A 57,324-nucleotide genomic window follows, 5' to 3' on the forward strand; every position below is an offset into this window, starting at 1 on the left:
GCGCGGCATGAGCTGCTTCACCTCTCGTGTCGGGGTTCGCCCCCTGCTATAGAAGGGGGTGAACCCTCCGACGAGGAGCGAACCCCGCGAAAGGGGGGCGGACCCCGCGACGGGCGGGGCGGGGCAGGTTGGTGGGGATGTGGGTGGGGTCAGGTTGCGGTCGCGGTGCGGAGTGCGTTTGCGAGGTGAGTTGCTGCGGTCGAGCCGGGGCCTGGTAGGCGGGCGATGACGATGCGGCGGAGTTCTTGCGGGCCGCCGTGGACGGGGAGGATTCGTACGCCGGGAGGCGCGGCGGCTTCGAGGGAGGGAGCCACCGTCGTGATTCCCGCGCCGGCTGCGACCAGTTGGAGCTTGGCAAGCCAGTCCCGTGCGGTATGGACGATCTCCGGCCGCTCGTCGAGCCCCGGCCAGACCCCCATCCATTTCTCCTCGCCCGACGCCGGTCCCGCAATCCACTGCTGCCCGCGCAATTCCGCGAACGGCACCGATTCACCTGCCGCCAGCGGATGCCCCACCGGCACGGCAAGGCACAGCGCCCGCTCGACCAGCACCTGTACGTCGAACGCAGGCGACTCGGCATCGAGCGGCCGGAAGGGCGGCGCCGATGCCACCAGGGCGAGATCCAGACTCCCCGCCCGCAACGCCCGCACCAACGCCGGTGTCGAACCTTCCCGCGACGTCACCTTGATCGCCGGATGACTCCGCCGCAACGCAGCCATCGCCTTCGGCACGAGCACCGCACCCGCACTCGGGAACCACCCGAGCCGGACCGTCCCACCCTCCGCGGGCAGCCCGGCGAGCTCGCGCGCGGTCGAGTCGAGTTGGTCGAGGATACGGGCCGCATTCCGCAGTACGACCTGTCCTGCCGGCGTCAGCCGCACTCCCTCCCGCCGACGTTCCAAGAGCTGAGCCTGAGCGGCGCGTTCAATCGAGGCAATCTGTCGTGACACCGCCGACTGGGTGTAGCCGAGTGCGGTCGCCGCGGCCGTGAACGTGCCGCGCTCGGCAACCTCGCGGAACACCTTGAGCGCGACCAGAGAGACATCGGTGAAGTCCATGACTTTTCCGCAAATTACCTGTGCCGAACTCTCGTTGGAGTCATGCACGAACCGCTCCTAGCGTGGGAGACATGAGACGCATCGCAGTAGTCACCGGCGCGAACCAGGGCATCGGCTTCGCCCTGGTCGAAGGCCTCGCCGCCCGGATGAACCCCGAGGACCTGGTCCTCCTCACCAGCCGCGACCCCGGCCGGGTCGCCGAAGCCGCCGCCCGGGCCAAGGGGGTCGCGCAGATCGAAGGACGGGTGCTGGACGTCAGCGACGACGACGCTATCGCGCAACTCGCGGCCGGCCTACAGGCGGAGTACGGGGGTGTCGACATCGTCATCTCCAACGCCATCGCACCGCTCACTCCGGACCGCACCCAGGCTGAGCAGGCCGACCAGTTCATCGCCGTCGCGAACGGCGGCACAGAGTCCGTACTGCGTGCTTTCGCCCCCGTACTCCGGCCAGGCGGGCGACTGCTCGTCGTTGCGAGTTCGCTCGGCACGCTGGACCAACTCGACCCGAAGCTGCACCCACTGTTCGACGGGCGGTCGTTCGACGAGATCGTGCAGACCGTCGAGGACTGGCGTCAGGCGATCCACGCGGGCACAGCCGCCGACCAGGGCTGGCCGGAGTGGATCAACACCCCGTCGAAGGTCGGCCAGGTCGCCGCCGTCCGGGCCCTCGCCGCGGAACGTCGCGCCGCCGATCTGCCGCAGAACAAGCTGATCGCCTCGATCTGCCCGGGACTCGTCGACACGCGCGCCTCCCGCCCCTGGTTCGACGACTTCAGCCAGGCCCGTACGCCGGCCGAGGCTGCCGAACCGATCGTCGACCTGGTTCTCGCCGACCTCGACCCCTCGCAGTACGGCGAACTGGTCCGGGACGGCAAGGTGCTGCCTTGGCGAGGAGCCGCCGCATGATCAGGACGCCTTTCGGATTCAGCAGTACGGCCGCGGATCTGACGGAACTGTCGTCCGTGCGCGAGTTTGCGGACGGTTGGCGGGGATCGTTGGACATCTTGGTCGCCAACGCGGGGGTGATGGCTGTCCGGAGCAGTACACCGAGCAAGGCTGGGAGTTGCAGTTCGCGACCAACCACCTCGGGCATTTTGCGCTGGCCACCGGGCTGCACGCGGCGATGGTTGCTGCGGGCAACGCACGGATCGTCGTGGTCAGCTCGTCCGGGCATTAGCTCTCACCGGTGATCTTCGACGATCTCAACTTCGCGTTTCGTCCGTACGATCGCTGGCTGGCTTATGGTCAGTCGAAGACGGCGAACGTGTTGTTCGCCGTCGAAGCAAGTCGCCGCTGGGCCGCGGTCGGTCTCGGAGGGTCTACTCGCCAAGGCCTGACCTACACGCCTCTATGCCGGCGGGCTCGAGGTCGCGGACCCCCCAATTCTGCGGTCGCTCGGGTTCTCGTAAGGTCGGCGCATGCTGATCGTGGCCGGCCTGGCGCTCCTGCTCGCGCTGACCGCCGCCACCGGGTACTTCGTGGCGCAGGAGTTCTCCTACGTCGCGGTCGATCGGAACCGCCTGCAGTCGCTCGCCGAGACAGGTAACCCGGCCGCAGCGCGGGCACTGAAAGTCACCGGACGGCTCTCGTTCGTGCTGTCGGGTGCGCAGGTCGGCATCACGGTGACCGCCTTGCTGGCCGGGTACGCCGCGCAGCCCTACCTCGGCAAGGGGCTGGAGAACCTGCTCGACACGGCCGGCGTACCGCAGAGCGTGTCGCTGTCGGTCTCAGTGATCGTCGCGTTGCTGCTGGCAACGATCATCCAGATGGTGCTCGGCGAGCTGGCTCCGAAGAACCTGGCGATCGCCAAGGCCGAGGCGCTCGCCCTGCGGCTGTCCCGCTCGACGCTGATCTACCTGACCGTGGCCGGTCCGCTGATCCATCTCTTCGACAGCGCGTCGAACCGGATCCTGCGCCGGGTCGGGATCGAGCCGGTCGAGGAGCTGCCGCAGGGCGCCACGGCCCAGGAGCTCGACCGGATCATCGCCACGTCGTACGAGCAGGGCCTGCTGGATCAGGACACCACCCGGCTGCTCGATCGCGGACTCGACTTCCGCGGCCGGAGCGCCGGGGAGGCGATGATCCCGCGGGTCGACGTGATCACCGTGCACCAGGACGATCCGCTGACCCGGGTGGTCGAGCTGCTCGACTCCGGGCACAGCAGGTTCCCGGTGATCGCCTCCTCGGTCGACGAGGTGGTCGGTGTGATCGCGATCGGCGACGTGGTCGAGGTCGAACCGGCGGACCGCACGCACGTCACGATCGGGTCGCTCGCGGCACCGCCCGTCGTCGTACCGTTCACGCTCTCGCTGCCCGGCGTCCTGGAGCAGCTCCGGACCGCGCACCGCCAGCTCGCCATCGTGGTGGACGAGTTCGGCGGCTTCGCCGGGGTGGTGTCGCTGGAGGACATCGCCGAGGAGCTGGTCGGCGAGATCCGGGACGAGGACGATCTGCCGGAGGCGGGGCTGTTCGCGAATCCCGACGGCAGCTGGATCGTGCCCGGACGCTGGCGGATCGACGAGATCGAGGAAGCGACGGCGATCGCCCTGCCCGACGGCGACGACTACGAGACGGTCTCCGGACTGGTGATGGCCCGGCTCGGGCGGATCCCGGTCGTCGGCGACGAGGTGTTCGTCGAGCTGCCGCCGCGCTTCGACCACGATGGCCGGCCCGTCCCGGCCGAGCACGCCAAACTCACAGTCCAGACCGTATTGCGGCACGTGCCCGGGCTGGTCGTCTTGGAGAAGCTGACGTGAACACCACAGTCGCGCTGCTGATCTCGCTGCTTCTCCTTGTTCTCAACGGGTTCTTCGTCGCCGCCGAGTTCGCGCTGGTCGCGTCGAAGCGGCATCGGCTCGAACAGTTCGCGGCCGAAGGACGCCGGTCGGCGCGAGCCGCTTTGGCGGGAGTCAGCGAGCTGTCGCTGATGCTGGCGGGTGCCCAGCTCGGAATCACCTTGTGCACCTTGGGTCTCGGGTCGTTGTCGGAACCGGCGGTCGCGCATCTACTGCACCCGTTGTTCGAGCTGATCCACATTCCCGAGGGCGTCGGCGAGGTGATCGCGTTGATCATCGCGGTTGGCGGGATCGGCCTGTTACACGTGCTGCTGGGGGAGATGGCCCCGAAGTCGTGGGCCATCAGCGATCCCGAGCGGTCGGCGTTGCTGCTGGCGATGCCGTTCCGTGCGTTCACCTACGTCTTCCGGCCGCTGCTCGTCGTACTGAACACACTCGCGAACGCGTGTGTGCGGCTGCTCAAGGTCACGCCGCAGAACGAGCTCGCGAATGCGCACGGGCCAGATGAGCTGCGGTTGCTGATCGAGTCGTCGGCCGAACACGGCACGTTGGCCGCGGCCGAACACGACCTGCTGACAGCGATGCTCGCGTTGCAGAACACCACGGTCGAGCAGGTGATGACGCCGACCTCGCAGCTCTCCACCGTGCAGTCGACGGCGGCCGCTCGAGAGGTCGAGTTGGCCAGCCTGCGCGAAGGGCACTCGCGGCTCGCGGTGTGTTCCGGGGTGACGATCTGCGGGATCGTTCATGTTCGGGACGCGGTGCGGGCGACGACCGGGGGCGGTCATACGCTGCGTGCGTCGGACCTGATGACGGAGCCGCTGCGGTTGCCGGCCGAGACTCCCGTGGCGGCGGCGATCCGGGTGATGCGCGAGGAACGCTCACAGTTGGCAGTCGTCCAGCGCGGCTCGGAGCCGGTGGGCGTGGTCGCGCTGGAGGACCTGCTCGAAGAGGTCATCGGCGAGTTCGACGACGAGACCGACCCCATCATCACCGCAACCCGCCGCCCCCCACCCGGAGACTGAAGGGAACCCTCTCCCGACTTCGTTCATCGGTCCCTTAATCCCCGGCGTGTCGCCGCTCATCGGTCCCTTGTTACCCGGCGATGAGCGGGGGCAACGCCGGGGAACTTGAGACTGATGATTGGGGGTGCGGTGGGGGTTTGGGGACGGACTACGGTTGGGGGGAATCAGGTGGAGGAGTGGGAAAGTGCCAGTCAGTCGTCTTGGGCTTGTGGTTCATCAGGGGCGCCCGCTTGCCGTCCAGGCGGCGGAGGTCGTGCGCGAGTGGTGCCGGCGGCATGACATCGGGTGTACCGACATCGATGTCTGGAAGCAGCACGAGCATCGCCGCGGTGGGATGGACGAGCTGCACCACGCGGGCAACCCCGATCTGGTCGTCACCCTCGGCGGCGACGGGACGTTCCTCCGCGGTGCCCGGATCGCCGCGAAGAACGGTGCCGCCGTACTGGGTGTCGACCTCGGCAAGGTGGGCTTCCTGACCGAGGTGGCGTGCAGCGACGTCGAGGAGGCGCTGGAGGCGGTACACCACGGCGGCGCAACGATCGAGGAGCGGATGACGCTCACCATGCGCGCGTCCCGGCCGCTGGAGATCCCGTCCGGTATCGACGCGTTGCTGCGATACGGGCACGGTCCGGCGCTGCCGCCTCCCGCGGTACGGCCGGAGACGGTCGAGGGCGACGGCTGGGGCGTCGCGATGGACGTCACCGCGCTGAACGACGTGGTGGTCGAGAAGCTGGCCCGCGACCACCAGGTGAGCGTCGGCGTCTACCTCGCCGGGCGCCTGCTGGCGTCGTACTCCGCTGACGCACTCATCGTCGCGACGCCGACCGGCAGTACGGCGTACAGCTTCGCCGCCGGCGGACCGGTGCTGTCACCCAGCCTGGAGGCAGTCGTCTTCACTCCGGTGGCACCGCACATGACCTTCAACCGCACCGTCGTCGCGGCGCCCGACGAGCCGCTAGGTCTCCGCGTCCTCCCGCACTCGGGGCAGGCAGCAGTCAGCATCGACGGCCAGCTCCGCGGCATCCTCGACCCAGGCGACTGGATCGGCGTCTACGGTTCCGTACGCCGGTTGCGCCTCGTCCGTCTCCGCCCGACCGACTTCTACGGCCGCCTCCGCGACCGCTTCCGCCTCACCGACGCCCCCGCCACCGGCATCGACGGCGAAGCCGACGCCTTCTGGGTCCCCGCCAGCCCGATCCCCGCCGACCTCGCCCACCTCCGCATCCCCCAACCCCCCACCGAAGCCGACACCCGCGCCCCCTCAGCCCCCTGCCCGGTCAGCCCGACCGCAACTTCCGAGAGCGGCATCGGGTAAGCACGCGTCGAGTGAAGCAGAGGTGACTGGGTCCGCCCGGTAGGGTTCGTCCTCATGCGAAACGTGGTGATTCTGGCCGGCGGGTCGGGGACGCGGCTCTGGCCGTTGTCCCGGGCCGACAAACCCAAGCAGGTGCTGCCGCTGGCGGCGGGCAGCTCGCTGTTGCGGGTGGCGTACAACCGGCTGGAAGGGCTGGTCGATCCGGCCAATATCTACGTCTGCACGGTCGCTGCGCACACCGAGCTGGTCCGCGAGGAGCTGCCCGAGCTCGGCGAGCACAACATCATCGGCGAACCGGTCGGCAGGGATACCGCCAACGCGGTCGGCCTGGCCTCGGCCGTCGTCGCCCGCAACGACCCCGACGCGGTGCTCGCGATCGTCGGATCGGACCACCTGATCACGCCGGAGGACGAGTTCCGGGCCGCGATCGAGAGCGGCTTCGAGCTGGTGGAGCAGCGCCCGCGCTCGCTGGTGACCTTCGGGATCGAACCGACCCACCCGCACACCGGCCTCGGTTACGTGGAGCGCGGCGAGGCGATCGACGGCACCTCGGCGTACGTCGTGGATCGGTTCCGCGAGAAGCCGGACCGCGCGACGGCTGAGGAATACCTGGCGACCGGGCGGTTCTGGTGGAACTCGGGCATGTTCGTCTGGCGGGCCGAGACCGTGTTGAGCGTGCTCGACGCGCTGCTGCCGGAGTCGGCCAGCCAGCTACGTCAGGTCGCGGCTTCCTGGGACACACCTCAGCGCGATGCCGAGCTCGGAGCGATCTACCCGGGGCTGCGCAAGATCAGCGTCGATTTCGCGGTGATGGAGCCGGCCTCGCAGGGCAAGGTCGACGCGGATGTCGTCGTCATCCCGATGCCGGTGCACTGGTTAGACGTCGGCTCCTGGGCTGCGTTGGCCGGCACCTACGAAGTCGATGCCGAGGGCAATCGGCACGACGGTACGGCGCTCAGCTGTCTGCTCGACTCGTACGACAACGTGATCGTCACCGACGACCCGGATCACCTGATCGCGGGGGTCGGACTACGCGGCCACATCATCGTGCACACCCACGACGTCACGCTGGTCTGCCCGCTGGCCGACGGCGAACGGGTCAAGGACCTGGTAGCCCAGGTCCAGTCCGACCACGCTGCGCGCTACGTCTGATCCGCTAGCCGCGCCGGCCTGATGCCGGGCCCGAAGATTCCTCTTCTTCGAGCGCGGCCAGGATCCGCGAGCTGGAGTCCAGCTTCTCGAAACCGCCGATGCCGTAGCGCAGGGTGATGTCGTTGCGCTTGGCCGAGTCGATCTCCTCCTGCGGCAGGGTGGAGATGTCGCCGCGGTCACCGCCGTTGCAGAACTCCAGGACGGTGTCGGGGTAGTCGGCGCGGATCGCGTCGAAGGAGCCGTCGATGCCGCGGCCCTGCTCCACCGCCAGATACGCCGCGTCGACGACGCGGAGCGCGCGCACGATCCGCAGCCGATCGGTGTCCAGCTGGATGATCTTGCCCTTCTTGAGGATCTGCTGGGCATCGTTGTTGACGATGACGATCAGATACCCCGAGCGGGCCTGCGCCTGCTCGAAGAGCTCGAGGTGTCCGGGATGCAGCGGGCTGAAGTAGCCGCTGACGATCGAGGCCTTCAGCGGCTTGGCAGTCGGGTTCACGAAGGGCTCCTCAGCGGAGGCCGGGTTCTTGGGTGTCTTGGGCGGGGTATTTGTTGATGAACGTGGTGAGGGCTTCGCCGGAGATGTCGCCGCAGAACTGGCGGTGGCCCAGGGACTGGCCTTCGGGGCCGGCGCTCCAGTGCGAGAAGGCGATCTTCTTGCCGGCCGGCCAGGCGGCGCCGTCGGTGACGTGGAAGGGGGCGGCGATGAAGAAGCCGCCGTCGGCCGCGTCCGGCAGCTTCGCCTTGGCGAGCTTCTCGATGGTGGCGAGCTTGCCCTTGTCCTTGGCGATCTCGTCGTTGTACCAGAGCAGCGTGTAGCCGTGCTCCAGGTTGTGCACCAGGTTCTCCACCGGCGGGCGGTCCTCGGCGGAGTAGAACTTCTTACTGAACGGCGCCCAGGTCTGGTAGTGCGGACCGCTGGACGGCGGCGAGACGGCGTACGCGATCTTCTCGCCGTCCGGGCGGTGGTCCGCGGACTTGCCGGCCGGGTCGTCGGTGGGGGTGTCGCAGGAGGCCGCGGCCGCCTTCACGCCGAGGTCGGCGACCGCCTGGTTCTTGGCGTGGGAGTCCTGGATCAGCTTGACCGCGGGCACCGCGATGATGCCGAGCCCGACCAGGATCGAGACCGCGATGATCAGCATGGTCCGGCGCCGGTCGGACCGGGCCTGGTCGCGCTGCATCTTCTCGATCAGATCGCGCCGCGACTGCTGTGCCTTGGCCATGCCACTCCCAGGATCGGTCCGCAAAGCCCGAAGACTAGCCCAGCCGGGCGAACCACCGCTCGGGTCAGCCCCCGTTCGGCTCCTGGGCGTCGGTCGACGGGTACTTGTTCATGAAGTCGGCCAGCGCGGCGCCGCTGACCGAGCCGCAGAACTGCCGGTGGCCGAAGGCGGTCTTCCCGTCGGCGCCCATCGCGCTCCAGTGCGAGAAGGCGATGTTCTTGCCGTCGGGCCAGGGCAGCTGGCCGTCGGAGTCGCGGAACGGCGCGGCGATGAACTTGCCGTTGGAGCTGTCCGGCAGCTTCGCCTTGGAGATCTTCTCGATCAGCGCGACCTGGTCCTTGTCCTTCGAGGTCTTCTCGTTGTACCAGAGGATCGTGTAGCCGTGTTCGAGGTTGTGCACCAGGTTCGGCACCGGCGGCCGGTCGTCGAAGGTGTAGAACTTCTTCCCGAACGGCGCCCAGACGGCGTAGTGCGGACCGGACGACGGCGGCGAGACCGGGTACTGGATCACCGTCCCGTCCGGCTTGTGGTCCTGGGTGCCGGAGGCCTTGTCGTCGGTGGGTGCGTCACAGGAGGCCGAGGCGGCGGCGACGCCGAGGTCGCTGATCGCCAGATTCTTCGTCTTGGAGTCCTGGATCAGCCGGATCGCCGGGTAGGCGATGATCGCCAGACCGACCAGGATCGAGGCGGCGACGATGATCCAGGTACGGCGCTTGTCCGACCGGGCCTGCTCGCGCTGCATCTTCTCGATCAGCTCGCGGCGTGAGTTCTTCTGGGACTTACCCACAGTGAATGGTCTTCCCTGGCTCAAGGGCGGTCTCGGGCGCCGCCGTCCGGGGAAGTGTACTGAGCCACCCTGAGAAGTTGCCTAGAAAACTACCTCGTTCGTGAGCCGAACGTGATGGTTGCCTCACTCCCCGGACCGGTCCGTACGGCGACGCCGTACCCCTCCGCGTGCAGCAGCACCGCGAGCCGCTCAGCCAGTACGCCGACCGCGACCGGCTCGTCGCCGAACACCGTGATCGTGCTGTCCAGCAGCTCGATGTGAACGTCCTCATCCACAACCAAGCCGGCCCACAGCGACGGATCCACCTCCCGCGGCCCACTCGGCGCCTTACGAGCCAGTACCGCGGCCCGCGCCGCCTCCCGGGTGCCGAGGCTGAACAGGTCCATCTCCGCGTCCCGCACCAGCGCCCGGGCGCCCGAGCCGTGCTCGCCGACCGGAAGGACCACGTCCGCCAGCCCGCGCAGTACGGCGACCGGGATGCCGTCCGCCTTGCCCTTCACGAGTTCTCCGGCGCCGGCGATCTCGTCGGCGATGGCCGGCTCGGTCACCGCGAGCACGTTGCCGTGGGTGTCGGTGCTGCCGCGCAGGTCCTCGATCACCTGGATCCCGGCCGCGCCGATCGCCAGGTCGGTCTGGCCGTTGCGCCAGGGCCGGCCGAGCGTGTCCGTGATCACCACGCCGACATTCACGTCGTACCGCTTCTTCCAGGCGACACGAAGCGCCCGTGCGGACAGATCCGGGTCGACCGGCAGCAACAGAACCGTGCCCGGAACCGTGTTGGAGGTGTCGGTCCCAGCAGCGGCCATCACCAGGCCGTGCCGGGTCTGCACGATCCGGGTGTCGCCCCGCTGGGCCACCACCCGGACCAGTTCGGCGTCGATCGCCTCGTCCCGGGTCCCCCGGGTGAGCCGCCCCTCGGCCTTGCTGATGATCTTGGACGTCACCGCGACGACGTCGCCGTCGCGCAGGTCGGCCAGGTCCCCGATCAGGCCGGCCAGATCGCTGCCGGACTGGATCTCGGGCACACCGACGACGGGGAAGACCTCGAGATGCTTCCTCATCGGCGGAGCGCCTCGGCGAGGTTCAGGGCGGCCGTGGCCATCGCGGCCGTGGTCGCCTCGTCGGTCATCCACAGCGGCACCGCCTGCGCGTGGATACCGGCCGCGGCGATCGATTCGAGCTGGGCGGAGTCCGAGGTGTCGATCAGCCAGCCGTCCAGTACGCCGCCGGCCGCGCGCGAGCCGTAGTACCGGGCGACCGCGCCCGCGGTGGACTCGACGCCGATCGCCGCGAGCACCTTGTCGGCCATCCCGCGGACCGGGCCGGTGCCGATGATCGGCGAGACCCCGATCACCGGTGCGGCGGTCTCCCGGACGGCCTCGCGGATGCCCGGCACGCCGAGGATGGTGCCGACCGAGACCACCGGGTTGGACGGCGGCAGGATCAGCGCGTCGCACTCGGCGATCGCATCCAGTACGCCGGGCGCCGGCTTCGCCTTGTCCTGGCCGATCGCGAGGATCTGGTGTGCCGGGACCTCCGCGTGCAGGCGGACCCAGTACTCCTGGAAGTGGATCGCCTTGCGGGTCCCCGGGTTGTCCGGATCGTCCACCACCACGTGCGTCTCGACCCGGTCGTCACTCATCGGCAGCAGCCGCACCGGGAGCTCCCAGCGGGCACACAGCGCCTCGGTCACCGCAGCGAGCCCGTACCCCGCGTCGAGCATCTGGGTCCGCACCAGGTGGGTCGCGATGTCCCGGTCGCCGAGGCCGAACCAGGCCGGCTCCACGCCGTACGCCGCGAGTTCTTCCTTCACCACCCAGGTCTCGTCCTCGCGGCCCCAGCCGCGTTCCCTCGAGATGCCACCGCCGAGCGTGTACATCACCGTGTCCAGGTCGGGGCAGACCCGCAGCCCGAACAGCGTGATGTCGTCGGCGGTGTTGCCGACCACGGTGATCTCGGCGTCCGGGCGGGCCGCCAGCAGGCCGCGCAGGAAGGTGGATCCACCGACGCCGCCGGCAAGCACTGTCAATCGCATGAGGACAGTCTCCACGAGTCGTCAAAGCAACGAACCACCGCACGACTATGCTGCCGAGGGTCCGACTTGTGTCAACTGTCAGTTGCACGGCCCCCAACATCCCGAGGAGCCCTCGTGGTTACCGACGCAACCAAGAAGCTCAGAGAGCCGGTCGCGTACATTCTGCTCGCCTTCGCCGGCCTGTTCGCGCTGGCTTCGCTGATCTCGCTCTTCGTCGGCGAAGCCGGCTTCACGGCCAACGCCAGCGGCGTGCGCTCCGACATCCTGCCGCCGGCCTTCACCGCCTTAGTGCTGCAGATCCTCCTCGCCGCGTCCGTCTGGCTGGTCAACGAAGCCGGTGAACGTACGCCGAACGCCCGGCTCGTCACGCTGATCGCGCTGTCGATCACCGGTGTGTTCGCGCTGCTGGGCCTGATCACGGTGTTCGCCATCTTCGGCAGCTCGCTCGAGGCCTCGTCGAAGTTCGTCGGCTTCCTCTTCGGCCTGGCCGGCCTGGCCCTGTACGGCGTCGTGGGTCTCTACATCCTGAAGACCTTCCAGAGCCTGCCGGTTCCGGTCCGCGCCCCGAAGGCCGGCCCGCAGGGCCAGTTCGCGGGTCCGGGTGGCCAGTACGGCCAGCCGGGAGCGCAGTACCCCCAGCAGGGCGGTCAGTACGGCCCCCAGGGTCAGCAGCAGTACGGCCAGTACGGCGCTCAGCAGGGTGGAGCGCCGTATGGCCAGGAAGGCGGCCAGTACGGCGCCTACAGCGCCGGTGCAGGCGCTGCCGCGGGTGCTGCTGGTGCCGCCGGTGGCTACGCCGCTGCGCAGCAGGGCGGCGAGCAGTGGCCGCAGGAGCAGAACTGGAACGCCGGTGGCGAGCAGCAGGCCTGGTCCGCCACCGACGCCGAGGCCCACGCCGGTGGCGCCGAGCAGCAGCCGGCCGAGCAGGCCTGGTCCGCTGAGGGCCACGGCACCGAGCCGACCCAGCAGTGGAGCCCCGAAGGCCAGCAGCAGTGGGGCGGTCAGGACCAGCCCGCTGCACAGCAGTGGCCGCAGGAGCAGCAGTGGGCCGCGGGCCAGGAGCACGGCCAGGACCCGGCCCAGCAGCAGTGGGCCGGCCAGGAGTACGGCCAGCAGGGCCAGCCCGAGTGGCAAGGCGCTGACCAGGGGCAGGCTCCGGCCGCCCAGGGTGAGTCCTGGCCGGCGGAGCAGGCTGGTTGGCAGCAGGGAGAGCAGCAGTCCTGGCAGCCCGAGGACGCACCCGCCGCGACTCCTGCGGCAGAAGCCACTCCGGAGCCCGAGGCGGCCGACGAGACCCGGGTAGAACCTCGGGCCACGGAAGCCCCGAAGGACGGCGAAGGCGAGCAGCAGCAGGGTCAGGGCGGCCAGCAGGGCTGGTGGTCCCAGCCTTCCTGACAAGGCAGCAAGCCCTTACCGAAGGGGCGCCGGAATTTCTTCCGGCTCCCTCGGTGAAGCAGCAAAAGTGACCGAGAGGCCTGTCCACACAGGCCTCTCGTTCTTTTGCAGCCGTGTTGCGGATGATGCCAATAGCAGACCACGGCTTGACTTTCGTGGATTGCAGGAATGTAATTTCAACCGTGTCGTTCGTTGGACACTCGGTATCGGGGACCGTTTTCAGCACACAGAACGGTCGAGGTCAGGCATGTGGATCCGCAAGCCCACATGTACAGGGGAACGAACAGGGTCGAGGAGGTCGTACCGTGACAGAAACGCTGATGGCGATTGTCGACGGTGAGGCGATCGAGGAGGAGCCGAACTGGCAGGAACGGGCACTGTGTGCCCAGACCGATCCAGAGGCTTTCTTCCCGGAGAAGGGCGGTTCCACCCGCGAGGCGAAGAAGGTCTGCCTCGGTTGTGACGTACGCGGCGAATGCCTGGAGTACGCACTGCAGAACGACGAGCGCTTCGGGATCTGGGGCGGTCTGTCGGAGCGGGAACGCCGCAAGCTGAAGAAGAAGGCCGTCTGATCCATCGGCGAGTGGTGGCGCCCTGCCGCCCCTCCCGTCGCAGAACTTCATCATCCGCGTGAGGCCCCGGCCGGACTCTGTCCACCGGGGCCCGCGGCTGTGTAGGGGCACTCCCGGGGTTCGCGTAAGCTCAGTCCTCGCCCCGGCCTGAGCGGTCGAGGCGTGCCGTCCTACCCCTGAGGTGTCACTGCTCCGCATGGAACCAGAAGCTCCGGCCGGCTGGGATTTCTTCGACTCCGTCGACTTCCCGACCGACCTCACCAATGACCCGATGGGTCGCGCGCCGATCCGGCACGTCGTCACCGCGGTGGTGGTAGGGCACGAGGGTGCTGCCTGGCTGCCGCGGCTGACCGAGGCGCTGTGGGCACTCGGCCGCCGCCCGGAGCGGCTGATCGCGGTCGACACCGGTTCCACCGACGAGACCGCCGAACTGCTCGCCACGATGCCCGCGGTCGAGCCGGTCGTCAGCCTGTCCGCCCGCACCGGCTTCGGTACGGCGGTCGCCCGCGGCCTGGAGACGGTCGGCTTCGCTCCGGTGCCGTCCGCGGTCGGCCCGTACGGCGACGACGGCCAGCTGCCGGTGATCGAGTGGCTCTGGCTGCTGCACGACGACTGCGCACCCGCTCCTAAGGCGCTGGAGCAGTTGTTGCTGCAGGCCACCTTGTCGCCGGACACGGCGGTCTGGGGACCCAAGCTGCGGCTGTGGCCGCGCGATCGCGAGCTGCTCGAGGTCGGCGTCACCACCTCGCTCGGCGGCCGGCGCGACACCGGCATCGAGATCGGTGAACTCGACCAGGGCCAGCACGACCAGCCGCGGAACGTGCTCGCGGTCAGCTCGGCCGGCATGCTGGTCCGGCGGGACGTCTGGGAGTCGCTGAAGGGATTCGACCCGCGGCTGCCGATGTTCCGCGACGACATCGACTTCGGCTGGCGCGCGAGCCGGGCCGGCTTCAAGGTCGGTGTCGCGCCGGATGCGGTCGTCTACCACGCCCAGGCCGCGGCGACCGGAGAACGCGCACTGGCCGGCACCCGGCGGCACGCGTACCAGCTCGACCGTGCTCACGCGTACTACACCGTTCTCGCGAACGCCCCTGGCAAGCTGCTTCCCCTGCTGGTGTTGAGAATGCTGGTCGGGACCACGTTCCGATCGCTGTGGTTCCTGCTCGGCAAGACGCCTTCGGGTGCGGTCGACGAGTGGACCGCACTGCTCGGCACCGTGCTCGCGGGCGGCTGGACCCAGGCGCGCAAGGACCGGCGCAATCTCGACCGCGTTCCGTACGACGACATCAAGGGGCTGTTCGGTCGCTCGGTGCACGCACTGCGGCACAACCTGGAAGAGACCGGCAGCACGATCTCGGAGCGGCTGCGTGAGGCCTGGGCCGACGAGCCCGAGGAACAGGTCGTCACGACTGCCCGCCGCGCGAAAAGCACTGCTCGCGTCGCAGTCGACCAGCCACGTTGGCGCCGGCAACTGATTCGCCGCCCCTTCCTGGTGGCCTGGGCTTTCCTGTTCCTCAGCGCTTTCATCGCCGCGCGCAGTCTCATCGGTGGCGGCGTGCTGCGTTCGCATCTGCTGCTGCCTCCGCACGAGAGCCTCGGCTCGCTCTGGCATGCGGCCGCGACCGCACCGGCTGGGGTAACTCCACCGGCTTGGCTGGCACAGTTCTGGGCTCTGGCGACCGTCACCTTCGGGCCGTCCGGTGCGACGAACGTGCTGCTGCTCGGCGCGGTTCCCCTTGCTGCATTGGCCGCCTGGGCACTGCTGCGCGGCTTCGTGGTCGACCGGGTCGCACGGGCGTGGGGCGCCTCGGCGTACGGGCTGGCGGTTTTCACCAATGGTGCGGTGTCGCAGGGGCGGCTCGGGACGTGTGTGGCGGCGATCGTGCTGCCACTGCTCGGTGCTGCTGTGTACACGGTGGCCAGGCGTCGACGAGTGCTCGTCCAGGGCAGTTGGCGAGCCGCGTGGTTCGCGGGGATCTGTCAGGCGATCCTGTTCGCCTTCACTCCGGCACTGGGGTTGCTGGCCGGGATCGCTTTGGTAGCAGGCGCTTTGCTCGGACTCGGATGGCGGCGGCAAGGTCGTCAGCTGGTCTTCTCGGTTTTCCTCGGCTTGGTGCTGGTTCTGCCGTGGACCATTCAGCTCGTGCTGCACCCATCGCGGCTCGGCCAAGAAGCGGGTGGTCCGCCGACTGCGGCGATCGGTCCAGGCGACAGCATTGCTCGCCTGCTGACCGGTACGCCGGTTGGCGCGCCGGTGCCGTGGTGGTTCGCAGTGCCGCTCGTGCTGGTTGCTCTCCTCGCATTGACGCGCGAGTCGCGGCAGCGGTACGAGTTGCTCGGCTGGGCCGTCGCACTGGCCGGCCTGGTCGGCACGTTGATCGCCAGCCGGCTTGGTGGTGGCAGTGGGCCGCTGATGTTCCTGATGAGCGCTGGCTGGGTGGTAGCGGTCACGGTGGCGTGGGACTCGCTGGGGAAGTCCACTGAGTTGATCGTCCAGGGTGTGCTCGGTCTGGTGCTCGTCACGACCCTTGTGACAGCAGGGTTCTGGCTGGTGCGTGGCGACGACGGGCCGCTCCGGCGGGGACCCGAGCAGGACCTCCCGGCGTACCTGCAGTCCTCGCAAGGGCCGCCGCAGAATGCCGCGATCCTGGTCATCCGCAAGGAGCCGACCACGCCGATGCGGTTCTCGCTCGTGCACAACGGTGGACCGCGGATGGGCTCGCTCGAAGCCGCACCGACGGCGGCGCAGACGAAGCCGATCACGGACGTGCTCTCGACGCTCGGTGGCGGCGGGACCGGTGAGGAAGGGCGGCAGTTGGCCGCTCTCGACGTCGACTACCTGTACCTGCCGGCACCGGTCGACCCGACCTTGATGTCGACGCTCGACTCGCTGCCCGGTCTGACCCGGGCGAGCGCGGAGGGCAACGACGCCTCCTGGCTGATCGAGCGGGACGACATCGATGGCAAGCTGCCGGTGCACGACACCACCCGGAACCTGTGGCGGATCCTCGGCATCATCGCCTGGATCATCGCGCTGATCTCCTGCATGCCGACCGCCCGCCGTACGGTCGCAGTACCGCACGGGACGCACGCTCGGAGGTCCTCGTGAGCAGCCTGCTGTCCGACCTCCGGGTCCGCCTCGGCGTGTGTGTTCTCGCACTCGCCGTCGTCGGTGGACTAGGAGTGGTCACCCACGCCAAGCCGCCGGTCACGCGCGCCGAGGGCGTCGAGGAACCGACTCGCACGGTCGTGAACCGCACCGCGCTGTCCTGCCCGGTGCCTGGCGCCGGCGACACCACACAGGCCTGGGTGAACGCTGTTTCGCCGACCCTGCCCGACGACACTCCGACGGCGGCCGGGGCATCCACCCCGCTGTCGATCGCCCCGCTGCCGGCCACCTCCGACCCGGTCGGCTCGGTGCTGGTCCGCGGCAAGATCGCCTCCACCGCCCGTACGCCGAACCTGCAGCCGTTGTCGATCCGCGGCACCGGTCCGCTGGCAGCCGGCGCCGCAGCAACCAGTACGACGGTCGCCGACGACGGCGTGAACCGCGGGATGGCGAGCGTGCCCTGCCAGGTCCCGGGATCCGACTTCTGGTTCGTCGGTGCGTCGGGGGCGGCAGGTCGTCGCGACGTGCTCCTGCTGACCAACCTGGACAGCGTCAACGCCGAGGTGAGCGTGACGTTCTACGCCGCGAATGGCGTCCAGGACGTGCCGAGCGCACGCGGTGTCGTCGTACCAGCTCGTGGGGTCGCTGAGATCTACCTGGGTCAGGTGGTCAAGCTTCCGGACCTCGCAATGCATGTGGTGTCGAGCGGCGGCCGGGTCGCACCGGCCGTCCGGGACAACGCCAGTAGCGGCAAGACCCCGGCCGGCGTCGACTGGCTGAACGCGTCGACGCAGCCGGCGCTGAAGGTGAGCGTTCCCGGATTGGCCGGCGGCAGCGGCGTACGGATCCTCACGGTGGTGAACCCGGGGGATCTGCAGGCGACCGCGACGCTGACGATCAACGGGCCGAACGGGCCGTTCAAGCCGGCTGAGTTGTCGACGATCCAGATCCCGGCCGGGTCGACCAAGGTGGTCCGGCTGGAGGGGGCGCTGAAGAAGTACGCGTCCGCGATCACGGTCACGGCCGATCAACCGGTGACGGCGGCGACCCGGATGACGAACTCCGCGGTGACCGAGTTCTCCACCTTGGGGGCGACCGAGCCGCTGCGCGGACCGGCGTACGTCGTCCTGCCGCCGCACGATCAGCCGGTGATCCTGCAGGTGACCGCGACCGGTGACACGGCCGGTGTGCGGTTCGAGCTCAGGGATGCGGGCGACAAGGTGATCCAGACCCGCTCGCTCGACGTCATCGGTGGGGCGACCGTGCTGATCACGTTCCTGCCGCAGACCAGGCCCACCTATTTGATGGTCGAGAACCTTCGCGGTGACATCGTGGCCGGCGCGACGCTGATGCCTGCCGCCAAACCCAGATCCGGCGACGTCCCCGAGGTCGCCGCCTGGCCCCTCACCACGTCCCTGGTCTTCCGCGCCCAGCTAGGCGCCCAGCCCGACACCAAGGCCGCCCTCAACTAGCCCAGCCTCTACCCCCCACGCTTTCCTTCCCTTGCTTTTGTTTTTTTCTTTCCTTCAGTCTTCGTCGGTGTCGAAGTCGGGGTCGATCTGTTCGGGGGAAAGGGCGAGGACGTCGGCGAGTTCGAGGACCAAGGCCGAGCGGACGAGCCAGGCGAGGCTGGTGCCGGAGCGTTCGGCGCGGAGCTCGATCGGGCGGCGGAAGACCACGATCCGGTAGGGCTCGTGCGAGGTGCCGCCGGTGGAATGGGTGAGCGGGATCTGGCCGGCGTGCAGGTCGAGGTTGGGCACGTCCTCGATCGCGAACTCGACCCGGGCGACGACCTGCGGCAGTCGTTTCTCCAGCCGGGTCACCTCGATCGCGACCACCTCGTCGAACTGGGCCGCGGCCGATCGTTGCAGCGGAAGACCACGCGGCGCGAAGCTGCTCGGCCGGCTGATCGGTCCGAGCATGCCGCGCCCGTGGCGGTCGATATGCCTGCGACGGCGAGCCTCGGTCACACGATCACCCTAGTGGGGGTAGCGTCTGGACGTGAGCATCGCCAGGACTTGTTCGCGCGCCGCCTGCCATCGGCCGGCCGTGTCGACGCTCACTTACGTCTATGCCGACTCGACCTGCGTGCTCGGTCCGTTGGCGACGTACGCCGAACCGCACTGCTACGACCTCTGTGCCGAACACGCGGACCGGCTGACCGCCCCGAACGGGTGGGAGGTGATCCGGCTGGCTCCGGATCCGGCCGCCGCCGGGCCGTCCAACGACGACCTCGAGGCGCTGGCGAACGCAGTCCGCGAAGCCGCCCGCCCGCTCCCGCCAACCCGCCCCGGCCAACCTGCTCCCGGTGCACCTGTCGAGGTAGCCCGCAGAGGTCACCTCCGGATGCTCCGCGACCCGGACGAAACCACCACGCACGAAGAACAGGCCTGAGGACTTTCTCCAGAGCCTTGTGTTGGTTTGTGTTTCGTAGTGTGGGATGAGGTTGACTGTTCCGTCAGATGCTGACGAGACTCTTGACTTGTGAACGATCAAAAGCTGCGCGTCGGCGTCGTCGGTCTCGGGTTCGCCGGTCAGGCGGCCCTGGAAGGCTTCGCCGAACTGCCCGACGTCGAGATTGTCGCCCTTGCGGGACTGGAGAAGGACACCCTCGCCAGGCTCGGTGAGAAGTTCCGCATCCCGCACCTCTACGAGAAGTGGGAGGACCTGATCGCAACCGACGGCCTGGATGCCGTCAGCGTCGCCACCCCGACCCAGCTGCATCACCCGATCACGATCGCGGCGCTGGACCGGGGCCTGCACGTGCTCTGCGAGAAGCCGCTGGCCCGCACGGTCGCCGAGGGCACCGAGATGGTCGAGGCCGCGCAGAAGTCCGGCAAGGTGCTGAAGGTGGTCTTCAACCACCGCGAACGCGGCGACGTCGCGGCGCTCAAGCACCAGATCGACGAGGGGCAGCTCGGCCGGATCTACTACGCGAAGGCGCACTGGATGCGCCGCAACGGCATCCCGGGGATGGGCGGCTGGTTCACCAACCGGGAGCTGTCCGGCGGCGGTCCGCTGATCGACCTCGGCGTGCACATCCTCGACATGGCCCTGCACCTGATGAACGAGCCGAAGGTGACCACGGTCAGCGCGAACACCTTCGCCGAACTCGGCCCGCGGGGCCGGGGCAGCTCGAGCAGCGTGATCCGGCCGACGGTCGACACGCTCGGCTCGAAGTTCGAGGTGGAGGACCTCGCCACGGCGTACCTGCGGCTCGAAGGCGGCGGCGCGCTCCAGCTGGAGACGAGCTGGGCGACCTATCGTGCGCCCGGCGACAACTTCGGGATCGAGCTGTTCGGCACCGAGGGCGGCGCGAAGATCGAGGTGCAGAACTACACCAGCACCGACACACTGCGGATCTTCACCGACGTCGCCGGCGTGCCCGCCGAAGTACGGCCGGCGACCGGTGCCGGGCTCGGCCACCGCGCGGTGGTCAGTGAGTTCGTCGCCATCGTGCAGGCCGGCGACTGGTCGGCGCACAACGGATCCGAGGCACTCGTCCGGACCCAGGTCATCGATGCCTGCTACGCCTCGGCACAGGCGGGACGAGAGGTCGTGCTCAATGGTTAACGTCACTGTCTGGGGCGAGAACGTCCACGAGGGCCGCGACGCCACCGTCCAGAAGATCTACCCCGACACCATGCACGAGACGATCGCGGCCGGACTGCGCGACAGACTCGGCGACGACGTCAAGGTCCGTACGGCGTGGTTGCAGCAACCCGAGCACGGTCTGACCGACGAGGTGCTGGCCGACACCGACGTGCTCACCTGGTGGGGACACGCGGCGCACGGCGACGTCGAGGACGCCGTGGTCGACAAGGTCCAGGAGGCCGTGCTCTCCGGGATGGGCCTGATCGCGCTGCACTCGGCGCACTTCAGCAAGATCTTCAAGCGGTTGATGGGTACGACGTGCTCGCTCGACTGGCGGGCCGAGGACGACCGCGAGCTGCTCTGGACGGTCGCGGCCGGGCACCCGATCGCGGCCGGCGTGCCGCATCCGTTGGTGATCCCGCAGGAGGAGATGTACGGCGAGCTGTTCGACGTACCGCAGCCCGATGAGCTCGTGTTCGTCAGCTCGTTCTCCGGCGGCGAGGTGTTCCGCTCCGGCTGCTGCTACCGGCGGGGCCAGGGCCGGGTGTTCTACTTCCGGCCGGGCGACCAGGAGTACCCGACCTACCACCAGCCCGAGATCCAGCAGATCCTCGCGAACGCCGTCCGGTGGGCCGCGCCGGTGACCCCGCGCAAGCTCCCCGACGCCCATCACCGCGCGACGCCCGGGTGGTTCGACCAAGCCTGAAACACGGTTTCACACCCGGGCCGGATAGGGTCCACCTCATGGTTGACGTTGCTGCGATCTTCAAGGCGTACGACGTCCGCGGGGTCGTTCCGGACCAGCTGGACGAGGCGGTGGCCCGGGCGACCGGGGCCGCGTTCGTCGAGGTCCTGGACGTTCTCGCGGGCCCCGGCTCGGTGGTGATCGGGTACGACATGCGCCCATCCAGCCCCGGGCTGGCGGCCGCGTTCGCCGAGGGCGTGACCAGTACCGGCGCGGACGTGATCGACATCGGGCTGGCGTCGACCGACCAGCTGTACTTCGCCTCCGGTCGGCTCCAGCTGCCCGGGGCGATGTTCACCGCGAGTCACAACCCGGCGCAGTACAACGGGATCAAGATGTGCCGTGCGGGCGCCTCGCCGGTCGGCTCGGAGTCCGGGCTGCGGGACATCGCGGACCTGGTCGCCAAGGCACTGACCGAGGGCCCGATCAGCGTCGCCGTGCCGGGCAAGGTGCTGCACAAGGACCTGCTCACGGCGTACGCCGACCATCTCAACGACCTCGTCGACCTGAGCCGGATCCGGCCGCTCAAGGTGGTCGTCGACGCCGGCAACGGGATGGGCGGGCACACCGTGCCGGCCGTGTTCGCGACCGGCCCGGTGGAGATCGTGCCGATGTACTTCGAGCTGGACGGCAGCTTCCCCAACCACGAGGCGAACCCGCTGGACCCGAAGAACCTGGTCGACCTGCAGGCGCGGGTCGTCGCCGAGGGTGCCGATCTCGGGCTCGCGTTCGACGGTGACGCCGACCGCTGCTTCGTGGTGGACGAGAAGGGCGCGCCGATCTCGCCGAGTGCGGTCACCGGCGCCGTCGCCGTACGGGAGCTTGCCAAGCATCCTGGCTCCGCGGTGATCCACAACCTGATCACCTCCAAGGCCGTCCCCGAGTTGATTGCCGAGCACGGCGGTACGCCGGTGCGCGCGCGGGTCGGGCATTCCTACATCAAGCAGAAGATGGCCGAGACCGACGCCGTCTTCGGTGGCGAGCACTCGGCGCACTACTACTTCCGGGACTTCTGGCGCGCCGACACCGGCATGCTCGCGGCACTGCACGTGCTCGCGGCGCTCGGTGAGCAGGACCGGCCGGCCAGTGAACTGTTCGCCGTCTACGAGCGCTACGTAGCGTCCGGCGAGATCAACAGCCGGGTCGAGGACGCGGCCGCGACAGTCGCGGCGATCGAAGACACCTACTCCGGCTCCGACGGGATTACCGTTGACCATCTGGACGGTCTGACCGTGGACGCCGGCGACTGGTGGTTCAACGTGCGTGCGTCGAACACCGAGCCGCTGCTGCGGTTGAACGTCGAAGCCGGGGACGCCGCCACGATGGAGCGTGTCCGGGACGAAGTACTGGCCCTGATCACCGGTGCACCGGTGGAGGAGAAGAACTGATGGCTGTGAATCTCGACCCCGATCTGCTCAGCATCCTGGTCTGCCCGAAGTGCCGCTCGGAGTTCCGGGTGGACGACGAGGCGAACGAGCTGATCTGCACCAACGCCACCTGCGCGCTGGCCTACCCGGTCCGCGACGACATCCCGGTACTGCTGATCGACGAGGCCCGCGAGACCCGCCAGGAGAACTCGCAGGCATGAGCTTCTTCGACGACTCGCGGCTGGACGACCCCGCGGCGCTGCAGGCGACCGATCACCTGCTGCGCCGGCTGGCCGGTGCCGGCGCACGGGTCCGGGCCGAGATCGAGTTCTCCTCCGAGGTGCTGGCCGGCCTGGCCACGGACGGCTTCCGGCCACGCGCGATCGTCGCCGCCGGTCGCGACGCGCGCCTGGTGCGGGCCGTCCTCGAACCCGTCTGCCCGGTGCCGTTCGTGGCCTGGCCCGGCCCCGGTCTACCGGGCTGGACCGGTCCGCTCGACCTGGTGATCGTGCTCGGCGGGACGTCGGAAGACTTCGGCGCGATGTCGGCGGCTTCCGAGGCCGTACGTCGAGGATGCGGGCTGATGGTCGCCTCGCCGGAGAACTCGCCCGTCGCGCAGGCGTCGGCCGGCTCCCGGCACGCGATCCGGCTGCCGTCGCAGTCGGACGACCAGCTCGCCGCTGCTGTCGCAGTACTGCAGGGTCTGCACCAGTTGGAGCTAGGGCCTGCAGTAGATGCAGATGCGGTCGCAGCGATGCTGGACCAGGTAGCGATCGACTGCTCACCCAACAACGACGTCGCGTCGAACCCTGCCAAGGACCTGTCGCTGATGCTCGCCGACGCGCTCCCGCTGGTCTGGGGTGGCTCAGTGCTGGCCGCCCGTGCGGCACGTCGTGTCGTGGAGGCCATGCGCCTTGCCAGTGGTCGCCCGGCGCTTGCTGCGGACGCAGGGCATCTCCTGCCGGTGCTGGCGAGCCAGCCGCCGCGCGACGTCTTCGCGGACCCGTTCGCGGACAAGCAGGAAGAGCTCCGGCCCGGCCTGGTCATCCTGGACGACGGAGCAGGTGACGAGGGCGTCATGGAGACCCAGCGGAAGCTGCAGGAGAAGGCTGAGCGGCACGAGGTCCGGGTGCATGTGGTGACCCAGGCCAAGGGCACCGACGTGGCTCGCTACGCCGCCCTGACGCAGCACGGTCGCTACGCGGCGGCGTACCTGGGGATCGGGCTCGGCCGTTACGGTACGCCGCGCGAGGACGCTCCTGCGGTGCCCGGCAACCCCGCGGAGGACCCGGCGTGGTAGCTCGCCTGCAGAACACCATCCGGGACTACGCCTGGGGGTCGCGGACCGCGCTCCCTGAGTTGCTCGGCGTCGAACCGGACGGAAATCCGCAAGCTGAGATGTGGATGGGCGCACACGAGTCGGCGTCCTCCCTGGTCCGCGGCGAGTCGCTCTATCAGCTCGTGTCGGCCGACCCGTCCGGCGTACTGGGTGCTGCAACGGCTGCCACCTTCGAGGGGCGGTTCCCGTTCCTGGCGAAGCTGCTCGCGGCTGAGCAGCCGTTGTCGATCCAGGCGCATCCATCGCGGGCGCAGGCCATCGACGGGTATGCGCGGGACGAGGCGGCCGGGATTCCGCGCGACGCGGCTGACCGGAACTACAAGGACTCCTGGCCGAAGCCGGAGATCCTGATCGCGCTCGGCACTTTCGACGCGCTGGTCGGCTTCCGCCCGTTGGGCCGCAGCATCGCTCTGCTGGAGGCGCTCGGAGCTCCGGAGTTGCAGGACCTTGCTGATCTGCTGGGCAAGGGCGAGCTGCGAGAGGCGTTCACGCATTTCATGAGCGACGACCGGGACTCGATCCGGCCGCTCATCGCCGCCTTGGAAGAGGCCTGCCGCCGGTACGACGGTGCTGAGTGGGCGTTGGAGGTCGAGACGCTCGAGAAGCTCTGCGTTGACTTCCCCGACGACCCCGGCGTACTGGCCGCGTTGCTGCTGAACCGGGTTCGGCTGGAACGGTTCGAGGCGGTCTATCTGCCGGCCGGGAACGTCCACGCGTATCTGCACGGCTCCGGGTTCGAGGTGATGGCCAACTCGGACAACGTGTTGCGAGGTGGGCTCACCCGCAAGCACGTCGACGTACCGGAGCTCGTTTCGGTGGTGGACTTCGAGCCGCTGGACTCGCCGGTGCTGCACGGTGTCGAGGTGGCGCCGGGCGTCACGGCGTACGAGACCGGCTGTGAGTACTTCGCCGTCCGCCGCGCGGAGCCGTCGGTCGGGCCGTTCCGGGTGCCGGCCGACGGGCCGCGGATCGTCGCGTGTGTTGAGGGAACGGTGACGGTCGGTGCTGAGGGCACCGAAGACATCGTGCCGTTGTCCGCGGGACAGTCCGCGTTTCTGTCCGGACCCGAAGGACCCTGTAATCTGCGGGGTCCCGGCACGGCGTTCGTCGTGTCCACTGGCTGACTCATCGCGTTGGAGGATCACCGAACATGGCAGGTGGCGGGAACAAGGCCGTCGTAGCGGCGCTGCTGGCGAACACCGGTATCGCGGTCACGAAGTTCGCCGCCTGGGGGCTGACCCAGTCCGCGTCGATGCTGGCCGAGGCGATCCACTCGCTCGCCGACGCGGGCAACCAGGTGCTGCTGCTGGTGGGCGCGAAGCGGGCCAAGCGCGAGGCCGACGAGCTGCATCAGTTCGGCTTCGGCCGCGAGCGGTACGTGTACTCCTTCATCGTGGCGATCGTGCTGTTCAGCGTCGGTGGTTTGTTCGCGCTCTACGAGGGCTACCACAAGGTGCACGAGCCGCACGCGATCGAGCACTGGAAGTGGGTGCCGGTCGCCGTCCTGCTGGCCGCGATCGTGATGGAGTCGCTGTCGTTCCGGACCGCGATCATCGAGGCGAACAAGTTGCGCGGGTCGGTGTCGTGGACGCGTTTCGTCCGCAACGCAAGGGCTCCTGAGCTGCCGGTCATCCTGCTCGAGGACTTCGCCGCGCTCACCGGCCTGGTGCTGGCGCTGATCGGTGTCGTCCTGACGCTTGCCACCGGCAACGGAATCTTCGACGGCCTCGGCTCGATGGCGATCGGTGCCCTGCTGGTCGCCGTCGCGATCTTCCTGGCGATCGAGATGAAGTCGCTGCTGCTCGGCGAGTCCGCCACCCGCGAGGTCCAGTCGCACATCGTCACCGCCATCGAGGGCGTCCCCGGCGTCCAGCGCCTGATCCACATCAAGACCCTGCACCTCGGCCCCGAGGAGATCCTGGTCGCCGCCAAGCTGGCGGTCGCTCCGGGCGCCGACGCCGCCACCATCGCGGAAACCATCGACGCCGCGGAACGAGCCATCCGGGCCACCGAACCGATGGCCCAGCAGATCTACCTCGAGCCAGACATCTACAGCGAGAACCACACCCCCGACGCCCGCCCCGCCGTCCCCGAAGCACCGGCGCACTGATCAGGCAACGAGTGCTTCACGGAGGGTCGACGGCTTGAGTCCGAAAGTGTCGCGGATAGCCCTGTCGTCCACCACGAACGGGCGCTCGGACTGGTAGCTCATCTCGGCGAACTCCCGCCAGAGCGGATCGGTGAAGGACAACAGCGCCAGATCCCGTTCGGTCAGCGACTCCAACCGGGGTTCGGGCGCGCCGTGGAGTTCGGCGAATTCGGTTGCGGCCTGGCGGACGGTTGTGGTGATGACCGGCGCGTGCCAGGCCCGTCCCCAGCCCCGCTCGTCAGCACTGACCGCGACAAGGGCCGCTGCGACGTCCTCGGTGTACGAGAACGAATGCGCCGCATCGGGGTTGCCATGGACAAGAGCCAGCTCACCCTCGCGGACCCGGGGCGCGACCAGCAAGGTGAACGCCGAGACCGCGCCCGGACCGAAGTACTGACCGGCCCGTACTTCGGTGACCCGCAGCCGCCCGTCGTCATGAGCGCTCTTGGCCTGCCGCCAGAGTTCGGCCCGCACCCGGCCCTTTCGGGTGGTCGGAAGCATCGGGGTGAGCTCGGTGAGCGGCTCGATGGTCTGCTGGTAGCCGTAGTGGTTGCCGAGCATCACGTAGTCGGCCCCGGCCCGCTCGGTGGCGGCGAGGATCGAGGCGAACAGCGGCGGCATGGTCTCCGGCCAGGTGTGGTAGGCGGTCATCGCAGCGTTGTAGACCGTGCGCGCGCCGGTGAGGGCCTCGGCCAGTTCGTCCGTGCGGCCCGCGTCCAGAGCGATCGGTTCGATGCCCGGGCGGTCCGGGCCGCTGCCGCTGCGGGTGATGAGGCGGACCCGCTGCCCGCTGTCGGCCAGTTGCCGGGCGGTCGCGACTCCGGTCGCGCCGGCACCGATGACGACTGATTCAGTCATGAGGTTCTCTCCGTCTTCGCTCAGATAGTGAAGCCACTCTGTCCTGTGGACGCGGGGTAGAGTCAGTGGCCTGAAAGCCACGAAGCCCAAGGATCTAGCCATGCATCGTGTTGCCGTCCTGGCCGTCCCTGCGGTCAAGCCTTTCGACCTGTCGATGCCGTCGACGCTGCTCGGCGCTGCCAACGTCGACGGCAGCCCCGGCTACGAGGTGACGGTGTGCACTGCCGTGCCCGGGACTGTCGCCGCCTCCGGTGGCATCGAGGTGGTGATCCGGCACGGCCTGGAAGCAGTCGCGGTGGCGGACACGGTCATCGTTCCCTCGACTGCCAGCCGGCATGACGCCGATCCGGCGGTGCTCGACGCCTTACGGGAGGCGGCTGCCGCGGGCAAGCGCGTTGCGTCGATCTGCAGCGGCGCCTTCGTCCTCGCCCAGGCCGGGCTCCTCGACGGCCGTGCTGCCACCACGCACTGGGCTCTGGCAGACGAACTGCAACGCGCCTTTCCTTCGGTGCAGGTGAACGCCGACCGGCTGTTCGCCGAGGACGGACCGATCGTCACCGGTGCGGGTTCGGCCGCCGGGATCGACCTGTGCCTGCACCTGATCAGCTCCGACTACGGCGCGGCCGTGGCCAACGCGGCAGCCCGCGCGGCTGTCGTCACCCCAGTGCGCCACGGCGGCCAGGCCCAGTTCGTGCAGACCCCACTACCGGCGAAGACAGACTCTTCCTTGGATGCGGCCCGCATCTGGGCTCTGCAGCATCTGGATCTGCCGATCTCCCTGCAGGACCTGGCCGGCCGGGCCCAGGTCAGCGTGCGGACCCTGACCCGCCGGTTCACCACCGAAACCGGTGTGACGCCGTTCCAATGGCTGCTCCAGCAACGGCTGCTGCGGGCCCGCGAACTGCTGGAGACCACCGATCTCACCGTCGACCATGTGGCACGCCGGAGCGGCCTCGGGTCCGGCGAGTCGCTCCGTCAGCACCTGAGCCGGCAGATCGGCATGACCCCGGCCGCCTACCGAGGCGCCTTCAACCAACGCCCCAGGATGAGCACCGCCTGATCGTGGGCTCAGCGGGGGCGGTTCTGCGGGGGTGGGAGGACGCCGGAGCGGCCTAGCCAGTGCAGGGCGCGTTCGCGGTCGATCTCGGCGGGGCTGGGCGGGGTGGACAGCCGGCCGGTGCGGTAGCCGAGGTTGCGGAGGTCGGCGGCGACGGAGGGCTCGGCCAGTGCCCGGAGCGCGAAGGCGAGGGCGGCCGGCGTCACGTCGTACCGGTGTTCCAGTTCGAGCGCGAGCCTGACCGCGGCGAGGTCGCGGGCGTCGTACTGGCGCTGCGAACCGCGGCTGCTGCGGGAGCGGGGGAGCAGTCCGAGCGCCTCGCGATAGCGCAACATCCGGGGGGTGGTCCCCAGGCTCCGGGCTGCCTCAGTGATCCGCATGACACCAATCTTGACATTTCGGTGTCAGGAAAGCCCCTTCCGGGCCCTTCCCCACCCGCCGGACCCCTAGGCTCGACCCCGTTGACCTCAACCGACACCCTCAAGGGAGCGGCACCGCATGACGTTCGACTACAAGGTGGCAGATCTCGGACTCGCCGAGTTCGGTCGCAAGGAGATCCGGCTCGCCGAGCACGAGATGCCCGGCCTGATGGCGATGCGCGCGCAGTACGGCGACAGCAAGCCGCTGGCCGGCGCGAAGATCATGGGCTCACTGCACATGACCATCCAGACCGCCGTCCTGATCGAGACGCTGACGGCGCTCGGCGCCGAGGTGCGCTGGGTCTCGTGCAACATCTTCTCCACCCAGGACCACGCGGCCGCCGCGGTCGTCGTCGGCCCGAACGGTACCGCCGACGCTCCCGCCGGTGTCCCCGTCTTCGCCTGGAAGGGCGAGACGCTGGAGGAGTACTGGTGGTGCACCGAGCAGGCGCTCAAGTGGCCGGGTGCTGACGGCCCGAACATGATCCTCGACGACGGCGGCGACGCCACCATGCTCGTCCACAAGGGCACCGAGTTCGAGAAGGCGGGCGCCGTTCCGGACCCGTCGACCGCGGAGTCGGAGGAGTACGGCGTCGTGCTCGCGACGCTGACCCGGACGCTGAAGGAAGACCCGCAGCTCTGGACCACCATCGGGGCCGGCATCAAGGGCGTCACCGAGGAGACCACCACCGGCGTGCACCGGCTGTACGAGATGCACAAGACCGGCGCGCTGCTGTTCCCGGCGATCAACGTCAACGACTCGGTGACGAAGTCGAAGTTCGACAACAAGTACGGCTGCCGGCACTCGCTGATCGACGGCATCAACCGGGCCACCGACGTACTGATCGGCGGCAAGGTCGCGGTCGTCTGCGGGTACGGCGACGTCGGCAAGGGCTGCGCGGAGTCGCTGCGCGGCCAGGGCGCCCGGGTCATCGTGACCGAGATCGACCCGATCTGCGCGCTGCAGGCGGCGATGGACGGCTACCAGGTCACCACGCTGGAGGACGTCGTCGGGATCGCCGACATCTTCGTCACCACCACCGGCAACAAGGACGTCATCACCGCCGACCACATGGCGCAGATGAAGCACCAGGCGATCGTCGGCAACATCGGTCACTTCGACAACGAGATCGACATGGCCGGCCTGTACAAGACCGCCGGGGTCGAGCGGGTCACCATCAAGCCGCAGGTCGACGAGTTCCGGTTCCCCGACGGGCACACCATCATCATCTTGTCCGAGGGCCGGCTGCTGAACCTCGGCAACGCCACCGGGCACCCGTCGTTCGTGATGTCGAACTCGTTCACCAACCAGGTGCTGGCGCAGATCGAGCTGTTCGCGAAGACCAGCGAGTACCCGACCGACGTCTACGTGCTGCCCAAGCACCTCGACGAGATGGTCGCCCGCCTCCACCTCGACGCCCTCGGCGTCAAGCTGACGGAGCTCTCCAAGGAGCAGGCCGAATACCTCGGCATCCCCGTCGAAGGCCCGTACAAGTCGGACGCCTACCGCTACTGAGTTTCTCCGGTACGACGTACGCAAGGAAGGCGCCCCGCGAGCTTCGCGGGGCGCCTTCGCGTTGTCAGTCGGTCGGACGTCAGGACCACTGATCGGGTTCGCTGCCCGGTGCGTGCCAGCCCTGGGCGTTCACCTTTGTGGGCTCAGCTTGCGGTACCGCGGGCTGCCGGGCGTACGGCGTACTGGCGTGCGGGACTGGGGTGGTGCCGTAGGGGTTGGGTGGGGCGTAGGCGGTGCCGAACGGGCCGGTGTGGGGGGCGAAGCGCGGGCCTTGGATGGCGAGCCGGGCCAGTTCGCGGCGGCGGCGTTCGGCCAGTACTGCGGACAGGAACGCCGGTGCCACGAGCTGTATCGGTGGTGCCGGCGCGGTCAGCTCCGCCATCCGGTGGGCGAGCGCGTCCCCGAGCGCGATCCGCGCCTCCGGCTCCAGCTCGGTGTAGCGGGCCAGGTACTCACGGGCGGTGTTCGCCAGCTCGTCGGACAGCCGCGAGAGTTCCAGCGACTGCGCCCACTGCACCAGATGCCCCGGCACGAACAGCGGCGGCGACGCCATCGGCTGGTGCCGTTCGCGAATCACCACGGTCCCGGCGACGATGTCACCGATCCGCTTGCCCTGCTTGTTCATCAGGCTCGCCACGATGCCCGGACTGCCCGCGAACCACGGCGCGAAGTCGACGAACAACCACAGCAGGGTCCGGACCAGCGCATGCCGGAACCGGATCGAGCTGCCGTCGTCGCGGACCACCTTGAGCCCCAGCATCAGCTTGCCGAGCGTCCGTCCGCGGGTGAGCGTCTCCATCACCACGCGGTAGCCGACCAGCACCAGCAGCAGTACTACGAAGACGAGAGCGACTCCAAGCGCCTCACTGGCACCACCGATCAGGAAGCCGAACAGCGTGGTGAGCAGGATGCCCAGCACGATGCTCTGGATGACCACGTCGATCGCACAGGCGAGGGCACGGGTAGGCATCCGTGCGATCCGCACCTGGAGGACGACAGCTTCCCCCGTAACCAGCTGAGACAAGATGCCTCCCTCCTTGCCGGTCAGTCTAGGGGCGCTGCGTGCCTTCGACCCCGGAGTAAGGGAGACTCCCTCTAGCCAGGACCGATTGGAGGGGGCAGATGGACGTAGAGGCGTTCGTGTCGGTTCATCAGCCTCAGTGGGATCGACTGGCTCATCTGACTCGCAGGCAGCGGCGTCTGACCGGCACCGAGGCCGACGAGCTCGTGCTGCTTTACCAGCGCGTCGGGACTCATCTCTCAGCACTACGGGCAGGCGGAGCCGACCCGGTGACGGTAGGGCGCTTGTCGGGGCTCATTGCCGACGCCAGAGGTGCTGTCACCGGCGTACAGGCTCCTGTCTGGCGTGACATCTCCCGGTACTTCCTGGTGAGCTTCCCGGCTGCCCTGTACGCCTCACGTCGCTGGTGGCTCACGATCGGACTGCTGTTCTACACAGTGGCCGCCTGGATGGCATGGCGGATCATCGCGCACCCGGAGCTGCTGGACTCGGTCGGTACGCCGGCGCAGATCCAGCAGTTGGTCGACAAGGACTTCGCCAGCTACTACTCCGAGAATCCGGCCCAGGACTTCGCGCTGGAGGTGTGGATCAACAACGCCACCATCTCGGCCGCTGTGCTTGCGGTCGGCGTGCTGCTGATCCCGACGATGTTCGTGCTGTGGAGCAACGCGGAGAACCTCGGCGTGGTGGCCGGTGTGATGATCAGCCATCACAAGTCGGATGTGTTCTTCGGCCTGATCACCCCACACGGTCTGCTCGAGCTGACCGCGGTCTTCGTCGCGAGCGCGGCCGGGTTGCGGCTCGGCTGGTCGTGGATAGCACCGGGTCCACGGACCCGGATGCAGGCGCTCGCCCAGACCGGTCGCGCGACGGTCGGGATGGCGATCGGGCTCGCTGTCGTCCTGCTGATCACCGGCATGATCGAGGCCTTCGTGACACCGTCCGGGCTGCCGACCGCAGTACGGGTGGGGATCGGGGTCCTGGTCGAGGTCGGGTTCTTCGTCTACGTCTGGACCCTCGGGCGGCGAGCTTTCAAGGCCGGCGAGTACGGCGACGTCGAAGAAGCCGACCGCGAGGCGACGGCACCCGTTTCCGCCTGAGAGTTTGCCCGCCGGGTACCGGTGCTGCCATGAGGACCGCCCAGCAAGCCCAGAACAGCCGCCTGTACGACGTGTCGATCACGGTCGGCCTGATCGCGTACGGCGTCGTCTATCTGCTCATCGGCTGGATCGCCCTGCAACTCGCCTGGGGCGGGACGTCCGAGCAGGCCTCCCAGCAAGGAGCCCTGCAGGAACTCGCGAGCAAGCCGTTCGGGACGGTGCTGCTCTGGATCGTCGCGATCGGTCTGTTCGCGCTGGTGATCTGGCGGGCGTTGGAACTCGTCTACGGGCACCAGAAGATGCAGAAGAAGGTCCAGTCGTTCGGACGCGGCCTCGTCTATCTCGTGCTCGGCATCAGCGCGCTGAAGCTCGCCATCGGTTCCGGTGGTGGAGGCGGTCAGAAGGCGATGACTGCCCGCGTGATGGCGCACGGTCCGGGCCGCGTCCTGATCGTCGTCGTCGGCCTGGTCATCGTGGTCGTCGGCGCCTACCAGATCTACAAGGCCTGGACGAAGAAGTTCACCGAGGACCTCGCCGGCGGCGTCCCGAGGTCGGCCATCCTGCTCGGCCGGCTCGGCTACGCGGCCAAGGGACCGGCGCTCATCATCACCGGCGCGCTGCTCGCCTGGGCCGCGATCGACTACGACCCGGGCAAGGCAGGTGGCCTGGACACCGCGCTGCGCACGCTCAAGGACCAGCCGTTCGGCTCGGTCCTGCTGACCCTGATCGCGATCGGCTTCGCCTGTTTCGGCGTCTACTGCTTCGTCTGGTCCCGCAACGCCAGGCACTAGAGCCGTTGGGAAACAACGGAAATGTGACAGATCTAGGTAAATCGTTGACGCGACCCCGCTCGGTGGTGTGGGTTTCTCCCTAAACACACCAGGGCGGAAGGTGCGTGGGGCGGATGCGGAAATGGTGCAGCGTGCTGGCGGCGATGGGGCTGCTGGCACTGGGCGGACTCCCCGGGCAGGCAGCGGCCGCCGAGCCCGCCGCGCCCAAGGTGATCAGGGTCGGCGCGACCCAGGCGATGGACTCGATGAACCCGTTCCTGGCCGTCCGGCTGGTGTCGTCGTCGATCCACCGCTGGATGTACGGCTTCCTGACCGTGCCGGACGTGAAGACGCTGAAGCCGAGTCCGGACCTGGCCGAGTCCTGGACCACCTCACCGGACGGCCTCACCTGGACCTTCAAGATCCGTACGGCGAACTGGTCCGACGGCCAGCCGATCACCGCCGACGATGCCGCCTGGACCTTCACCAAGATGATGACCGACGACGGCGCGAAGACCGCCAACGGACCGGCGGTGGAGAACTTCGCCGGTGTGACCGCGGCCGGCCAGGACCTGACCATCAAGTTGAAGTCCCCGCAGGCGTCGATGCTGGACAACCCGGTCCCGATCATGCCCAAGCACGTCTGGGAGAAGGTCGGCGACATCGCGAAGTACGAGGCCGACGACTTCCCGGCCGTCACGAGTGGGCCTTACATCGCGGTGGAGCAGAAGAAGGACCAGTACGTGAAGCTGAAGGCCAACCCGAACTACTGGCGGGGTGCGCCGAAGATCGACGAACTGCAGGTGATCTTCTACGACAACCCGGCCGCGGCGATCGTCGGGCTGAAGAAGGGCGACATCGACCTGATCGGCCGGCTCGCGCCGCCGGACTTCGAGGCGCTCAAGGGTGATCCCAACATCGTCCAGTGGAACACCCAGGGGCGGCGTGCGTCGTACCTGCAGGTCAACCTCGGCGCCACCACCAGCGACAACAAGCCGATCGGCGACGGGCATCCGGCGCTGAAGGACCAGCGGGTCCGGCAGGCGCTGCACTACGCGATCGACAAGCAGAAGCTGGTCGACGAGGTCCAGAACGGGCTCGCGGTGCCGGCCGACGGCTCGATCGTGCCGCCGATGTACAAGGACTTCTTCTGGTCGGCGACCGGGGCCGAGAAGGTCAGCCACGATGTTGCCAAGGCCAACAAGATCCTCGACGACGCCGGCTATAAGAAAGGCGCCGACGGCATCCGGACCATGCCGGACGGGTCGCGCAAACTGCAGTTCCGGTTCAGCATCCACACCGATACACCGATCGAGGACAAGCTCGCCGAGTACCTGACGGGCTGGTTCAAGGAGGTCGGGATCACGCTGACCACGAAGCGGCTCGACTCGAGCAAGTTCACCGAGGAGACCGGTACGACGGCGTTGTTCGACCTCGCCATCAGCGGCTGGTCGGTGAACCCGGATCCGGAGGAAGTGCTGGCGACCCACCTGTGCAGCCGGCGTCCGACGGCAGACGGCAAGGGTGGCGGTACCGAATCGTTCTACTGCGACCCGCAGTACGAGGCGCTCTATCAGCAGCAGCTGAAAGAGCTGGACCGGCCGAAGCGCGCCGGGATCATCAAGCAGATGGAGGAGCGGCTCTACACCGACGCACCGGTGATCGCCCTCTACTACCCGAACGACCTGGAGGGCTACCGCAAGGACCGGATCGCCAGCATCACGCCGATCCCCGAGGACAAGGGCATGCTGTACGGCGGCAGCGGCTACTGGCCGTTCTACACGCTGGAAGCGGTGTCCAAGGACGGCGCTGCCGACAGTGGCTCGAACACGGGCCTGTACGTCGGCCTCGGTGCCGGTGTCGTCGTCCTGGCGGCAGCGGCGCTGTTGCTGGTCCGCCGTCGCCAAGCCGTCGCGGACGACCGCGAATGACCGGACTCTCGCGGGCGAGCCGATGACCGTCGCGCAACCCGCGGCAGAGGCGATCGAGGAGCGCCCCGTCCGGCACGGCGTACTGCGGTACGCCGTCGCCAAGGTGGGCGGGGCGCTGCTCAGTATCGCGATGGTCATCGTCGCGACCTTCTTCGCCTTCCGGCTGCTTCCGGGCGATCCCGTCCGGGCGCTCGCGCAAGGCCGGAACATGACGCCGGAGCAGCTCGACCTGGAGCGGCACCGGCTCGGCCTGGACAAGTCGTTGCTCGAGCAGTTCGTCCATTTCGTCAACCAGACCGTGCATCTCGACCTCGGCGTCTCCTACGAGTACAAGCGGCCGGTGCTCGACCTGATCGGTGAGCGGATCGGCGCGACCCTGCTGCTCACCGGTACCGCGCTGGTGCTGGCCGTCAGCCTCGGGATCTGGCAGGGCGCCCGGGCGGGCTGGAAACCGGGCAGCCGCTTCGACAAGATCTCCACCGGGATCTCGCTCGTGCTGTGGTCCGTGCCGACGTTCTGGCTCGGTCTGCTGCTGTTGATGGTGTTCGCGGCAGGGATCGGTCCGATCCCCGGGATCTTCCCGACCCGGGGGATCGAGAGCGTGGATGCGCCGTCCGGTTTCGCTTACGTGCTTGACGTCGCGAAGCACATGGTGCTGCCCTGCCTGACGATGGTGGCCGTCGTGTACGCGCAGTACCTGCTGGTGATGCGCTCGTCGGTGATCGACGAGGTGGGCCAGGACTACGTGACCACCGCGCGCGCAAAGGGTTTGCGCGACGACGAGATTCGCCGCCGGCACGCAGTACCGAATGCTCTGCTGCCGACGGTGACGCTGGTGTTCATGCGGATCGGCTTCGTGGTCGGTGGTGCCGTCACGGTCGAGGCGATCTTCAGCTGGCCGGGGCTCGGGCAGCTGTTCTACGAGGCGATTCGGGTGCCGGACTTCACCCTGATGCAGGGCACGTTCCTGCTGATCACGGTGTCGGTGATCCTGATGAACACGCTGGCCGACGTGGTCTACCACCTGCTGGACCCGAGGGTGAGGTCGGCATGAGCATCACCTGGACCCGCAGACGCCTTGCTTTCGGGCGTTTCTGGGCATCCTTCCGGACCCACAAGGCCGGGGTCGCCGGTCTGGTCGTCCTGGTCGCCGCGGTGCTGCTGGCGGTGATCGCGCCGCTGTTCATCGACGCCGGGGTGACGAACGTGGTCAGCGGCACCGGGGCCAAGCTGGCGCCACCGAACTGGCACGACCCGCTCGGTACGGACGAGTCGGGCCGTTCGGTGCTGCTGATGATCTGGTGGGGATCGCGGACGTCGCTGCTGATCGGATTCCTCGCGGCGCTGCTCAGCATGGTGATCGGCACCGTCCTCGGGATCGCCGCCGGACACTTCCGCGGCTGGATCGGTGCCGTCGTGATGCGGGTGACCGACTGGTTCCTGGTGCTGCCGTCGCTGGTCACCGCGCTGGTGCTGGCCGCGATCCTCGGCGGCAGCACGGTCACCATCATCGCGGCGATCGGCGTCACTTCCTGGCCGTCCACGGCGCGGCTGATCCGCGCGCAGACGCTGGCCGTCGAGGCGCGTCCCTACATCGAACGCTCGCAGGCATTGGGTGGCGGGCACTGGCACATCACCACCCGGCACGTACTGCCCAATGTCGCACCGTTGCTCCTGGCAAGTACTACGCTCGAGGTGGCGAGCGCGATCGTCACCGAGTCCACGCTGGCGTTCCTCGGGGTCAGCGCGAACAAGACCTCCTGGGGCACCATGCTGCGCGGCTCCTACGACTGGGGCGCAGCCACCTCCGGCGCCTGGTGGTACATCCTCGTTCCCGGACTCTGCATCGTGATCGTCGTACTGGCCTTCACGCTCTGCGGCCGGGCGCTGGAATCCGTGCTCAATCCGCGACTCCGCAGGGCGGCGTGATGACTCTGCTCGAGCTGGACGACCTGTCCGTCACCTACCGGATCGCGGCCGGCGAGGTTCCCGCAGTACGGGGTGTCTCCCTTGCCCTGGCGCCGGGTGAGGCCCTGGGCGTCGTCGGCGAGTCGGGCTCCGGCAAGTCCACTCTTGCCCTTGCCCTGCTGCGATTGCTCCCTCGCGACGCGCGGGTCAGTGGCCGGATCCTGCTCGGCGGCGAGGACGTGCTGACGATGAACTGGGGACGGCTGCGAGCGGTCCGCTGGGCCGAGGCGTCGATCGTCTTCCAGGGCGCGCAGCACGGCCTCAATCCGGTGCAGCGGATCGGCGACCAGATCGCCGAGCCGCTTCTCGTCCACAAACTCGCCACGCCCGACAAGGCCCGCCGACGGGTCGTGGAGTTGCTGGAACAGGTCGGACTACCGGCCTGGCGTGCGCGCAGCTATCCGCACGAGGTGTCCGGTGGCCAGCGGCAGCGGGTGATGATTGCGATGGCGCTTGCCTGCGAGCCTCAGTTGATCATCGCCGACGAGCCGACCACCGCGCTCGACCTGATGGTCCAGGCGCAGATGCTGACCTTGATCAAGGACCTGATCGCGTCGCAGGGGATCTCGTTGCTGATGATCTCGCACGACCTGTCCGTGCTGGCCGACACCTGCGACCGGCTGGCGGTCATGTACGCCGGACGCGTGGTCGAGACCGGTCCTTCGGATGACACCTTCCGGCACCCCTACAGCCAGGCGCTCGCGGCCGCCTTCCCGACGGTCGGCGATCCGGCCTCGCGGCTCGCCCCGCAAGGCCTTCCCGGGGATCCACCGGACCCGATGCAGCTTCCGACCGGTTGCTCCTTCCACCCGCGCTGCCCGGTCGCGCTCGACACCTGCTCGACGAATCCGATCGACCTCCGGCGAGTGGACGACCGGCGTACGGCGGCCTGCGTACTGGTTGAGGAGGATGCGTGCTAGAGGCAACGGAGCTGTCGGTCGAGTTCGCCTCGCACGGCCGCCGGGCGCGCGCCGTCGACGGCGTGAACCTGTCCATCGGGGACGGCGAGATCGTCGCCCTGGTCGGCGAATCCGGCTGCGGCAAGACCACCCTCGCCCGCACCCTGCTGGGCCTCGAACGCCCCACCTCAGGCCAGATCTCGTACGCCGGTACGCCGCTCAGCTACCGCTCGCGCGCGCTGAAGGCCTACCGCCGCCAGGTCCAACTGGTGCTGCAGGACCCGATGGGTTCCCTCAACCCCCGCCAGACCGTCTACGAAGCAGTTGCCGAAGGCCCCCGAATCCATGGCCTCCCGGACGAGGAGGAGGTCGTCGCCGAAGCCCTGTCCCGAGCGGGTCTGCGACCGCCGGAGCGCTTCTTCCTCCGCTACCCCCACGAACTGTCCGGCGGCCAACGGCAACGAGTCGTCATCGCAGGAGCCCTTGCCCTGAACCCGAAAGTCCTCGTCGCCGACGAACCGGTCGCCTCCCTCGACGCCTCCGTCCGCGGCGAGATCCTGGCGCTGTTGCTCCGCCTCCGTGACGACCTCGGCCTCTCGGCCCTGGTGGTGACGCACGACCTGGGCCTGGCGTGGAACATCGCCGACCGGGTCGCCGTCATGTACCTGGGCCGCATCGTCGAGTCCGGCCGCACCGAAGAGGTCCTGCGATCTCCCCAGCACCCCTACACCCAGGCGCTCCTCTCGGTCCTCCCCGAGTCCCCGGAACGCATCGTCCTCACCGGCGAACCCCCGGACCCCACCCGCATCCCCACCGGCTGCCGCTTCCACCCCCGCTGCCAGGTAGTAGCCGCCGGCAACCCCATCGCACCCACCTGCCGAACCACCCTCCTCCCGGTCCTCCCAGCCACGCCCGAACCCCAAACCGCCTGCCACCTGAATGGTTAGAGCCGGCCGGACTTTTTCAAGGTGAGGTAGGTGTCGGCCAAGGCCGGGGCGATGTGGTCGGGGTCTTCGTCGACGACGGTGACGCCGGCTCGGGTGAGGACGGCGGTGACTCGTTCTCGATCCAGCCGCGTGCGGGCGGCGGAGGCGGCGCCGTACAGCTCGATGAGGTCGGAGCGGGCGGCCTCCATCGCGGTGAGGCGGGGGTCGGCGACCGAGGCCAGGACGACGACGTGCCGGCGCAGCAGCGGGCCGATGACGGGGAGCAGGGACTCCTCGATGACCGCGGGATCGAGACCGGTCAACAGTACGACGAGGGAGCGTTGGCCCAGCCGCTCGAGCACCTGGGAGACCACGATCCGGAAGTCGGTCTGGACCAGCTCCGCATCGACATTCGCCAGAGCGTTGACGAAGGACGGCAGCACGTCCTCAGGAGCAGGCCGTCGTACGTCGGCGCGCACCTGTGAATCGCAAGCCAGCAAGGAAACCCGGTCGCCGGCGCGAGTCGCGAGAGCGGCCAGCAGCAGCGCCGCGTCCATCGCATGATCCAACCTGGGTGCATCGCCGACGCGACCAGCCGACATCCGGCCGGAGTCGATCACGATGGCGACCTGCCGGTCTCGCTCGGGTCGCCACGTACGGAGTACGACGCTGCCTCGTCGCGCAGTAGCCCGCCAGTCGATGCTCCGGACGTCGTCGCCCGGCACGTAGTCGCGCAGCGAATCGAACTCTGTCCCCTGACCTCTTACCAGCAAGGCGGTTCGGCCATCCAGCTCCCGCAACCGGGCAAGCCGCGACGGTAGGTGCTTGCGCGACTTGAACGGCGGCAACGCCCGCACAGTCCACGGCACCATGTGTGACCGCTGCCGGCCGGCGAACCCCAGCGGCCCGATCGACCGCACAGTCACCCGATAGGCCTGCCGGTCCCCACGCCGGGTCGGCACCAGGTGCGTCGTGAGCCGACGCCGTTCCCCAGTAGGCAGGTCAAGCTTGTGCGGCGGATCCAGTACGCCGGCCGAAGGCGGCCAGGCATCCCGAAGCAGCCCGCGCACCCGCCGCCCCGGATTCGCCACCAGCAACGTCACCACAGCCTGCTCACCAAGCCGTACTGCGGTGTCGCCCTCGCGCGTCAACTGCAACCGCCGCGGCGAGCCAGCGAGCAACAGGTCCACTAGGCAGACCAGCAACACCACAGCAACCACCACACCGACACCACCCCAGCGCGGCATCAGCAGTGCGACAAAGAGCACGCCAAGACTGGCCAGCGCTCCAGCCCGCCCGGTGACAACCATCAGTTCACCGGGGCACCGGCACAGTAGCCAGCACGCTCTCCAGCACAGCGTCCGCCGTTACGCCTTCCAGCTCGGCCTCGGGGCGGATCTGTACTCGATGCCGAAGGCAAGGACGCGCCATCGCCTTCACATCATCAGGAATCACATAGTCGCGTCCCGACAGCCATGCCCAAGCACGCGCAACCGCCAGCAACGCAGTAGCCCCACGTGGGGACACCCCGAGCTGCAGCGACGGCGACTGCCGGGTAGCGCGACACAGGTCCACCACATAAGCCAGCACGTCATCCCGTACTGCGACCCGCCGTACCGCCGCCTGACCGGCAAGCAGGTCCTCGGGCCCGGCGACAGGCCTCAACCCAGCCGCCTCCAGATCACGCGGGTCGAACCCACGAGCGTGCCGGGCCAGTACGGCGATCTCCGCATCGCGCGGCGGGATGTCCAGCGTCACCTTGAGCAGGAACCGGTCCAGCTGTGCCTCAGGCAACGGATAGGTGCCCTCGTACTCGATCGGGTTCTGGGTCGCGGCAACCACGAAAGGAGAAGGCAGCTTGCGAGGCGTGCCGTCGACAGTGACCTGGCGCTCCTCCATCGCCTCCAGCAGGGCGGCCTGCGTCTTCGGTGGCGTCCGGTTGATCTCGTCCGCGAGCAGGATGTTGGTGAACACCGGCCCGGGCCGGAACTCGAACTCGCTGCTCTTCGCGTCGTACACCAGGGACCCGGTGACGTCACCAGGCATCAGGTCCGGGGTGAACTGCACCCGCTTGGTGTCCAGTCGCATCGCCATCGACAGCGCCCGGACCATCAGCGTCTTCGCCGTACCGGGCACGCCTTCGAGCAGCACGTGGCCGCGGCAGAGCAGGGCGAGCACCAGTGCGGTGACAGCCGTGTCCTGGCCGACCACCGCCTTGCCGATCTCGGTCCGTAGCTCGACCAAGGCTTGCCGAGCGCGCTCGGGAGTCACCTGGGCAGGTTCAGCAGTCACGGGCGTCTTACCTCCTGGGTAAGCAAGTCGAGCTGTTGGGACAAAGACATGAGGGCCGCGTCGTCGACCGGTGGCCAACCGTAGAGCAGTTCGTACAGCATCGCCGGATCACGACCGGTGCGAGCGGCAACAGTTGCGACGACAGCGGCCGGCTCGGCACGTCGCGGGATGCCGTGCGCCTTGTACAGCTTGCCGATCGCCGACTCGCGCAGTGCGGCAGCAGCACGGTCCCTGGCGCGGGAACGCCGGTAGAGCCGCGCCCTGCCTTCGGTGGTCTCCGCGGCATGCACGATGACCGGCAGTGGTTCAGCGACGACCGGGCCGAGTCGCCGGCCGCGCCAGAGCGCCACGACGAACGCGGCGAAGGCGAGCGCCCACGCGACGTACCGGACATCCGGCGGGACCAACGGCGGACCGTCCGAATTGGCGGAGGTACTGGTGTTCTCGAACTGGGGGAGGTACCAGACCAGCTCCAGGTGCGTGCCGATCAGGTTCAGCGCGAGTGCTGCATTCCCGTCGTTGGCCAGCTCCGCGTTGGTGAACGTCCGTGGTGATCCGATCACGTCGACGATCCGGCCCTCGCTCTCGAGCCGGACCACCGTGTGGTTGATCCCGTCGCCGTAGCAGGCCTTGGCCGATGCAGGTGCCGTGTACGACGTGCCCGCCACCGTCACCGTCCCCGACTGCACGGCCTCCTTCAGCTCGCAGTCCGGCGCACGACTGCCCTTGGACAGAGTCGCAGTTGCATCATGTACGCCGGGCGCCAGCACCTCGAGCGCCAGGTAACTCGGTCGCACCAGCACCAGGTGGCTCCAGTGCGCATCGGCGATCCGCTGCCAGCCGGAGCGATCCAGCGAACCACCCGGCGCGACCAGCAGCGTCCTGTCGGTGCCACTACCAACCGCGTCCTGCAGGTCCTGCGTGCCGAGCACGTCGACGCCGTGGTTCTGCAGCAGACCCGCGAGCGCCTTGGCGCCGGTGGGCTCGGCAGAGTCGGGACTGAACGGCCCCGACGTCCGTGACGCGGTGAGGATCATCATCACCAGGACACCCAGCACGACGACGCCGGTGATGAGCAGCGGCAGCCGCAGCACCCGCCAGCTCTCCGCACCACTTCGCCCGACCGCAGTAGTCGCCGTACTCATCCCTGGACCAGCATCCGCGTCGACACCTTGCGAGCAGCCTCGTCCGCTGCGACCACGAGCGCATACCGCTCCGGCGTACCGGGACGGTTGCCGTAGACAACCTCCGTGAACACGAGCGCAGCCGGCCGCAGCACGTCATTGAGAGCCGGTACTGCGCGGCCGGCATCCGCCACAGCCTCGTACGCCGTACGCCCGGCCCGCTCGTCGAGGACAGTGCGCTCGGTGAGCTCCGCGACGCAGGCACGGAAGCGACTCCGTACTGCGCCCGCGTAGTCACCAGCAGCCGCCTCTTGCTCCGCCTGCTCGCGGTAGGCAGACGCAGTACGGGGCTTGTCGGTGTCGAAGACTGCACGCGGGTTGCTGCGCGTAGTACGGAGGACTCCTGCGCGCCAGAGGACCACCACGACGATCAGGGCGAACAGCAGCACCAGCAGGACCAGGCCGAGGTGACCGTTGCTCGACGTACCGACCATGTTGTCCAGGAGGTCCGCTATCCAGTCCATGACCTTGTTGACGGCTCTGGAGATGAGGCCGTCGCTCGCCTGACCGTAGACCGGCTTGGACAGCTCCTTGGCGGCCTCCGCGGCTGCGTCGCTGCGGCTGATGTCGACCGGTGGTTCAAGTCGCGTCAACGGATCCAGCTCCATCAGGACATCACCAGCCCTGCCGCTGCGTTGGTTTGAGAACTGGGCGCATCCAGAGGTCGAGCCCTTCACGACGGACTCTGAGGTCCAGATAGATCAGTGCCTGGACCGCGGCGATGAAAGCCAGGCTGGCGACCAGTGTCAGGACAGTGGCGGCCACAGCAGCGGCTCCGACCACGATGGTGACGACCGTCGCGCCGGTGGTGTCGCTGTCATCTGCCCAGGAACCCAGGGTGAGGAACAAGGTGGTGATGCCGTACTGCAAGGCATAGCTGACGATGTTCACGACCACACCGGCGAACAGCAGGATGCCGAAGACGCGCCAGAACCGGCCCTTCACGAGTCGCCAGGACCGCCTGAGCGAGCCCCAGATCCCCACCCGAACGGGGATGTAGAGCCCGATGTCCGGTGCGTGCTTGCCTTCCATCAGGACGACTGTCCCGGCCAGGACGAGGCGTAGACCGACCAGAATGGCCAACAGGCCACCGACCAGGATCAGCAGAATAGCGATGCCGGTGGCCGCGCCGGACGAGATGGCGGCATCTGTCCCGGCGCCGATGCCGAAGACGGCGAGCCCCCAGCCGGCCATCAGCAGGACGAGCGAGAGCGACTGGAGAAGACCCACCGCGGCCAGTGCCGGCAAGGACGGGCGGACCAGCCTCAGCAGTTCCTTGGGCCCGACCCGATGCGCGAGCTGGCTGCGGACCGCGGCGAGCGCGATGATCCCGGACAGCATGCTGGAGACCAGGATGAAGAGGATCAGCTGGACGGCGTAGATCACCAGCGCCGCCGCGCCGGCTTGTTCGAGCGGGCCGTCGGCGCCGAAGAAGCCGCTGATCCCGCCCGGCACGGTCAGCTGGGTGAGCAGCGCCTGGACGGCGGTCAGCGCGACGCCGGCCAGCACCGGCAGACCGAGCATGATGGTCTTGTTGTCGGAGATGGTCCGGGCGGCGTTGTCGAGCAGATCGGCGGGCAGCCAGGGTCGCAGCGGCTCGGCGGAGCTCTCCCGGACGCCGATGTCGTCCCGCATGCCGTGCCTCCCTCCCAAGGCCCCCGCCGGGTTGTCCCGGGCGGCGAATGTGCACCATGATCACAGCCCGGACGGTCCAAACCGCCGGCAACTGGTGTCCACCCGGCGATCCGGCGTGTGCACTACCCCGGGAATGGGACACTATCCGTAGTGCGTACGACCGGCAGCCGCCGGGCGCGCACGACAATCCGGACCGGCAAGGAGCAGGGCGTGGCTGAAGGTAACCGGACGATGCGGGGCCGAGTCCTCATCGTCGACGACGACACGGCGTTGTCCGAGATGCTCAGCATCGTGCTGCGCAACGAGGGCTACGACACCTATCTGGTCGCCACCGGCGACAAGGCGGTGTCTGCGTTCCGTGAGTTCAAGCCCGACCTGCTGCTGCTCGACCTGATGCTGCCGGGGATGGACGGGATCGACGTCTGCCGGGCGATCCGGGCCGAGTCCGGCGTACCGATCGTGATGCTGACCGCGAAGAGCGACACCGTCGACGTGGTGCTCGGCCTGGAGTCCGGCGCCGACGACTACGTGGTGAAGCCGTTCAAGCCCAAGGAGCTGGTGGCCCGGATCCGGGCCCGGCTGCGCCGGATGGACGAGCCCGGCCCGGAGTCGCTGACCATCGGCGACCTGACCATCGACGTGGCCGGCCACTCGGTCAAGCGCAGCGGCGAGACGATCCAGCTCACCCCGCTGGAGTTCGACCTGCTGGTCTGCCTGGCCTCCAAGCCGTGGCAGGTGTTCACCCGCGAGGTGCTGCTCGAGCAGGTCTGGGGCTACCGGCACGCCGCCGACACCCGGCTGGTGAACGTGCACGTCCAGCGGCTGCGGTCCAAGATCGAGAAGGATCCCGAGCACCCCGAGATCGTGGTCACGGTCCGCGGTGTCGGCTACAAGGCGGGTGCGGACTGATCGAGTACGGCCGCGACGACCAGTCGCAGGGGGCGTTGCCGGACCACGAGCCGGAACCCCGCGGAACCGAGATCGAGCTCACCGCCGCCGGGGTGGACTGGCACGCCCAGCCGCAGCCGCTGTGGCGGACCCCGATCCGGCACTGGCCGGACGTCTGGCGCCGCTCGATCCAGGCCCGGATCGTCACCGGCACGCTGCTGATGTCGACCGTCGTGCTGATCCTGGTCGGCTGGGTGATGATGAGCCAGGTCACCGACGGCGTACTGGAGTCGCGTCGCGACAGCGCGCAGAAGGAAGCCGCCGCGCAGCTCGCGACGCTGTCCAACGCGATCAACGCCGCCGATCCGGCGGTGATCCCGCAGAGCCTGTCCCAGCTGGTCCTCGGCTCCAACCGGGCCGGCCTGTACGACGTGGTCGTGATGCCGACCGCCAACACCGGGTCGAACGCGATCCGGGCCACCGGACTGGTCAAGCAGGAGTCGATCCCGGCCGCGCTGCGGGCCAGCGTGGCGACCGACGAGACCAAGCTGTTCGACACCTACACCCGGCTCGACTACAAGGGTGAGGCGAGCCAGCCCGGCCTGGCGATCGGTTCGCAGCTGCGGGTGAACTCGACCGGTGAGCACTACGAGGTCTACTTCCTGTTCCCGCTGACGGCCCAGCAGGAGACGCTCGACGTCGTCCAGCGCGCCTTGGTGAGTGCGGGGTTGCTGCTGATCCTGCTGCTCGGCGCGGTCGCCTGGCTGGTCACCCGCCAGGTCGTCACCCCGGTCCGGATGGCCCGCCGGATCGCCGAGCGGCTCGCGGCCGGCAAGCTGGAGGAGCGGATGCAGGTCCGCGGCACCGACGACCTGGCTCGGCTCGCGGTCTCCTTCAACAAGATGGCCAGCAACCTGCAGCAGCAGATCCGCCGGCTGGAAGAACTCTCCCGGCTGCAGCGCCGGTTCGTCTCCGACGTGTCGCACGAGCTGCGCACCCCGCTCACCACCGTCCGGATGGCGGCCGACCTGCTGCACGAGGCCAAGGACGACTTCGACCCGATGACCCGGCGGTCGATCGAGCTGCTGCAGAACGAGCTCAACCGGTTCGAGGAACTGCTCGCCGACCTGCTCGAGATCAGCCGGTTCGACGCCGGTGCGGCCGCGCTCGACCTGGAGGACATCGACCTGCGCGACATCGTCGCCCGGGTACTGGAGAACCACGAGACGCTGCTGCACCGCAAGGGCTGCGAGGTGCAGCTGGAGATGCCCGAGCCGTGCCGCGCGCAGGTCGACGCGCGCCGGATCGAGCGGATCCTGCGCAACCTGATCGGCAACGCGATCGAGCACAGCGAGGGCGCCCCGATCAAGATCATCACCGCGTTCGACGACGAGGCCGCGGCGGTCGCCGTCCGCGACCACGGCATCGGGTTCCGGGCGGACGAGGCGGAGATGGTGTTCAGCCGGTTCTGGCGGGCCGACCCGGCCCGGGCCAGGACCACCGGCGGTACCGGGCTGGGGCTGTCGATCGCGCTCGAGGACGCCCGGTTGCACGGCGGCCGGCTGGATGCCTGGGGATCGCCCGGCGAAGGGGCTTACTTCCGGCTCACGCTGCCGCGCCGGCCGGACCTCACCTTGTCCGGCTCGCCGTTGCCGGCCCGGCCGGCCGATGCCCCGCGGGTCGTCTCCGAGCTGTCGCTGGTCGACGTCGGAGCGCCGTACCAGAAGCTGACCGGTGGTGACGAGCTGTGAGAGCGAGACTGCTGACCGCCGCGATCGCGGCGACCGCCGTGCTGGCGGGCTGCGCCACGGTGCCGACCCAGGGACCGATCAGAAGCGGCAGCCAGGCCGGGCTGGCACCGGTCGCGGCCGGCGTCAACGTCCAGGCCAACCCACCGCGCCCGAACATGCCACCGCTGCTGCTGGTGAACGCCTACCTCGAGGCGATGTCGGACTCGAGCAACTTCGACCAGGCCCGTCAGTACATGACGCAGGATGCGGCGGGAGACTGGAAGCCCGAGTCGAAGCTGTCCGTCTACGACCAGAGCTCCACGAACGAGGTCACCATGCGGCCGGACGGTTCGGTCCAGCTGCACGCTCCGTTGATGGGCACCATCGACAACCGCGGCTCCTGGACCCCGGCCCGGCAAGGCGCCATGGTCGATGTGATCTTCAAGCTGGCCGATGTCGACGGGCAGAAGCGGGTCTCGAACGCGCCCGACGGCGCGTACCTGGGCAGCAATCAGTTCGAGTCGCGACTCGTTGCCCGATCGCTGTACTTCCTCACTCCGGACCGGCAGACACTGGTGCCCGACCCGGTCTTCCTGCCGGTCAACCTGCCGCCGGGGCAGGTCGCCACCCAGCTCGTCCAGGAGCTGCTGAAAGGCCCGACCAGCCGGTTCGGCAACGGCGTCGTGAGCGCTGCACCACCCGGCACCCAGGTGAACGTATCGGTGCCGGTGGAGCTCAGTACGGCCACCGTCGCGCTCAGCGACGCCGCGCAGGTGCTCGGCCCCAACGAACGTAAGCAGCTGGCGGCCCAGATCGTCTGGACGCTGCGGAACATCAGTCCGCGGGTCCGGATCACCGTCGGCGGTGCCCCGCTGATCGACGAGCAGCCCGAGCTGTCCGTCGCGAGCCTCGGGCAGTTCGACTCGGCGTCCTCGGCTCCGGCGCTCAAGGAGCTCTACGGGCTCCGCAACGGCAAGATCCAGCACATCGTCGGCCTGGACGGCGCCCAGGACATCGCCGCCGTGCCGCTCGACGTCAGCCAGCTGTTCGCGAGCTACGCCAACTCGCTGGCCGTCAACCTGCGTGGGGACTCCGGTGCGATCGTGACCACGGTGCACGGCGACCCGGTGGTTCAGTACGCGCTGCTGGACGCCACCAACCGCAGTGACAAGCCGGTGACCATCAAGGCCGCCGGCACCGTGCTCCGGCCGAGCTACGACTACCAGGAGAATCTCTGGATCCTGGACCGGGCCGATACCAAGCCGCGGCTGCGGGTGCGCGACCGGGACGGCAAGGTGACCGAAGTGGCCGCCGACTTCGGCACGGACACGCCGGTCGCGCTGCGGATGGCCCCCGACGGCGTCCGCGCCCTACTGCTGATGAAAACACCGGCAGGTCAGCAGCATGTCGAGACGGCGACGATCCAGTTCACCGACGCCAAGCAGCTGAAGCTGGGCCAGTTCCGCAAACTCGAGCTGCCGCTGGCCGCGATCTCCGACGTCGCCTGGAACCAGAACGGCATCCTGGTCGCGGGCCGGTCGACCCCGAGCAGTGACAGCCAGCCCTACCAGGTCAACACCGACGGATCGCAGTTCCACCTGCTCCCCGGCGCCAGCAGCGCTTTCGAGGCCGATCGGATCGCCTCGACCCCGAACAGCGACACGTTCCCGGTGATCAAGGACACCAAGGGTCAGCTGCACTGGCAGCTCAAGGACCTCAGCTGGCAGGACGACGACCAGACCAGCAAGCCGCCGCCCATCACGCCGGTCTACCCGGGCTGAGGTGCTGGCGGGGTGGGACTGCGGGATGCGTTCGTCGATCTCGTGCTGGGCGGCGCGTGCGCGGGCTGCCAGGAGCCGGGACCAGCGGTCTGCGATGCCTGTACTGCGGAACTGAGCGGAGCGACTCCGTTTACCGCCTGGCCCGACCCGGCGCCGCCCGGACTGCCCACGCCGACCGCCACAGCGCCGTACGCCGGGGTGTTGCGCAAGGTGATCCTCGCGCACAAGGAAGAGGGCCACTACGCGCTGGCCCGGCCGCTCGGCGAAGCACTGGCCAGATCGGTCCGAACGGCGCTCGGGGAAGAGCGGGCGGCGTGGCTCTGTCCGGTCCCGTCGACGCCGGCCACGGTGCGACGCCGGGGCCACGATCCCTTGCGGCGGGTGGTGATCGCGTCGGTGAAAGAGCTACGACGGCAGGGGTACGACGTCCGGCTGGCGGACGCACTCGCCGTCGTACGGCGGCCCGCGGACCAGGCCGGACTGTCGGCCGGGGAACGAGCGGCCAATCTGGCCGGGGCTTTCGCGGCCCGTTCGCGCTGGGCTGAAAGACTGACGGATCAACCGGTCCTGCTGGTGGACGACGTGCTGACCACCGGTTCCACGCTCACGGAGGCGGCCCGGGCGCTGTCGGCGCGCGGAATTCCGGTGCTCGGATGTGCGGTCGTTGCCGCCACACCCCGTCGGCCGGCATCCGGTTCATGAGAACTTCCCTACCGGTTTTCGCCGAAGCCGACTAGCGTTGGCCTATGACACCCGCTTGGGCTTGTCGGACAGCGATGTGGGCCAGGACCGGATCAGCCGGATTCCTCCCCACCGGGTCCGCCGGGCCGCAGAGCGGGTGTTGTCGTTTCGGGCACTCGATCAAAGGTAACGGGGGTCCGAAGACGTAACAGAGTCGCCGATCGATGGAGGTTTCCGTGGACGTCGTTGTCAAGGGTCATCACTGCGAGGTCAGTGACCGCTTCCGGCAGTACGTCGAGGAAAAACTCGAACGGATCGAGAAGGTCGATCACCGGGTACTGCGATGCGAGGTAGAGGTAAGCCAGGAGAAGAACCCGCGACAGCACGACCGGGCGATGCGTGTCGAACTCACCATGTATACGAAGGGACCGGTAGTCCGCGCCGAGGCGTGTGGTGAGACCAAGCAGGCGGCGTTCGACGTCAGCCTGGACCGGTTGCGGGCCCAGGTCCGCAAGGCGGCCGACCGCCGCCGCGTGCACACCGGTCAGCACGCCCCCGAAGGACTGCGGCACGTCGCCGCGAAGCAGCCGGCCAACGGCTATGCGCCGCCGGTGGAAGAGCCGGCCGCCGAGGACGAGGTGACCACCCAGAAGTTCGGTTCGCTGACGGTGACCGGTGACGGGCCGCTGGTGATGCGCGAGAAGACCCACACCGCGAAGCCGATGTCGCTGGACCAGGCGCTCTACGAGCTGGAACTGGTCGGGCACGATTTCTACCTGTTCGTCGACGCCGACGAGAACCAGCCGAGCGTCGTCTACCGCCGCCGTGGCTACGACTACGGCGTGATCCGGCTGGCCGTCTGACGCCGGAGGAGCACTTCGGGAGGAGCGGCACAAAGCAACGGCCCCCGGGACCAGGTGGTCCCGGGGGCCTAGCTATGGCCGACCCCGTACGGCTCTAGGCTTGGCGGTCGAGAACGAGGGGGATGGATGGCAGTCGGCGAGGCCGTGCGGTACGAGATCCTCGGGCCGCTGCGGATCGTCCGCGGGGGACGGGACGTGCCGCTGGACCGGGCCGACCTGAAGGCCCTGCTGGCGGTTCTCCTGATCCAGCCGAACGAGGCGGTGCCGCTACCTCGCATCGTGGAGGCGGTCTGGCCCGCACTGCCGCTGATGAGCGATCACGCGACGGCGGTCAGCGGACTGTTCGCCGCCCTGGACCGGATCATCGACCCGGCCGAGCCGGATCCGGCCGGTGGACGGCTGGTGGCGCTGAACAACGGCAGCTACATGGTCTGTGTCGAGCCCGATGACCTGGACACCACCGTGTTCAGCGACCTGTACGAGCGGGCTCGGCGGCTCCGGGCGGCCCACCGGCCCGGCGAAGCGGCCGCGGCTTTGCGCCAGGCGCTCGGGATGTGGCGGGACGAGCCGCTGACCGGTCTGCAAGGCGCTGCCTTCGCCGCCGCCCGGGCGCGGATCGGCGAGGCCCGCTGTGCCGTGCTCGAGGAACTCGCGGAGATCGAGCTGGACGAGAACGCCGCCGAGTTGCTCCGGAAGGTGACCCGATGGGTCACCGAATACCCGCTCAGCGAGCGGCTCCGGGCGGTCAAGATGGTCGCCCTCGACCGGGCCGGCCGCCGGCCCGAGGCCTTCGGCACCTTCGAGGAGTTCCAGCGCATCGCGCTGGCCGTCCGTGGGTACGGCGCCTCCGGCCGCCTGCTCGCCCTCCGCTGGCAGATCGAGCAACGGACCTCGCTACCGCAGGAACCGATCACCGCTTCCCAGCTGCCGCAGGGACCGATCACGGCTACCCAGCCTGTCCCTGCGGCATCGAAGGTGCGGACCAACTGGAAGGTCGTGGTGCTCAAGCTGCTCGGGGCCGCGGTCCCGCTCGTGACGTTCGGCCTCGCCAGCCCGATCCTGTTCGGCGTACTGGGCATCAAGCGGCGCAGCGTGGTCCTCTTCGGATCTGCGATCGGGTACGCCACCGCGTTCTTCCTCGCGGTGGCGTGGGACACGGGGGGTGCTTTTCTGCTCCTGGGCGGGATGGTCGCGGCCTCGATCCAGGCCGCTTTGGTGATCGGCAAAGGCTGAACGGGTTTTGTCGGTGCGGGCAGGCAGAATCTTTGGGGTGACTACCCAGACGTTGACGGTGCCGCAGGCGCGGCGGATCGGGCTGGCCGCGCAGGGGTTCATGGACCCGCGGCCGAAGGGTGTGCCGGACATGCGCGCGCTGTCCCGGGTGCTCGGCCGGATCGGACTGATCCAGATCGACTCGGTGAACGTGCTGAGCCGAGCGCAGTACCTGCCGTTGTACTCGCGGCTGGGTCCGTATCCGAAGGACCTGCTGGACCGGGCCGCCGGGAAGCCGCCGCGCAAGCTGGTGGAGTACTGGGCGCACGAGGCGTCGCTGATCCCGGTCGAGACGCATCCGCTGATGCGCTGGCGGATGGCGCGGGCGACCACCGAGGCCTGGGGCGGGCCGCGGTCGATCGCGGCGGAGCGACCGGACCTGGTCAAGCAGGTGCTGGCCGATGTCCGCGAGCACGGGCCGCTGACCGCGCGCGAGATCGACGACGACGTGGAGCGCGACCGGACCAACTGGGGGTGGAACTGGTCCGACGTGAAGCGGGCGCTGGAGTTCCTGTTCTTCGCCGGTGAGATCACCGTGGCGCGGCGGAACCAGCAGTTCGAGCGGATGTACGACGTACCGGAGCGGGTGCTGCCTGCTTCGGTGGTGGCGACGCCAACGCCTTCGCTGGAGGAGGCGCACCGCGGGCTGGTCTCGATCGCGGCCCGCGCGCACGGGGTCGCCACCGCGCAATGTCTCAAGGACTACTTCCGTACCGCGCCCGCGCCGACCGCCCAGGCGATCAGCGAGCTGGTCGAGGAGGGCGAACTGCTCCCGGTCACCATCGACGGCTGGAAGCGGCCGGCGTATCTGCACCGCGACGCCCGCCTGCCGCGCCGGGTCAACGCCCGGGCCCTGGTGAGCCCCTTCGACTCCCTCGTCTACGAGCGCACCCGCACCGAGGTCCTCTTCGACTTCCACTACCGCATCGAGATCTACGTCCCCGCCGAGAAACGCGTCTACGGCTACTACGTCCTCCCGTTCCTCCTCGGCGACCGCCTGGTAGCCCGAGTAGACCTCAAAGCCGACCGCGCCGCCGGCGTCCTCCTGGTCCAATCCGCCCACTCCGAGTCCCACGCCCCACCAGAAACCCCCGAAGAACTAGCCGCCGAACTCCTCCAACTAGCCACCTGGCTAGGCCTCGACCAGGTCCGAGTAGCAGGCGGAGGCGACCTGGCCCCCGCCCTCAGCCTCGCCCTCCGCGGCTCCTGACCGCCGTACCGGAACTTTCTGGTGAGCCCACTCGTGGGTGGGGGGAGGGTGTGGATTGCGCCGGGCAGTGGGTTGACGCTCGGGGCCCAGTAGGATGGGTGGCGCCCGCCAGGCGGGTAGTCCGTGCTGCCGTCGTCACTGGGCCCGCACGGTCAGGCACCCGCCGCATTGAAGGCTGCACAGTCAAGGAGTGGACCCCCCACGATGAAGGCGTTCGACAAGTTACTGCGAATCGGCGAGGGCAAGATCGTCCGCCGGCTCGAGGGCATCGCGAAGCTGGTCAACTCGATCGAGGACGACTTCGTGAACATGACCGACGAGGAGCTGCGCGGCCAGACGGCCGAGTTCAAGCAGCGCGTCGACAACGGGGAGTCTCTCGACGCACTGCTCCCGGAAGCCTTCTCCGTCGTCCGCGAGGCGGCCAAGCGGACCCTGCACCAGCGGCACTACGACGTCCAGATCATGGGTGGCGCGGCGCTGCACCTGGGCAACATCGCCGAGATGAAGACCGGTGAGGGCAAGACCCTGGTGGGTACCCTCCCGACGTACCTGAACGCGCTGTCCGGCAAGGGCGTGCACGTGGTCACGGTGAACGACTACCTGGCCCGCTTCCAGGCCGAGTGGATGGGCCGGGTGTACCACTTCCTCGGCCTCGACTACGGCGTGATCCTGCCGGAGATGAGCCCCGCCGAGCGCCGGGTGGCCTACGCCAAGGACATCACCTACGGCACCAACAACGAGTTCGGGTTCGACTACCTGCGCGACAACATGGCCGGGGATATCGCCGACTGCGTGCAGCGCGAGCACAACTACGCGATCGTGGACGAGGTCGACTCGATCCTGGTCGACGAGGCCCGGACCCCGCTGATCATCTCCGGCCCGGCCGAGGACTCGCAGCGCTGGTACGTCGAGATGGCCAACCTGGCGCAGGCGCTGAAGCCGCGGTTCAACGACGACAAGGTGCCCGAGGAACAGCGTCCGGTCGCCGACTACGAGGTGGACGAGAAGAAGCGCACCGTCGCCATCCTCGAGCGTGGGATCGAGAAGGTCGAGGACCGGCTCGGCATCGACAACCTGTACGAGTCGGCCAACACCCCGCTGATCAGCTACCTGAACAACGCGCTGAAGGCCAAGGACCTGTTCCGCAAGGACAAGGACTACGTGGTCGTCGACGGCGAGGTGCTGATCGTCGACGAGCACACCGGCCGCACGCTGCACGGCCGCCGCTACAACGAGGGCCTGCACCAGGCGATCGAGGCCAAGGAGAAGGTCGAGATCAAGGAGGAGTACCAGACCCTCGCGACCATCACCTTGCAGAACTACTTCCGGCTCTACAACAAGCTGGCCGGCATGACCGGTACGGCGATGACGGAAGCGGCCGAGTTCTCCAAGATCTACGGCCTCGGCGTCGTCCCGATCCCGACCAACAAGCCGATGATCCGCCAGGACCAGCGCGACCTGATCTACCGCACCGAGGAAGCCAAGTTCGAGGCCGTGGTGGAGGACATCGCCAAGCGGCACGAGACCGGGCAGCCGATCCTGGTCGGTACGACGAGCGTCGAGAAGTCCGAGCGGCTGTCCGCCCAGCTGCGCAAGCGCAACATCGCGCACGAGGTGCTGAACGCGAAGCAGCACGCGCGGGAGGCCGCGATCGTCGCCGAGGCGGGCCGCAAGAACGCCGTCACGGTGGCCACCAACATGGCCGGCCGTGGTACCGACATCATCCTCGGCGGTAACCCGGAGCACCTGGCCGACAAGGACCTGCGGTCCCGCGGGATCGACCCGGTGGAAAGCCCGGAGGAGTACGAGGCGGAGTACCCGAAGGTCCTGGAGAAGTTCGAGCAGCAGGTGAAGGACGAGCAGGTCGAGGTCCGCGAGGCCGGCGGTCTGTACGTGCTGGGCACCGAGCGGCACGAGTCGCGCCGGATCGACAACCAGCTGCGTGGTCGTTCCGGCCGCCAGGGCGACCCGGGCGAGTCCCGCTTCTACCTGTCGCTGGAAGACGACCTGATGCGGCTGTTCAAGCGCGAGATGGTCGACTGGGCGATGTCGCGCAACGACGACGACACCGTGCCGCTGGAGAACAAGGTCGTCACCAAGGCGATCGCGTCGGCCCAGTCCCAGGTCGAGGCGCAGAACTTCGAGACCCGGAAGAACATCCTCAAGTACGACGACGTGATGAACCGGCAGCGGCACGTCGTGTACGCCGAGCGCCGCCGGGTGCTCGAGGGGGCCGACCTGCACGACCAGGTCCAGGACATGCTCGAGGAGACCGTCACCGGCTACGTGCAGGGTGCGACCGCCGACGGGTTCGCCGAGGACTGGGACCTGGACGCGCTGTTCACCGCGCTCAAGACGCTCTACCAGACGGAGATCACCGAGGAGCAGCTGATCGAGGAGGCCGGCGGCGACCGCTCCGGGCTCACCCAGGACTTCTTGATCGACACCTTCGTCACCGACGCCCGCGAGGCCTACGCGCGGCGCGAGGAGCTGCTCGGCAGCGACGCGATGCGCGAGCTGGAGCGCCGGGTGGTGCTCAGCGTGCTGGACCGCAAGTGGCGCGAGCACCTCTACGAGATGGACTACCTGCGCGAGGGCATCGGCCTGCGCGCGATGGCGCAGCGCGACCCGCTGGTGGAGTACCAGCGCGAGGGCTACGACATGTTCGCCGCGATGATGGAGTCGATCAAGGAGGAGTCGGTCGCCTTCATCTTCAACGTCGAGGTCGACATCGAGGCGATGCAGGCCGACCTGGCCGCGCAGGCGGAGCTGGCCGAGCTCGAGGAGACCGAGGCCGAGGACATCCTGGTGCCGGGGGCGCCGGTGGCCGAGTTCCCGGGCCGGCACTCCGGTGACGACGAGGACCGGCCGCAGGACGCGCCGCGCCCGCAGGACACCCCGAAGCTGCGCGCGAAAGGGCTGACCGGCTCCAGCCGTCCGCAGAAGCTGTCCTACTCGGCGCCGACGATCGACGGTGACGACGAGGTGTCAGTGCACATGGATGCGACCGAGGGCGGCGCCCTGGAGTACGCCGGTACGCCGCGCAACGCGGTCTGCCCGTGCGGCTCCGGCAAGAAGTACAAGCGCTGCCACGGCGATCCGGCCTCGGACGTCTACAAGAACTGAGACGCAACAGACAGCCGCCCCGGGGTGATCCCCGGGGCGGTTTGCTGTTTCCTGGAGTCATGGGAACGTGGCTGACGGAGAAGTTCGGGTTGTCCCTTCCGGTGGTCGGCGCACCGATGGCGAACGTGAGCGGCGGCCGGCTGACCGCGGCCATCTCGGCAGCCGGTGGCCTCGGCATGCTCGGCGCCGGGTCCGCGGTCACCGCTGACTGGATCCGCACCGAGGGCGCCGTCGCCGCCGCGAGCGGGAAGCCCTACGGCATCGGGCTGATGGCTTGGTCCGTCGCGACCCACCCCGAGCACCTCGAGGCGGTGCTCGAACTCAGGCCCGCCCTCGTCTCGCTCAGCTTCGGCGAGCTCACGCCGTACGTCGAACAGCTGCAGGCGGCCGGAATCGTGGTGGCGATGCAGGCCGGCACCGTCGCCGACGCCCGCGAAGGCATCGCCGCGGGCGCCGACGTGATCGTCGCCCGGGGCGCCGAAGCCGGCGGTCACGGACGCAACCAGGTCGGCACACTCCCTTTGCTGCAAGCGATTCTTGACCTCACCGACCTTCCCGTGCTCGCTGCCGGTGGCATCTCCGGTCCCCGAGGTCTGGCTGCTGTGCTCGCAGCCGGTGCGGCGGGCGCCTGGATCGGTACGGCGTTCCTCACGGCCGAAGAAGCACTCACTCCGGAGACATCCAAGCAGGCGCTGCTCGCCGCCGACGAGACCGCCACCGTCTACGGAACGGTCTTCGATGCGGCCTCGCGAGCCGGCTGGCCGGACGAATTCGGCGGCCGTGCCCTCCGCAACGCCTTCTACGACCGCTGGGAAGGCCAGGAGCAGGCCCTGAAGACCGACGACGCCGGCCACGACGAGTATGTCGCCGCGACCCGCGCCGCCGATCCCACTTCTGCGTCCCTGTACGCCGGTCAGGGCGTCGGCGCCCTCAACAAGCCCACCACGGCTGCCGAGGTCCTGGCCGACCTCGCCACCTACCGCAGCTATTTGGACCGAGCTAGAGGGTGACCCGCAAGGACGGCTGCAGGTAGTTGCTGTGGGCGTCCACCAGTTCGTTGCAGAGCGCCCATAAGTGGTCCACGGGCAGCGTAGTCGCCGGATCCATCAGCAACGCTTGCCGGATCGACAGCGGGTCGTCCTCCAACGCTGCGCGAACGACCAGTTCATTGACGTTGACGTAGCCGCGGTTCAGCGCCGCACATTGAGCCGGCAAGGCGCCGACCGCAGTCGGTTGAACCCCCGAACCGTCAACCAGGCAAGGGACTTCGACCACGGATCCTCCTGGCAGGTTGGAGATGAGTCCGTGATTGACGACGTTCCCGTAGATCGTCCGTGGCGTACCGGTGACGATGCTGTGGATCACCTGCGGCGCGTACTCCATAGTTCCCTCGACCGGCAGCGGTTCGCCTCGCTTCAAGGCGTCCCGGGTGCCTTCGTAGAGCGCCACGTTCTCCTCGACGATCCGCAGGTAGTCGCCGATCGGCAGCCGCAGCCGGTCCACCTCGGACTGGTGCGACAGGTACCAGGGCACGTACTCCGACGAATGCTCACTCGTCTCGGTCGGGTAGTACCCGAGTCGCCGGTACATGTCGACCCGCACGCGTCGGCGCAGCTCCGGATCCTTTGCGATCAACGCGTCCAGCCGAGGATAGAGATCCTGGCCGGCGCTTTCGAACCGTAGTACCCAGGCTTGGTGGTTGACACCGGCGGCGAGATACGTGACATCGGCGTACGGGACGCCCACCAGCTGGGAGAGGTCGTTCATCGTCCAGTAGACCGAGTGGCAGAGGCCGACGACGTTGCGGACGCCGAGCGCCTTGAGGTACCAGACGTTCATCGCCATCGGGTTGGTGTAGTTGAGCAGCCATGCGTCCGGACAGCACGCGGCGATGTCCTCGGCGAGTCCTTTCAGCACCGGGAAGGTCCGCAGCGCCCGGAACACTCCACCGACGCCGAGCGTGTCACCGATCGTCTGCCGTACGCCGTACTTCGCGGGCACTTCGAAGTCGATCCGGGTCGCCTCGCTCATCCCCACCTGCACGATGTTGATCACGAAGTCCGCACCGTCGAGCGCCACCCGCCGATCCAAGTGAGTCGTGATCCGCGCTTCCCGACCCCTCTCACCCGCGATGAATCTCGCAGCTCCGGCAGCGGTGTCGAGTCGCTCGGGATCGATGTCGTGCAAGGCGATGTGCAGCTCATCGAGATCCTCGAAGCTGAACAGATCGGCGAGCAGGCCCTGGGTGAAGACGACACTCCCCGCACCGATGAACGCAACCTTCGTCATCGTGCACTCTCCAGTGCCAGATCCCAATCCGGCTGAGCCGCGGTGCCACCGGCTGCCCGCGTCGACAGCGATCCACAGGCCGCCGCAATCTTCAAAGCCTGCGCCCGCCCGAAGCCACGCAGTACGGCGGTGATGAAGCCGGCGTCGAAGCTGTCGCCCGCGCCGATCGTGTCCACCGGCTCAACCGGTAGCGCTTCGGTTGTCAGCACCGCAGAGCCGTCGTGCGCGATCGCCCCGTCGGCACCG

Annotated in this window: 53 protein-coding genes (1 of these 53 running past the window's edge); 36 read left to right on the forward strand and 17 right to left on the reverse strand. The window is 68.6% G+C overall.

Annotation, left to right across the window (positions count from 1 at the left end; translation table 11 throughout):
* Positions 1-149: 149 nt before the first annotated feature.
* On the reverse strand, positions 150-1,058 hold the full coding sequence (locus tag ABZ004_RS24620) for a LysR family transcriptional regulator (RefSeq protein ID WP_355683127.1): 909 nt from the start codon (positions 1,056-1,058) through the stop codon (positions 150-152).
* Between the two features lie 71 nt (positions 1,059-1,129).
* On the opposite strand from ABZ004_RS24620, the gene ABZ004_RS24625 reads away from it, so the two are divergent.
* The 6 genes from ABZ004_RS24625 to ABZ004_RS24650 all read left to right on the forward strand — a co-directional run bounded on the left by ABZ004_RS24625 (position 1,130) and on the right by ABZ004_RS24650 (position 7,347).
* Positions 1,130-1,966 carry an SDR family NAD(P)-dependent oxidoreductase gene (locus tag ABZ004_RS24625; RefSeq protein ID WP_355683128.1) on the forward strand — a complete coding sequence of 279 codons (837 nt, stop codon included), beginning with the start codon at positions 1,130-1,132 and terminating at the stop codon, positions 1,964-1,966.
* Between the two features lie 76 nt (positions 1,967-2,042).
* Complete coding sequence (locus tag ABZ004_RS24630) at positions 2,043-2,237, forward strand: hypothetical protein (protein ID WP_355683130.1); 195 nt, start codon at positions 2,043-2,045, stop codon at positions 2,235-2,237.
* A 241-nt stretch (positions 2,238-2,478) separates the two neighbouring features.
* A complete protein-coding gene (locus tag ABZ004_RS24635) occupies positions 2,479-3,816 on the forward strand; it encodes a hemolysin family protein (protein WP_355683132.1) in 1,338 nt (445 codons plus the stop codon).
* Positions 3,813-4,880: a hemolysin family protein gene (locus ABZ004_RS24640; RefSeq protein ID WP_355683134.1), complete on the forward strand. Its 1,068-nt coding sequence runs from the start codon at positions 3,813-3,815 to the stop codon at positions 4,878-4,880. The genes ABZ004_RS24635 and ABZ004_RS24640 overlap by 4 nt, the downstream gene beginning before the upstream one ends.
* 184 nt (positions 4,881-5,064) lie before the next feature.
* Positions 5,065-6,195 carry an NAD(+)/NADH kinase gene (locus ABZ004_RS24645; protein ID WP_355683136.1) on the forward strand — a complete coding sequence of 377 codons (1,131 nt, stop codon included), beginning with the start codon at positions 5,065-5,067 and terminating at the stop codon, positions 6,193-6,195.
* Between the two features lie 54 nt (positions 6,196-6,249).
* Entirely contained in the window at positions 6,250-7,347 is a 1,098-nt protein-coding gene (locus tag ABZ004_RS24650) for a mannose-1-phosphate guanylyltransferase (protein WP_355683137.1), read from the forward strand.
* 4 nt (positions 7,348-7,351) lie between these two features.
* Here the strand turns inward: ABZ004_RS24650 and ABZ004_RS24655 are convergent, their stop codons facing one another.
* The 5 genes from ABZ004_RS24655 to cofD form a co-directional block, all read right to left on the reverse strand.
* Complete coding sequence (locus ABZ004_RS24655) at positions 7,352-7,846, reverse strand: adenylyltransferase/cytidyltransferase family protein (protein ID WP_355683139.1); 495 nt, start codon at positions 7,844-7,846, stop codon at positions 7,352-7,354.
* Between the two features lie 10 nt (positions 7,847-7,856).
* Complete coding sequence (locus tag ABZ004_RS24660; RefSeq protein WP_355683141.1) at positions 7,857-8,570, reverse strand: DUF3105 domain-containing protein; 714 nt, start codon at positions 8,568-8,570, stop codon at positions 7,857-7,859.
* A 64-nt stretch (positions 8,571-8,634) separates the two neighbouring features.
* On the reverse strand, positions 8,635-9,357 hold the full coding sequence (locus ABZ004_RS24665) for a DUF3105 domain-containing protein (protein ID WP_355683143.1): 723 nt from the start codon (positions 9,355-9,357) through the stop codon (positions 8,635-8,637).
* 89 nt (positions 9,358-9,446) lie between these two features.
* A complete protein-coding gene (locus ABZ004_RS24670; RefSeq protein WP_355683145.1) occupies positions 9,447-10,418 on the reverse strand; it encodes a coenzyme F420-0:L-glutamate ligase in 972 nt (323 codons plus the stop codon).
* Positions 10,415-11,392, reverse strand: coding sequence for a 2-phospho-L-lactate transferase (gene cofD / locus ABZ004_RS24675; protein WP_355683146.1), 978 nt, complete (start codon positions 11,390-11,392; stop codon positions 10,415-10,417). The genes ABZ004_RS24670 and cofD overlap by 4 nt, the downstream gene beginning before the upstream one ends.
* Before the next feature lie 114 nt (positions 11,393-11,506).
* Between cofD and ABZ004_RS24680 the strand changes: the two genes are divergently transcribed.
* The 4 genes from ABZ004_RS24680 (at position 11,507) to ABZ004_RS24695 (ending at position 17,940) form a co-directional block, all read left to right on the forward strand.
* Complete coding sequence (locus tag ABZ004_RS24680) at positions 11,507-12,787, forward strand: hypothetical protein (protein WP_355683148.1); 1,281 nt, start codon at positions 11,507-11,509, stop codon at positions 12,785-12,787.
* A gap of 305 nt (positions 12,788-13,092) precedes the next feature.
* Positions 13,093-13,359: a WhiB family transcriptional regulator gene (locus ABZ004_RS24685; RefSeq protein ID WP_026163214.1), complete on the forward strand. Its 267-nt coding sequence runs from the start codon at positions 13,093-13,095 to the stop codon at positions 13,357-13,359.
* 196 nt (positions 13,360-13,555) lie between these two features.
* Positions 13,556-16,468 (forward strand): glycosyltransferase family 2 protein, encoded by a 2,913-nt coding sequence (locus ABZ004_RS24690; protein ID WP_355683151.1) that lies wholly within the window; start codon positions 13,556-13,558, stop codon positions 16,466-16,468.
* Positions 16,465-17,940, forward strand: coding sequence for a DUF5719 family protein (locus ABZ004_RS24695; RefSeq protein ID WP_355683153.1), 1,476 nt, complete (start codon positions 16,465-16,467; stop codon positions 17,938-17,940). The genes ABZ004_RS24690 and ABZ004_RS24695 overlap by 4 nt, the downstream gene beginning before the upstream one ends.
* Positions 17,941-17,994: 54 nt before the next feature.
* On the opposite strand, the gene ABZ004_RS24700 is transcribed toward ABZ004_RS24695, so the two are convergent.
* Entirely contained in the window at positions 17,995-18,438 is a 444-nt protein-coding gene (locus ABZ004_RS24700) for a metallopeptidase family protein (protein WP_355683155.1), read from the reverse strand.
* 31 nt (positions 18,439-18,469) lie between these two features.
* Here ABZ004_RS24700 and ABZ004_RS24705 point away from each other — a divergent pair, with 31 nt between their 5' ends.
* The 8 genes from ABZ004_RS24705 (at position 18,470) to ABZ004_RS24740 (ending at position 25,623) form a co-directional block, all read left to right on the forward strand.
* Positions 18,470-18,862 (forward strand): DUF3499 domain-containing protein, encoded by a 393-nt coding sequence (locus ABZ004_RS24705; protein ID WP_355683156.1) that lies wholly within the window; start codon positions 18,470-18,472, stop codon positions 18,860-18,862.
* Positions 18,863-18,952: 90 nt separating this feature from the next.
* Positions 18,953-20,041 (forward strand): Gfo/Idh/MocA family oxidoreductase, encoded by a 1,089-nt coding sequence (locus ABZ004_RS24710; protein WP_355683158.1) that lies wholly within the window; start codon positions 18,953-18,955, stop codon positions 20,039-20,041.
* Positions 20,034-20,768 carry a ThuA domain-containing protein gene (locus ABZ004_RS24715; protein ID WP_355683160.1) on the forward strand — a complete coding sequence of 245 codons (735 nt, stop codon included), beginning with the start codon at positions 20,034-20,036 and terminating at the stop codon, positions 20,766-20,768. The genes ABZ004_RS24710 and ABZ004_RS24715 overlap by 8 nt, the downstream gene beginning before the upstream one ends.
* 38 nt (positions 20,769-20,806) lie before the next feature.
* Positions 20,807-22,195 (forward strand): phosphomannomutase/phosphoglucomutase, encoded by a 1,389-nt coding sequence (locus ABZ004_RS24720; protein ID WP_355683162.1) that lies wholly within the window; start codon positions 20,807-20,809, stop codon positions 22,193-22,195.
* A 5-nt stretch (positions 22,196-22,200) separates the two neighbouring features.
* Positions 22,201-22,395 (forward strand): Trm112 family protein, encoded by a 195-nt coding sequence (locus ABZ004_RS24725; RefSeq protein ID WP_355683242.1) that lies wholly within the window; start codon positions 22,201-22,203, stop codon positions 22,393-22,395.
* Positions 22,392-23,474 (forward strand): SIS domain-containing protein, encoded by a 1,083-nt coding sequence (locus ABZ004_RS24730; protein WP_355683164.1) that lies wholly within the window; start codon positions 22,392-22,394, stop codon positions 23,472-23,474. Before ABZ004_RS24725 ends, ABZ004_RS24730 begins: the two co-directional genes overlap by 4 nt.
* Positions 23,468-24,637, forward strand: coding sequence for a mannose-6-phosphate isomerase, class I (manA, locus tag ABZ004_RS24735; protein WP_355683166.1), 1,170 nt, complete (start codon positions 23,468-23,470; stop codon positions 24,635-24,637). Before ABZ004_RS24730 ends, manA begins: the two co-directional genes overlap by 7 nt.
* Positions 24,638-24,663: 26 nt before the next feature.
* The gene (locus ABZ004_RS24740) at positions 24,664-25,623 is read left to right on the forward strand and encodes a cation diffusion facilitator family transporter (RefSeq protein WP_355683168.1); all 960 of its coding nucleotides are present in this window, start codon (positions 24,664-24,666) and stop codon (positions 25,621-25,623) included.
* On the opposite strand, the gene ABZ004_RS24745 is transcribed toward ABZ004_RS24740, so the two are convergent.
* On the reverse strand, positions 25,624-26,520 hold the full coding sequence (locus ABZ004_RS24745; RefSeq protein WP_355683170.1) for an NAD-dependent epimerase/dehydratase family protein: 897 nt from the start codon (positions 26,518-26,520) through the stop codon (positions 25,624-25,626).
* 100 nt (positions 26,521-26,620) lie between these two features.
* On the opposite strand from ABZ004_RS24745, the gene ABZ004_RS24750 reads away from it, so the two are divergent.
* Positions 26,621-27,580, forward strand: coding sequence for a helix-turn-helix domain-containing protein (locus ABZ004_RS24750; RefSeq protein WP_355683172.1), 960 nt, complete (start codon positions 26,621-26,623; stop codon positions 27,578-27,580).
* Between the two features lie 8 nt (positions 27,581-27,588).
* Here the strand turns inward: ABZ004_RS24750 and ABZ004_RS24755 are convergent, their stop codons facing one another.
* On the reverse strand, positions 27,589-27,957 hold the full coding sequence (locus ABZ004_RS24755; protein WP_355683173.1) for a MerR family transcriptional regulator: 369 nt from the start codon (positions 27,955-27,957) through the stop codon (positions 27,589-27,591).
* A gap of 118 nt (positions 27,958-28,075) precedes the next feature.
* On the opposite strand from ABZ004_RS24755, the gene ahcY reads away from it, so the two are divergent.
* Positions 28,076-29,512 (forward strand): adenosylhomocysteinase, encoded by a 1,437-nt coding sequence (gene ahcY / locus ABZ004_RS24760; protein ID WP_355683174.1) that lies wholly within the window; start codon positions 28,076-28,078, stop codon positions 29,510-29,512.
* A gap of 79 nt (positions 29,513-29,591) precedes the next feature.
* Here ahcY and ABZ004_RS24765 read toward each other — a convergent pair whose 3' ends face one another.
* A complete protein-coding gene (locus ABZ004_RS24765; protein ID WP_355683176.1) occupies positions 29,592-30,482 on the reverse strand; it encodes an RDD family protein in 891 nt (296 codons plus the stop codon).
* 152 nt (positions 30,483-30,634) lie between these two features.
* On the opposite strand from ABZ004_RS24765, the gene ABZ004_RS24770 reads away from it, so the two are divergent.
* From ABZ004_RS24770 to ABZ004_RS24800, 7 genes are all read left to right on the forward strand, one after another.
* Entirely contained in the window at positions 30,635-31,633 is a 999-nt protein-coding gene (locus ABZ004_RS24770) for a stage II sporulation protein M (protein ID WP_355683178.1), read from the forward strand.
* Between the two features lie 29 nt (positions 31,634-31,662).
* Positions 31,663-32,424 (forward strand): DUF1206 domain-containing protein, encoded by a 762-nt coding sequence (locus ABZ004_RS24775; protein WP_355683180.1) that lies wholly within the window; start codon positions 31,663-31,665, stop codon positions 32,422-32,424.
* Between the two features lie 113 nt (positions 32,425-32,537).
* The gene (locus tag ABZ004_RS24780; protein WP_355683181.1) at positions 32,538-34,334 is read left to right on the forward strand and encodes an ABC transporter substrate-binding protein; all 1,797 of its coding nucleotides are present in this window, start codon (positions 32,538-32,540) and stop codon (positions 34,332-34,334) included.
* Between the two features lie 22 nt (positions 34,335-34,356).
* Complete coding sequence (locus ABZ004_RS24785) at positions 34,357-35,388, forward strand: ABC transporter permease (protein ID WP_355683183.1); 1,032 nt, start codon at positions 34,357-34,359, stop codon at positions 35,386-35,388.
* The gene (locus tag ABZ004_RS24790) at positions 35,385-36,263 is read left to right on the forward strand and encodes an ABC transporter permease (protein WP_355683185.1); all 879 of its coding nucleotides are present in this window, start codon (positions 35,385-35,387) and stop codon (positions 36,261-36,263) included. The genes ABZ004_RS24785 and ABZ004_RS24790 overlap by 4 nt, the downstream gene beginning before the upstream one ends.
* Positions 36,263-37,222 carry an ABC transporter ATP-binding protein gene (locus tag ABZ004_RS24795; protein WP_355683187.1) on the forward strand — a complete coding sequence of 320 codons (960 nt, stop codon included), beginning with the start codon at positions 36,263-36,265 and terminating at the stop codon, positions 37,220-37,222. The genes ABZ004_RS24790 and ABZ004_RS24795 overlap by 1 nt, the downstream gene beginning before the upstream one ends.
* Entirely contained in the window at positions 37,216-38,148 is a 933-nt protein-coding gene (locus ABZ004_RS24800; protein ID WP_355683189.1) for an ABC transporter ATP-binding protein, read from the forward strand. Before ABZ004_RS24795 ends, ABZ004_RS24800 begins: the two co-directional genes overlap by 7 nt.
* On the opposite strand, the gene ABZ004_RS24805 is transcribed toward ABZ004_RS24800, so the two are convergent.
* Genes ABZ004_RS24805 through ABZ004_RS24825 form a run of 5 tightly spaced genes read right to left on the reverse strand, consistent with a single transcriptional unit; the run spans position 38,145 to position 43,238 of the window.
* Positions 38,145-39,437, reverse strand: a complete 1,293-nt coding sequence (locus tag ABZ004_RS24805; protein WP_355683191.1) for a DUF58 domain-containing protein — start codon at positions 39,435-39,437, stop codon at positions 38,145-38,147. The two genes, ABZ004_RS24800 and ABZ004_RS24805, sit on opposite strands and share 4 nt — an antisense overlap.
* A gap of 4 nt (positions 39,438-39,441) precedes the next feature.
* Positions 39,442-40,419, reverse strand: a complete 978-nt coding sequence (locus tag ABZ004_RS24810; protein WP_355683193.1) for a MoxR family ATPase — start codon at positions 40,417-40,419, stop codon at positions 39,442-39,444.
* The gene (locus ABZ004_RS24815; RefSeq protein WP_355683195.1) at positions 40,416-41,564 is read right to left on the reverse strand and encodes a DUF4350 domain-containing protein; all 1,149 of its coding nucleotides are present in this window, start codon (positions 41,562-41,564) and stop codon (positions 40,416-40,418) included. Before ABZ004_RS24815 ends, ABZ004_RS24810 begins: the two co-directional genes overlap by 4 nt.
* Positions 41,561-42,211, reverse strand: a complete 651-nt coding sequence (locus tag ABZ004_RS24820; RefSeq protein WP_355683197.1) for a DUF4129 domain-containing protein — start codon at positions 42,209-42,211, stop codon at positions 41,561-41,563. Before ABZ004_RS24820 ends, ABZ004_RS24815 begins: the two co-directional genes overlap by 4 nt.
* Positions 42,212-42,218: 7 nt before the next feature.
* Entirely contained in the window at positions 42,219-43,238 is a 1,020-nt protein-coding gene (locus ABZ004_RS24825; protein WP_355683199.1) for a hypothetical protein, read from the reverse strand.
* A 231-nt stretch (positions 43,239-43,469) separates the two neighbouring features.
* Here ABZ004_RS24825 and mtrA point away from each other — a divergent pair, with 231 nt between their 5' ends.
* The 9 genes from mtrA to ABZ004_RS24870 all read left to right on the forward strand — a co-directional run bounded on the left by mtrA (position 43,470) and on the right by ABZ004_RS24870 (position 55,799).
* Positions 43,470-44,147, forward strand: a complete 678-nt coding sequence (mtrA, locus tag ABZ004_RS24830; protein WP_355683244.1) for an MtrAB system response regulator MtrA — start codon at positions 43,470-43,472, stop codon at positions 44,145-44,147.
* A 35-nt stretch (positions 44,148-44,182) separates the two neighbouring features.
* Complete coding sequence (gene mtrB / locus ABZ004_RS24835; RefSeq protein WP_355683201.1) at positions 44,183-45,877, forward strand: MtrAB system histidine kinase MtrB; 1,695 nt, start codon at positions 44,183-44,185, stop codon at positions 45,875-45,877.
* The gene (locus tag ABZ004_RS24840; RefSeq protein ID WP_355683203.1) at positions 45,874-47,637 is read left to right on the forward strand and encodes an LpqB family beta-propeller domain-containing protein; all 1,764 of its coding nucleotides are present in this window, start codon (positions 45,874-45,876) and stop codon (positions 47,635-47,637) included. The genes mtrB and ABZ004_RS24840 overlap by 4 nt, the downstream gene beginning before the upstream one ends.
* A 12-nt stretch (positions 47,638-47,649) precedes the next feature.
* On the forward strand, positions 47,650-48,339 hold the full coding sequence (locus tag ABZ004_RS24845; protein ID WP_355683205.1) for a phosphoribosyltransferase family protein: 690 nt from the start codon (positions 47,650-47,652) through the stop codon (positions 48,337-48,339).
* Positions 48,340-48,554: 215 nt separating this feature from the next.
* Positions 48,555-49,181, forward strand: a complete 627-nt coding sequence (raiA, locus tag ABZ004_RS24850; RefSeq protein ID WP_355683207.1) for a ribosome-associated translation inhibitor RaiA — start codon at positions 48,555-48,557, stop codon at positions 49,179-49,181.
* Between the two features lie 126 nt (positions 49,182-49,307).
* Positions 49,308-50,414, forward strand: a complete 1,107-nt coding sequence (locus ABZ004_RS24855; RefSeq protein ID WP_355683209.1) for a BTAD domain-containing putative transcriptional regulator — start codon at positions 49,308-49,310, stop codon at positions 50,412-50,414.
* 100 nt (positions 50,415-50,514) lie between these two features.
* Positions 50,515-51,663 (forward strand): crosslink repair DNA glycosylase YcaQ family protein, encoded by a 1,149-nt coding sequence (locus tag ABZ004_RS24860; RefSeq protein WP_355683246.1) that lies wholly within the window; start codon positions 50,515-50,517, stop codon positions 51,661-51,663.
* 204 nt (positions 51,664-51,867) lie between these two features.
* Positions 51,868-54,789, forward strand: a complete 2,922-nt coding sequence (gene secA, locus ABZ004_RS24865) for a preprotein translocase subunit SecA (protein ID WP_355683211.1) — start codon at positions 51,868-51,870, stop codon at positions 54,787-54,789.
* Positions 54,790-54,848: 59 nt separating this feature from the next.
* Entirely contained in the window at positions 54,849-55,799 is a 951-nt protein-coding gene (locus ABZ004_RS24870; protein ID WP_355683213.1) for a nitronate monooxygenase, read from the forward strand.
* Here ABZ004_RS24870 and ABZ004_RS24875 read toward each other — a convergent pair.
* A complete protein-coding gene (locus ABZ004_RS24875) occupies positions 55,789-57,078 on the reverse strand; it encodes an alpha-glucosidase/alpha-galactosidase (protein WP_355683214.1) in 1,290 nt (429 codons plus the stop codon). The two genes, ABZ004_RS24870 and ABZ004_RS24875, sit on opposite strands and share 11 nt — an antisense overlap.
* Positions 57,075-57,324: the end of a carbohydrate kinase family protein gene (locus tag ABZ004_RS24880; RefSeq protein ID WP_355683216.1), read on the reverse strand. Its footprint extends 677 nt past the window's final position; only the last 250 of its 927 coding nucleotides appear in the window; the start codon falls outside the window, past its right edge — the gene reads right to left on this strand; its stop codon occupies positions 57,075-57,077. Before ABZ004_RS24880 ends, ABZ004_RS24875 begins: the two co-directional genes overlap by 4 nt.

Origin of the sequence: Kribbella sp. NPDC006257 (genome assembly GCF_040613535.1) — a bacterium.
Classification (GTDB): domain Bacteria; phylum Actinomycetota; class Actinomycetes; order Propionibacteriales; family Kribbellaceae; genus Kribbella.

What these genes read in the sequence shown, in the direction of transcription:
- ABZ004_RS24870 (WP_355683213.1), top strand. Translation starts at nt 54,849, where the DNA reads ATGGGAACGTGGCTGACGGAGAAGTTCGGGTTGTCCCTTCCGGTGGTC.
- ABZ004_RS24785 (WP_355683183.1), top strand. Translation starts at nt 34,357, where the DNA reads ATGACCGTCGCGCAACCCGCGGCAGAGGCGATCGAGGAGCGCCCCGTC.
- cofD (WP_355683146.1), bottom strand. Translation starts at nt 11,392, where the DNA reads ATGCGATTGACAGTGCTTGCCGGCGGCGTCGGTGGATCCACCTTCCTG.
- ABZ004_RS24715 (WP_355683160.1), top strand. Translation starts at nt 20,034, where the DNA reads ATGGTTAACGTCACTGTCTGGGGCGAGAACGTCCACGAGGGCCGCGAC.
- ABZ004_RS24780 (WP_355683181.1), top strand. Translation starts at nt 32,538, where the DNA reads ATGCGGAAATGGTGCAGCGTGCTGGCGGCGATGGGGCTGCTGGCACTG.
- ABZ004_RS24820 (WP_355683197.1), bottom strand. Translation starts at nt 42,211, where the DNA reads ATGGAGCTGGATCCGTTGACGCGACTTGAACCACCGGTCGACATCAGC.
- ABZ004_RS24825 (WP_355683199.1), bottom strand. Translation starts at nt 43,238, where the DNA reads ATGCGGGACGACATCGGCGTCCGGGAGAGCTCCGCCGAGCCGCTGCGA.
- secA (WP_355683211.1), top strand. Translation starts at nt 51,868, where the DNA reads ATGAAGGCGTTCGACAAGTTACTGCGAATCGGCGAGGGCAAGATCGTC.
- ABZ004_RS24795 (WP_355683187.1), top strand. Translation starts at nt 36,263, where the DNA reads ATGACTCTGCTCGAGCTGGACGACCTGTCCGTCACCTACCGGATCGCG.
- ABZ004_RS24625 (WP_355683128.1), top strand. Translation starts at nt 1,130, where the DNA reads ATGAGACGCATCGCAGTAGTCACCGGCGCGAACCAGGGCATCGGCTTC.
- mtrA (WP_355683244.1), top strand. Translation starts at nt 43,470, where the DNA reads ATGCGGGGCCGAGTCCTCATCGTCGACGACGACACGGCGTTGTCCGAG.
- ABZ004_RS24670 (WP_355683145.1), bottom strand. Translation starts at nt 10,418, where the DNA reads ATGAGGAAGCATCTCGAGGTCTTCCCCGTCGTCGGTGTGCCCGAGATC.
- ABZ004_RS24755 (WP_355683173.1), bottom strand. Translation starts at nt 27,957, where the DNA reads ATGCGGATCACTGAGGCAGCCCGGAGCCTGGGGACCACCCCCCGGATG.
- ABZ004_RS24745 (WP_355683170.1), bottom strand. Translation starts at nt 26,520, where the DNA reads ATGACTGAATCAGTCGTCATCGGTGCCGGCGCGACCGGAGTCGCGACC.
- ABZ004_RS24775 (WP_355683180.1), top strand. Translation starts at nt 31,663, where the DNA reads ATGAGGACCGCCCAGCAAGCCCAGAACAGCCGCCTGTACGACGTGTCG.
- ahcY (WP_355683174.1), top strand. Translation starts at nt 28,076, where the DNA reads ATGACGTTCGACTACAAGGTGGCAGATCTCGGACTCGCCGAGTTCGGT.
- ABZ004_RS24860 (WP_355683246.1), top strand. Translation starts at nt 50,515, where the DNA reads ATGGACCCGCGGCCGAAGGGTGTGCCGGACATGCGCGCGCTGTCCCGG.
- ABZ004_RS24815 (WP_355683195.1), bottom strand. Translation starts at nt 41,564, where the DNA reads ATGAGTACGGCGACTACTGCGGTCGGGCGAAGTGGTGCGGAGAGCTGG.
- ABZ004_RS24720 (WP_355683162.1), top strand. Translation starts at nt 20,807, where the DNA reads ATGGTTGACGTTGCTGCGATCTTCAAGGCGTACGACGTCCGCGGGGTC.
- ABZ004_RS24855 (WP_355683209.1), top strand. Translation starts at nt 49,308, where the DNA reads ATGGCAGTCGGCGAGGCCGTGCGGTACGAGATCCTCGGGCCGCTGCGG.
- ABZ004_RS24690 (WP_355683151.1), top strand. Translation starts at nt 13,556, where the DNA reads ATGGAACCAGAAGCTCCGGCCGGCTGGGATTTCTTCGACTCCGTCGAC.
- ABZ004_RS24805 (WP_355683191.1), bottom strand. Translation starts at nt 39,437, where the DNA reads ATGGTTGTCACCGGGCGGGCTGGAGCGCTGGCCAGTCTTGGCGTGCTC.
- ABZ004_RS24765 (WP_355683176.1), bottom strand. Translation starts at nt 30,482, where the DNA reads ATGCCTACCCGTGCCCTCGCCTGTGCGATCGACGTGGTCATCCAGAGC.
- ABZ004_RS24875 (WP_355683214.1), bottom strand. Translation starts at nt 57,078, where the DNA reads ATGACGAAGGTTGCGTTCATCGGTGCGGGGAGTGTCGTCTTCACCCAG.
- ABZ004_RS24730 (WP_355683164.1), top strand. Translation starts at nt 22,392, where the DNA reads ATGAGCTTCTTCGACGACTCGCGGCTGGACGACCCCGCGGCGCTGCAG.
- ABZ004_RS24790 (WP_355683185.1), top strand. Translation starts at nt 35,385, where the DNA reads ATGAGCATCACCTGGACCCGCAGACGCCTTGCTTTCGGGCGTTTCTGG.
- ABZ004_RS24660 (WP_355683141.1), bottom strand. Translation starts at nt 8,570, where the DNA reads ATGGCCAAGGCACAGCAGTCGCGGCGCGATCTGATCGAGAAGATGCAG.
- ABZ004_RS24740 (WP_355683168.1), top strand. Translation starts at nt 24,664, where the DNA reads ATGGCAGGTGGCGGGAACAAGGCCGTCGTAGCGGCGCTGCTGGCGAAC.
- ABZ004_RS24750 (WP_355683172.1), top strand. Translation starts at nt 26,621, where the DNA reads ATGCATCGTGTTGCCGTCCTGGCCGTCCCTGCGGTCAAGCCTTTCGAC.
- ABZ004_RS24770 (WP_355683178.1), top strand. Translation starts at nt 30,635, where the DNA reads ATGGACGTAGAGGCGTTCGTGTCGGTTCATCAGCCTCAGTGGGATCGA.
- ABZ004_RS24620 (WP_355683127.1), bottom strand. Translation starts at nt 1,058, where the DNA reads ATGGACTTCACCGATGTCTCTCTGGTCGCGCTCAAGGTGTTCCGCGAG.
- ABZ004_RS24650 (WP_355683137.1), top strand. Translation starts at nt 6,250, where the DNA reads ATGCGAAACGTGGTGATTCTGGCCGGCGGGTCGGGGACGCGGCTCTGG.
- ABZ004_RS24635 (WP_355683132.1), top strand. Translation starts at nt 2,479, where the DNA reads ATGCTGATCGTGGCCGGCCTGGCGCTCCTGCTCGCGCTGACCGCCGCC.